A 57092-nucleotide genomic window follows, 5' to 3' on the forward strand; every position below is an offset into this window, starting at 1 on the left:
GCGACCAGGACGCAGTTCACCGACGCGGACGGCGGCAGGTCGAACGCCTCGGTCAGTGCGGCGGTGTCGGCCAGGTCCGGGTCGATCTGCGCGACGAGGACCTCGTCGGCCACCCGTGGCTCGCTCACGGCCCACGCGGTCAGGGCGGCCGCCGTGCTGGGGGCGACGAGGTCCAGGTGGGCGAGGGCGCGCGCCCAGGTCAGGGTCCCGAGAGTCATGCCCGGCAGGCTACCCAGCGTTCTGGTAGGTCGGCACGATCAGCCCACGGGCGATCGTGTGGAAGACGACGGCGGTGTTGGCGGCGCCCGGCATCGCGTCCTTGCTCAGGCCCAGCGAGGCCGTGTCGAGCGCGTGCACGACGAAGAAGTAGCGGTGCACCTGGTCGCGCGGCGGCGGTGCCGCACCCTTGTAGACGGGCTCGCCGTCGTCCCCGCGGAGCATGAACGAGCCCGCGGGCAGGGTGCCCCCCGGCGAGCCCGCGCCGCGCTCGAGCGAGGTGGTGTCCTTCGGCAGGTCGACGAGGGTCCAGTGCCACCAGCCGGCCGGACCGGGGGCGTCGGGGTCGTAGCAGGTGACCCAGAACGACTGGGTCTGCTCCGGGAAGCCGGACCAGCTCAGCTGCGGGGAGACGTTGTCGCCTCGGTCGGTGTTGGTGTGCTCGTCGGGCAGGCGCACGTCGTGCTGGATGTCGTCGCTGGTGACGGTGAAGGTGGGCACCGGCGGCAGCAGGTCGTACGGGTGCGGGGCGACGGGTCGGGTCAGCGAGGTCATCTGGCCATCATCGTGCGGGTCGCGCTCAGGTGCGCGACGAGTCGCTGAGGATCGCCCGGGCGGGCATCAGCCGGTCGATGCCGACCAGGACCAGCCCGAGGACGAAGAAGCCGATCCCGTAGATCACGACGTTGAGCAGGAGGCCGCCGTAGCCGATGTCCGAGACGTCGACGAACGGGTAGGGGTAGGCGCTGCCGGGGGAGAGCAGGCCGCGCACGGTCGCGAACGCGCAGTACGCCACCGGGTAGAGCAGCCACCAGGCGGCGTGCGAGACCCGCAGGCGGCGGTGGGGGACCATGAGCAGGAAGTGCACGAACGCCGCGATCGGCGTCAGGCGGTGCACGATCTGGTCGTGCGTCAGGCCCAGGGCGACGATCTCCTCGCCGGGAGGGGCCGGGTCCAGGATCAGGTACGCGACCAGGCCGGTGATGAGGATGAACAGCGTCACGGCGCCGACGAGCCACAGCGGCGGACCTGTGCGCCGGGTCAGGGCCGCGATGCCGGCCCAGGTCATGACGACCGCCAGCAGCAGGTTGGACTGGGTGGTGAAGTAGACGTAGTCGGTGAGCTCGAAGCTCAGGCCGGTGCTGGGCGCCCAGAACAGGGCGACGAACGTGATGGCCGCGAGGGCCAACCGGTACAGCCCGACGACGATCCTCATGCCCGCTCCTTGCCTCATCCGGTGCCGCGGCGCTGCGGCCTGCGTGAACGTATCCGAGCCCGCCCACACGTGCCATCGCGCGCGCCGTCGACCTCCTGCGCGGATTGACACCGGCGGTCGTGTGGGCGTCTACTGGCATACTCGAACACGTGTTCGACAAACGTGTCGAAATCGTATGAAAGCGCAGGTCAGCGCGCTGTCGCAGGCGGGAGGAGGTGTGGTGTGGGCGCGAGCACGATGAGCAGGGAGGACCGTGCCGCACTGGCCCGCGCGGCCCTCGCGCACGCGGAGCAGCGGACCGGGGCGCGCAGCGTGCTGCGGCCCGGTGGCGGGGTTCGCCCGGCCGACGAGAGGGTTGCGGCCCCTGCGGTCGAACCGGTCGAACCGGTCGCCCTGCGCGCCCCCCAGCCCGTGCGCAGCACCGCCCTGATCACCTCCGAGCGTCCGCCGCTGCCTGTGCCCGCCCAGCTCGCCGAGGTCCTGCCCGACGGGCTGCGCCGCGGGGGGACCACGGCCGTGCTCGGCTCCACGTCGCTCGTGCTGACCCTGCTCGCCCACGCGTGCGCGGGAGGGGCTTGGGCGGCGGTCGTCGGGCAGCCGACGATCGGGCTGCTGGCGGCTGCGCAGGCTGGTGTCGCGCTCGACCGGCTCGCGCTCGTGCCCCGGCCCGGTGCTGACGCGGCGGCGGTGCTCGCGGCGCTCGTCGACGGGCTCGACGTCGTGGTGGTCGGGCCGGACGTCGCCCTGGGCGAGGCTGACCGTCGCCGGCTGTCCTCCCGGGCGCGCGAGCGCGGTGCGGTCCTGCTGCCCACCGTGGCGTGGGCGGGAGCGAGCGCGGTGCTGACCGTGGAGCAGGCGCGCTGGACCGGCGTCGGCGCGGGGGACGGGCGGCTGCAGACCCACAGCCTGCGCGTGGCACGCACGGGCCGGGGGAGCGCGGCGGTGCCGCACGTCGTGGAGGTCACGCTCCCGCTGGGGGCCGCGGCTCCCGCTGTCGTCGAGACCGAGGTCGACGTCGAGCAGACCGAGCGCACGTTGCGGCTGGTCGGATGAGGCGGCTGGTCGGATGAGCACACGAACCACGGTGCTGTGGGTGCCGGACTGGCCGGTCGTCGCGGCGGCGGCGGCCGACGAGGTGCCCGGCCACCTGCCCGTCGCCGTGCACGACGGGCAGCGGGTCACGGCCGTCTCCGCCCTGGCACGCGTCGAGGGCGTGCGCCGCGGCATGCGCAGGCGCCAGGCGCAGGGAGCCTGCCCGGAGCTCGTCCTGCTCGCGGCCGACGACGCACGCGACGTGCGGATGTTCGAGCCGGTGGCGGTGGCAGCCGAGAGCGTGGTGGCGGGCATCGAGGTGGTGCGCGCGGGGATGCTGCTGCTGCCCGCGGGCGGGGCCAGCCGGTACCACGGGTCCGAGGAGGCGCTCGCGGAGCGGCTCGTCGATGCCGTGGCGGCCGGGTCTGGCCACGAGTGCGGGGTGGGCACGGCCGACGGGATGCTCGCGGCCGTCCTCGCGGCCCGCACCGGCGCCCACGTGCCACCGGGGCGCTCGGCCGCGTTCCTCGCCGAGCGGAGCGTGGCCGAGCTGGTGCACGCGACGGTCACCGACGAGGTCGCCGCCGAGGTGGGTGACCTCGTCGACCTGCTGGGCCGGCTCGGCCTGCGCACGCTTGGCCGCCTCGCCGCCCTGCCCGCCGCCGACGTGCACGCCCGCTTCGGTCGGCTCGGGGCGTGGGCGCACCTGCTCGCGTGCGGCGACGACGAGCGGCCGCCCGCACGTCGTCGGCCCGAGGCGGACCTGGAGGTCTCCGCCGAGCTCGAACCACCGGTGGACCGCGTCGACACCGCGACCTTCGCCGGTCGCCGCCTCGCCGAGGACCTGCACGCGATGCTCGTGCAGCGCTCGGTGACGTGCGGACGCCTGCAGATCGCGGCTCGCACCGACGAGGGCGAGGACCTGGTGCGCACGTGGCGCACCGATCTCGGCGGCTGGGGCGGGCTGACCCCCGCGCGCATCACCGACCGCATCCGCTGGCAGCTCGAGGGCTGGCTCACCGCGTCGGCCGTCACCACCGCCCGCGGGCTGGCCGCCGACGCCCGCACCGCCGGGGTCCGTCGCCCTCGTGACGACTGGCCGGTCGACGACCCCGGACCCGACCACGACCTGCCCGGAGTCGCCCTGGTCCGGCTCGCCGTGACCGCGCTCGACGTCGCACCCGCGGGAGCCGAGCAGGGGCGGCTGTGGGGCGGCCCGTCGGGCGGCGACCTGCGCGCGCACCGGGCGCTCGACCGCGTGCAGGGCCTCGTCGGTGGCTCGGGGCTGCTCACCGCGACCCTGCAGGGCGGGCGCGACGTGCGCGACCAGGTGTACCTGCGCCCGTGGGGGGAGCAGACCACCCCGCCGCGCCCGATGGACCGGCCGTGGCCGGGGCGGCTGCCCGACCCCGCACCCGCGACGGTGCTCACCGCACCGCGGCGGGTGGAGGTGCGCGACACCGAACGGCTGCCCGTCGGGCTGGACGTGCGGACCGGGATGAGCGCGGAGCCCGCCTGGGTGCGGGTGCTGCCCGACGAGGACGGCGGGGCAGGCGACCCCCGCCCGCGCAAGGTCACCGGGTGGGCCGGACCGTGGCTGCTCGGCGAGCGCTGGTGGACGGGCGATGTCGCACCGACCCTGCGCGCGCACGTGCAGGTCACGTTCGACGAGGGACCCGCGATGCTGCTCGCCTGCACCCCGGCGGGGTGGACGTGCGAGGCGACCTATGACTAGCTCCCGCGTGAACCTGGCCCCGCGGTACGCCGAGCTGCACGCGCACTCCGCCTTCAGCTTCCTGGACGGCGCGAGCCAGCCCGAGGAGCTCGCCGCCGAGGCCGCCCGCCTGGGCCAGCGCGCGCTCGCCCTCACGGACCACGACGGCCTGTACGGCGTGGTCCGCTTCTCCCAGGCCGCCAAGGCCGTGGGCCTGCCGACCGTGTTCGGCGCCGAGCTGCACCTGCCGGCCCCGGACGGCCGCCGCCACTCCCGGGAACGCACCCGCGCCACGCCCGGGCTCGCGGTCCTCGACGCACCCACGGGCGTGCCCGACCCGCGCGCCTCCCACCTGCTCGTCCTGGCGCGCGGTCCGGCGGGCTACCGGGCGCTGTCGCGCGCCATCGCCGAGGCCCACCTGCGCACCGGGCGCAAGGGCACGGCGGACTACCGGCTCGAGGAGCTCGCGGCGACCGCCGACGGGCAGTGGCTCGTGCTGACCGGGTGCCGCAAGGGCACGGTCCGGCGCGCGCTCGCGGGCGGCGACCCCTCCGGCGGCACCGGTGTGGCGCCGGGTGGGTTCGACGACGCGCGGCGCGAGCTCGACCGGCTGGTGGCGCTGTTCGGGCGGGACAACGTGGCGGTCGAGGTCACCGCGTCCGGCGACCCCTACGACTCCGAGCGGGCCGACGCCCTCGCCGCGCTCGCGGCCGCGACGGACCTGCCGCTGGTCGCCACCGGCAACGTCCACTACGCCACCCCGCGCGACGCCGACCTCGCGCACGCGCTGGCGGCCGTGCGCGCCCGCTCGTCGCTGGAGGACCTCGACGGCTGGCTGCCCGGTGGCCCGGTCGCGCACCTGCGCTCGGCCGCGGAGATGCTCACGCTGCACCGCCGGCACCCGCAGGCCGTCCTGACGGCGGCCGACCTGGCCGACGAGTGCGCGTTCGACCTGTCCCTCGTCGCCCCCGAGCTGCCGCCCTACCCCGTGCCCGACGGGCACACCGAGGCGAGCTGGCTGCGCGAGCTCGTGCGTCAGGGCGCGCTCGAGCTGTACGGACCGCCCGAGGCGGAGCGCATCCCCGGCGCGTACGCGCAGCTCGAGCACGAGCTGCGTGTCATCGAGAACCTGCACTTCCCGGGGTACTTCCTGGTGGTCTACGACCTGGTCGCCTTCTGCCGGCGCAACGGGATCCTCGCGCAGGGCCGCGGCTCCGCGGCCAACTCGGCGGTCTGCTACGCGCTGCGGGTCACCGCGGTCGACGCCGTACGGCACGGGCTGCTGTTCGAGCGGTTCCTCGCCCCCGAGCGCGACGGGCCGCCGGACATCGACGTCGACATCGAGTCCGCCCGCCGCGAGGAGGTCATCCAGTACGTCTACGAGAAGCACGGCCGCTCCCACGCCGCGCAGGTGGCCAACGTCATCTCCTACCGGCCGCGGTCGGCGATCCGCGACGCCGCCCGGGCACTCGGGTTCGACGCGGGGCAGCAGGACGCGTGGGCGTCGTCGATCGAGCGGTGGGGGAGCCTGCGGCCGTCGGTCGCGCCGGCTCCGCCGGTGGTGGTGGAGCAGCCGTCGACGCCCGCCCGTGCGCGTGGGCAGGCCGGCCGTGCGCCGCGCCCGCACGTCGGGCACGTCGACCCGTGGCCCCTCGCGCGGCTCTCCGCCCCCGTCGTCGTCGACCCGGTGTCCGACCCGGTCCGGACCGCGCGGATGGAGCGCAACGACGCCCGAGCGGCCATGTGGGGCGAGGACCGCGCACCGGCAGTGCCCGGCCGGCTGCAGCGCGAGCCCACGTCCCCGACCCGCTCGCCGCGTGAGCCCTTGCCGCCGAGCCGCTCGCCGCGCGGCACCGAGGTCGCGGGACTCGCGACGGCGGACGGCCACGACGTGGTCCCCGCGGTGCGCCCGCCCGCCGCGAGCGAGCTGGACGAGATCCCCGAGCAGGTCCTCGACCTGGCCGAACGCTTCCTGCGCCTGCCGCGGCACCTGGGCATCCACTCGGGCGGCATGGTGATGTGCGACCGCCCGGTCATCGAGGTGTGCCCGGTGGAGTGGGCGCGGATGCCCGGCCGCACGGTGCTGCAGTGGGACAAGGAGGACTGCGCGGACGCCGGGCTGGTGAAGTTCGACCTGCTCGGGCTGGGCATGCTGACCGCGCTGCGGATCGGGTTCGGGTTCGTCCGCGAGCACGAGGGCCGCGAGCTCGACCTGCACGCGCTGCCCGACGAGGACCCGGGCGTGTACGAGCTGCTCAGCGCAGCGGACACCGTCGGGGTGTTCCAGGTGGAGTCGCGCGCGCAGATGGGCACGCTGCCGCGGCTGCGCCCCAAGACGTTCTACGACATCGTCATCGAGGTCGCCCTGATCCGCCCCGGCCCCATCCAGGGCGGCTCGGTCCACCCGTACATCGAGCGCGCGCACGGCCGGCAGGAGGTCACCTACCTGCACCCGCTGCTGAAGAGCTCGCTGCACAAGACGCTCGGGGTGCCGCTGTTCCAGGAACAGCTCATGCAGATGGCGATCGACGTGGCCGGGTTCACGGGCGCGGAGGCCGACCAGCTGCGCCGGGCGATGGGCTCCAAGCGCTCGACCGAGCGGATGTACGCGCTCAAGGACCGGCTGATGGCGGGGATGGCCCGCAACGGGGTGACCCCGGAGATCGGCGAGCAGATCTTCGACAAGCTCAAGGCGTTCGCCGACTTCGGCTTCCCCGAGTCGCACGCGTACTCGTTCGCCTACCTGGTCTACGCGAGCGCGTGGCTGAAGGTCTACCACCCGGCCGCCTTCTACGCGGGGCTGCTGGCGGCGCAGCCGATGGGGTTCTACTCGCCGCAGAGCCTGGCCGCGGACGCGCGCCGGCACGGCCTGGAGGTGCTGCGCCCGGACGTGCAGCTCTCCGCCGTGCAGGCGCGCGTCGAGCGGCTCGGCCCCACGCCGGACGGGGGAGAGCCGGTGCTGGTGCCCGCCCCCAGCGGCACCGGCCCCGCGGTCCCCGCCGGTGTCCGGACGAGCGAGGCGACGAGCAGGCCGCGGGCACTGGCCGTCCGGATGGGTCTGGTGGCGGTCCGCACGATCGGCGAGGAGCTGGCGCAGCGGATCGTCGACGAGCGGACCGCACGCGGGCCGTTCGCCGACCAGCGGGACCTGGCGCGGCGGGTGCAGCTGACCACCGCTCAGCTCGAGGCTCTGGCGACGGCCGGAGCGCTGGACGGCCTGGGCATCAGCCGACGCGAGGGGCTGTGGGCCGCGGGAGCGCTCGCCCAGGAGGGGCCAGACACGCTCCCGGGCGTGAGCGTCGGCGTGCAGGCGCCGATGCTGCCGGGGTTCAGCGACGTCGAGACCGCGACCGCGGACGTGTGGGCCACCGGTGTGTCGGTGGACTCCTACCCGACGCAGTTCGTGCGCGACCGGCTCGACGAGGCGGGGGTCCTGCGCGTCGAGCAGGCATTCCGCCACGAGGAGGGGCGCCGGGTGGCGGTGGCGGGCGTCGTCACCCACCGGCAGCGCCCCGGCACGGCAGGGGGCATCACGTTCCTGTCCCTCGAGGACGAGACCGGCCTGCTCAACGTCATCTGCTCCGCAGGGCTGTGGAGCAAGTTCCGCGTGGTGGCCCGCACGTCGAAGGCCCTCGTCGTGCGCGGCCGCCTGGAACGCGCCGACGGTGCCACCAACCTGGTGGCCGAGCACCTCTCGCCGCTGTCCCTCAAGGTGCGCAGCTCGTCGCGCGACTTCCGGTAGCCGCGGTCAGCGCCGGGGCAGGTAGCCGCCGATCATCGCCTTGACCCACGCACGCTTCGCGGCACCCGAGCACGACGAGGTGTAGCCGGTCCACCGAGCGCCGAACGAGCGTGCGACGCAGTCGGCGACCTTCTCCTGGCTGTTCGTGCCGAAGGTCGGCGCGAGCCTGCGCCCCAGCTGCGCCCAGGTGAGGTGGTGCGTGCGCATCAGCCGACCCTGGTAGATGTGCGCGATCTCGTGCCGCACGACGTCCCGCGCGAGCGCCGGCCTGCCGGAGAGCCGGCGCGAGTTCAGCAGGACGGTCGAGGTGCTCCCGATCCGGACGCCACCCAGGTGGGAGCCCAGGTCAGGGTCGTCCCAGACGATGTGCACCCCGGCGGAACCGGGCAGCGCGTGCAGCGTGCGCAGCGCGGTGACACCGCCCTTGCCCGCAGCCCTGCGTGCCCCCTTGACCTGCGCCGCGGTGGGCTTCGCCGCCTTCGCCGTCGGCCGGACCGCGGCGTTCCGAGCTGACGTCGACGCCCCAGCGCCTGCGGCGGCGGCGGGGTCGGCCAGGCCGAGCGACACGACCAGCGCGAGGCAGACGGCGCCGAGCACGAGCGGGCGGCGGACGGGGGAGGTACGGCGGAGAGGGGCCACGGGAGCTCCAGACAGAGGCGGCGGACTCAGGCGCCCCTCTGATCGACCGGATCCACCGCGCGATGAGCCACCGCCGCCCCGTACCCGCCCGGACATGTCGTCGGCCGACGACCGCGCCGCTCTAACCTGGGCAGATGGTCGGACCCCTCGTCGCATACCTGCCCACGCCCCGGACCGAGGACGGGCAGGTCGCACCCGGTCCGCTCCAGGTGCTCGTCGACCGTGCCGTCACGGCAGGCGTCGACGGGCTCGCCGTCCTCGGGTCGGCCGGCGGGTTCGCCTACCTCGACCGTGCCCAGCGCGAGCGCGTCGTGCGAGCGGCGGCAGAAGCCGTCGACGGGCGCGTCCCGCTGCTCGCCGGGATCGGCGCGCTCACGACGGCCGCCGTCCTCGAGCACTCGTCGGACGCCTCCGCCGCCGGCGCGGACGCGCTCCTGCTCGGCACGACCGCCTACCTCCCGCTCACGCCCGACGAGGTCGTCGGCCTGTTCCGCGAGGTCGCGGGCACGGCGGAGCGGCCGGTGTGGATCTACCACAACCCCCGCACGACGGGCGTGGAGATCGACGTCCAGACGCTCGCCCGCATCGCCCACCTGCCCGGCATCGGTGGCACGAAGGACCGCGGCACCGATGCTGCTGACGTCCGCCGTCGCTACGCCGCCCTCTCCGCCTCCGTGCCCGCGCACGTCGAGATCGGCTTCAGCGGCGACCTGCTCGGGGTCCACGGGCTGCTCGCCGGCGCGCGCACCTGGCACTGCGGGCTCGCGGGGCTCCTCCCCGAGCCGTTCGTGGCCGCGGCCGCCGCGGCGGTCGCCGGCGACTCAGCAGCGGCGACGGCGCAGCTCGAGGCGATCCGGCCGTGGCTGGAGCTGTCCCAGCAGTGGGGGATCGCCCGCCTCGCGCCGTTCGTCGGCCGCGCACGAGGCATCGACCTCGGCACCGTGCCGCGGCCCCTGCTCGAGCCGCCGGCGTCCGTGCTCGACGAGGTGGAGCGGCTGCTCAGCGCGCCTTGACCGGCTCGTCGTCGTCGATCTGGGGCTCGTCGTCGTCGGGCTCCACGTCGTCGTCCGCCTCGTCGACCGACATGGGCGGGTCGACGGTCCGCAGCCGCGAGAAGATCGCCCAGAACACGGCCACCAGCGGCACCGCGATGACGGCGCCCAGCAGACCGCCGGTCAGGGTTCCGGCAGTCACGACGAGCGCGATCACGACGGGGTGGATCGAGACCTGCTTGCCCATGATGAACGGCTGCAGGATGTGTCCCTCGAACTGACCGATCAGCGCGATGCCGATGCCGACGAACACCGCCGACCACAGCCCGTTCGCGGCCAGCGCGACGATCATCGCGACCACCATCGCGGTCGGTGCGCCGACCAGCGGGACGAACGCACCGATGAACACGAGCACCGCGAGGGGCGCAGCGAGCGGCACGCCCAGGATCAGCAGGAGGATGAAGGCCAGCGCGCCGTCCGTCAGGGCGATCAGGACGGTGCCGCGCGTGTACCCGGAGAACGTGTACCAGCCGGCCCCGCCGGCGATCTGCCAGGTCTCGCGGTGACGGGCGGGCAGCTGGTTGAGGAACCAGGTCCACATCTCCTTGCCGCGCGCCAGGAAGAACACCGTGCAGAAGATCGCGAGCGCCAGGGCGGTGAAGATCTCGACGACCGAGCCGGCCCGGGACGCAGCCTGCGTGGCCAGCTCACCGGCGTGGTCCTGCAGCCACTGCTGCCCGGAGTCGATCCACTTGACGATCTGGTCGTTGGTGATCGTGAACGGCAGCTTGCCGCTCTCGAGGAAGTCGGTGATCTGGGTGATGCCGGTGCTGAACTGCTTCGACAGGTCGTCCCACTGGTCGACGATCGAGTAGCCCACGTAGGTGAGCAGGCCGAGGAAGAACACGATCCCGGACATCAGCCCGAGCCCCGTGGCCAGCCCGCGCGGCATGGCCTTGGAGAGCCAGTCCACCAGCGGGCGCAGCACGGCGGTGAACACGCACGCGAGGAACAGCGCCACGAAGAGCAGCAGCACGTGCCAGACCGCGTAGAAGACGATGCAGATGGCGAGCACGACCAGGATCAGCCGCCACGAGACACCGGCGAGTGATCTCAGCCACCGTGGAGCGGTGTGGTCGTCGATGCCGAGGGCGTTGGGATTGCGCCGCGCGCCCGCCACCTTCCGCGCCGGTGGGGCGACGTATGCCCTGGCCGGACGGTCATTGGCGGCGTCGGTCATCGAACTCCTCAGTCTGGTGCGCGGGTGCTCCGGCCAGTCTGCACCGGGTGACCGATGCGTGCCTGGCAGCCGCGCCGTGCTATCTTTTCTGCCGCACCTCAGGGGGCCTTCGGGCCTCCGGTGGTCCACCTGTCCGGGTGGCGGAATGGCAGACGCGCTAGCTTGAGGTGCTAGTGCCCTAACGGGCGTGGGGGTTCAAGTCCCCCTCCGGACACTCGTTGAGACAGCGACGACGAAGGCCCCCGATCCCGCCGATCGGGGGCCTTCGTCGTGCTCGCGGGGACCCTTCACGAGCCGGACGGGTTCGTGGGACCGCAGCCCGTGGCGCGCGCAACGCCGACACTCCGGAGATGAGCGCGTGACGCTTGTCAGGGCTGCGCGCGGCGGTTCCGGCGATCTTCAGCGACGCATGGCATCCGAGGCCAGTGCACGCGCCTCTCACGTCCCTGCGTGAGCTGCCGACTGGTGCAGTCTTCTGCCGTGCGGGTGAGATTGCAGTAGCGCGCTTGGCCGACTCAGTTGCGCTCGGCTACGATCCCGCTGCCGTCGACGCACCAGCAGGACGGGCCCCGTCTCCTGGAGCAGCACATGCGCGCGTCGCAGCGCCCTTCTCGGCCTTGTGCCGCGGCCGTTTCCCTCGTCCTCGTCGTCGGCGCGCTCACGGCCGCCACGGCCACCGCGGCGCAGAGTGCGGCAGCCGACCCCATCGACCAGGGGGACCTGTACCCGCTCGTCGTGCCCGGGACTGTCGGCGTGAGCGAGGTTGCCTACGCCGACGACTCGATGTTCGTCGACTCGGACGACCCCCGCCTGCCGGCCGGGTCGGTCTACGAGGTGCGGGACACCGCGACGGGGACGCTGCTGCGGACGATCCCGCGCGACCCTGCCGACCCGTACGAGCAAGGAGTGGCGTTCCGGCACGGCGTAGTCGTGCACTGGGACGAGACGCACGCGACCGCCGACGACCTACGCACCGGCGAGCGGCTGTGGTCACTGACCGCCCCCGGTGGCGAGACGATCCGCTTCGTGCGCGACGACGGCGTCGTCACGTCGGCCGGCGGCCAGGTGCACGTCGTCACGCCGGATGGCGCCGACATCGTCGTGACGGACGGCACGTCGGCGCGACCCATCGAGACGGACGTACACCCCGTCGAGGTGCGCACGCCCGACGGCGACGAGCTCGTGCTCGATTCGGGCTCGGCCACCTGGACGGTCGACCCGGACACAGGTGTGGCGACCAAGGTCACCACCGTGAACCTGTTCCAGCCTGTCGTGCGCGACGGCGTCCTGTACGGGAGTGCCGCGCTGGGGCCCGCGACGTTGGCGCAGTGCCCGCTCGACGGCTCGGGCTGCACCTTCGCCTCGAGGGCCCCGGGCGACACGGACTCCTGGTTCGACGTGCTCGGCGCCGGGAAGATCGTCGAGATCCGCTCGCCCAACGGCTCGGCGCGCCAGGTTCGCCTGCTTACGCTCGCGGACGGCGCGCTGTCCCACCCGACCGACTGGGTGACGTTGGCCGGCGTGCGGATCACGCCGTCCGGCACGCTCGTCGTGTCCCGCGACGACGGCAACGGTGGAACCTACGCGACGACGACCGACCTGAGCACCGTCACCGACCTCGTCCGTGTGGCGTCGCCTACGGTGCTCGCGAGCGCGACGTGGCTCGGCAGCGACGATGTCCTCGTCGTCCAAGACGCAGGCGCCGCGCCAGGCCCGTACCTGTGGGCGCGTGGCTGGGGCGCCGGGTACGCGTTCGCGCCAAGCTGGGGTGGCCAGACCCTCGACGGGACTCTGACCGCGGTCGCGGGCCAGGTGGTCGAGACCACGGTGACGAGCTACCGCACGACGACCGCGACGTTGACCTGGCCGGGCGGCTCCCGCTCGTTCGACACCTCGTTCTGGGACCTTGGCCTGGAGGCGGACGGCCGCTATTGGGTGCGTGGCGTGCTCGGCCCGGAAGGGGGCGTCGATTTCCTCGACGTGTCCGACGCCCGCACGGGCGACCTCGTGCGTCGGATCGCCTGGGACCAGCGCGACGAGATCGTCGTGACGGACGGTGCCTGGTGGGCTGGGCCTGACGCGAGCGGCGTGCTGCGGCGCTACAGTCTGGCGACGGGCGCGCAGACCGGGACGCTGGCGTCCGGGCTGACGTGCTTGCCGAGCGTGCGCCATGAGCTCACGGTGGCCGGGCGCTGGCTGCTGGTCACGTGTGGCACCGAGAACGCGGCCGTGGTGGACACCGACGGCGTGTACCGCCCGTGGCGCCTGCCCACCAGCGTGACGAGCCTCGCCGACCTGCGGCTGGGCGACGGCTTCGTCGTCGGCACGCGCAGCGACCATGCGGGTCACGCAGCCGTGGAGCTGACTTCCGTGGTCGACCCCGCACAGCACCGCATCTACGGCCCCGTGCGGTCGCAGGCATCGGTGCTCGGGACCCGCCGGGTCCGGTACACCGACGACCACGACCGGGCCCGCGTCGTGACCCCGACATGGCTTCCAGCTCCGGTGGCGGCGACCGATCGCACCGCCCCGACGGTCACGACACCGCGCGTACCGGCGCTGTCCGCCACGACGAGCATCACCGCAACGTGGACTGGGGTCGACCCAGTCGATCCGACCGATCGCTTCCTGCCGTCCGGCGTGGCCGCCTACGACGTCCAGCACCAGGTCGCCGCGCGCGGCGCGAGCCTGGGTGCCTGGTCGGCGCCCGTGCGCGTCGCGACCAACCGCACGACGGTGAGCGTGCCAGCCGGCGGCCGCGTGTGCGTGCGCGTCCGAGCGATCGACCGCGTCGGCACCGTCGGCGCGTGGAGCGCGGCGGGCTGCGGCGCGGTCGACGGCACCGCCCCGCGCGCGTCGATGTCCGAGCCGCTGTCAGCCCTGGCCCTGGCCCGGGACGGCCGGGCGGCCATCAGAGCGCTGTACAGCGGCACCGACGATGTCGCGGTCGCCTCCTACGACGTGCGCTACACGGCCACCCCGCCCGGGTCGGCTACGGGACCTTGGGTGTACCCGGGGTCCTGGCAGGCGACCACCGCGGCGAACCGCACGTTGAGCGTCGCGGCGGGCCGCAGAGCGTGCTTCGCCGTCCGGGCGCGTGACGCCGCCGGTAACGTGGGCGCGTGGTCTCCGAGCCGGTGCACCTATGTGGACGGCGAGGCGCCGCGCTTCACGACTGCCACCGCCTCGCCGCGGTTCGCGGCGAGCGCGACCGCGGGCACGGTGACGTTCCGCTACCGGGCCGCCGACGACGACCGGGTCTCCACCTACGACGTGCAGTACCGAACCGCATCCAAAGACAGCGCCCTCGGCGACTGGCACTGGCTGCCCGGCGGCCGGCTGACCACGGACACCACGGCGCACAGGGCGATCACGCCTGGCCACGAGCTGTGCTTCCGGGCGCGCGCCCGCGACTACGCCGGCCACACGAGCGCCTGGACCGGCTCGCACTGCGGCAACGTCGACCGCTCCGCGACATCGCTCACGCGCAGCGGGGGAGCCCGCGTCGCCTGGGACTCCACCGAGACCCACCGGGTCGTGCTCCTGGGCGGTACGGCCGCCAAGGCCGCCGCGCCGCACGCCGTGGCGGGCCACGCCGTCTCATTCGTGGCGCGGACCGGCCCGGGCCAGGGCACGGTCAAGGTCTACGCGGGCAAGCACGTCATCGGCTCGGTCACACTCACCTCGCGGACGAGCGGCTGGAAGCGGTTCACCGTCAGGCCGTCGCAGACGTTCAGCGGAACGGTCGCCTTCCGTACCACGGGCCGCACGGTGCAGATCCGGGGCTGGTCTGTCGCCCGCTGACGGCCCGCCGGGGGGCGGTGTCCTGACATCCGCCACCGCCAAAGGCGGCAGGATCAGCGTCCGCTGAGGTCGCGCAGACGCTGTGGACTCATCGACACAGCCACAATGAACGCCCCGATCTGCCGATCGCGACACGGGCGCGCCCGGTTCAATCGAAGGTGAGCGTGCGTAGCACGTCGTATGCAGCCGAGCTGCCAAGCGCGCCAGCGGGCGCGATGGCACTCACGACCGCAACGGTGTCGCCTTCAGGGCTGTGGGTCGCGACAATCAGTCCGTCACACTCGCCGCGGACCCCGTTCGGGTCCGTGAAGTGGAACTGAATCGCCGCCGCGTCGGGGGCGCTCGTCCACGACACTGGACCACGGACGAGGTCTCGTGCGACCCCTGTCCAAGCTCGGCTCGCCCCATCGAGTGCGATTCCGACCGCGGTCGCGTTCGCTTTGGGCTGTGCACCAACGCTCATGAACACAACCGGGTTGGGGTCGTCGTCTTCGAACAAACGAACAACGGTCGCATGGTCGTGTTCCTGGCGGTCACTGTGCCAGCCCCTGGGGAGAGCAAGGGTCACGCCCTCGACAGTGACGGGTGTGCTGTCCGCAGGTGGCGCGAGCGGTTCGACGGTCATCGCCGCATCGTCACGCGAACTGGGTGCCGGCGTGTCGTCCTGGGTGCATCCGGTCGAAGTCATCGCCAGGACCACGCCGAGCACCACCGCGATACGTCTTCGCACTTCGTTCCCCTGCCGCCGTGTGAGTTCCTCCCTCATCGGCAACCGAGCTGAGTCAGTTGAGCCCATGCTGCCGTCGCGACATTCGGCCATCTCCGGAGAGCTTGCGCGTCGCGCGGTGCGATCGCACCGAGAAGCTGCGCCCCAAGAGTCGCGGCCTACGCGCTCTGCGTGAATCGACGGTGCGCGGAACCGCACGAAACCCGTCCCCGACGGACTGTCGAGGCGTGATCGACTACTTGCCCGTACGTCCTGCTCAAGAGCACGCCGGTGTCGCCTCGTCATCGACCGTGGTTCGACGACGGCCTCCAGCCGTCGTCGGCTCGGATCGCCGTCGTGATCCGTCGACTGATGTCATGGAGCTGGCGGTGCTGGGCCTGGGTCAAGGGGGCGAAGACCAGCTGGTTGACGGTGTCGACGTGGCCAGGGGCGGCTTGATCGACCTTCCGCACCCCGGCACCTGTCAACGTGGCGAGCGTGTAGCGCCCGTCGGTCGGGTCCGGCGCCCGCCGTACCCAGTCCTTCGCCTCCAGGCGCGTCACCGCGCGTGAGAGCCGGGACAGGGAGCTGTTCGAGTAGCCGGCCAAGGTGCTCATCCGCAGCGTGCGATCGTCGGCGGTGGCGAGAGCGAACATCACGCCGTACTCGAAGTGCGTCAGGTCGGCGTCGCGCTGCAGCTGCGCGTCGAGGGCGGCCGGCAGCCACTCGAGGAGCGTGGCCAGGGCCGACCATGTCTCGAGGTCGTCGTCGTTGAGGCGTGACATGCCTGCAGGGTAGCGCGATTGACTTGACTGGGAAAGTGATGCCGATCTACCGTCACTTGCTCCGGCAAGTCACTGATCGCCACCACGGCACCCACGGAAAGCACTCACCATGGATCTGCGCTTGAACGACAAGACCGCCTTCGTCAGCGGCTCGACACGAGGCATCGGCTTCGCCATCGCGCGTGGCCTGCTCCGCGAGGGGGCGACCGTGGTCATCAACGGACGGAGCGACGCCAGCGTCCACGACGCTCTGGGGCGGCTCCGGGCCGAGGTTCCTGACGCGAAGGTCTCCGGCCTCGCCGCCGACGTCGCCGATCCCGACCAGGTCCAGCAGCTCCTGGGATCACTGGGCGACGTGGACATCCTGGTGAACAACGTGGGCCTCTTCGGTCTCGCCCGCTTCGAGGAGATCCCCGACAGCGAGTGGCAGCGCTACTTCGACGTCAACGTCATGAGCGGCGTCCGGCTCTCGCGCCACGTGCTCGGCGGCATGCTCGCCCAGGGGTGGGGCCGGATCATCTTCGTCAGCAGCGAGTCGGGCGTGAACGTCCCGGCCGACATGGTGCACTACGGGCTGACGAAGGCGGCGATGCTGGCCCTCGGCAACGGCCTCGCCAAGCTGACGCGGGGCACCGACGTCACGGTGAACACAATTCTCGGTGGACCCACCTACTCCGACGGCGTGGCCGAGACGGTCACGCAGATCGCCCAGTCCCAGGCCATGGGGACCGAGGAGATGAAGGCCGCCATCATCGGCGCCAACCCGACCACGCTGCTGCAGAGATTCATCGAGCCGTCGGAGATCGCGAACCTCGCGCTCTACCTGGCCAGCCCGCTCTCGGCCGCCACGAACGGTGCGGCGCTCCGCGCAGACGGTGGTGTCCTGACGGCGATGGTCTAGGAGGCCCTTCGCGACGCCTCCGGAGAGACGTCGGGCTGGGCGGCACAGCTCTCCATGTGGGGGGCTGCCTTCATCGGCGACCTGGTCGGGCACCTGGATTCTGCGTGACTCGGCCGCTTGGGCGATTCCTGCAGCCAGAAGATCCTGGGTGCACCGACCGATTGCCGAGCTCCCGCCCTTCGGGGTCGCTGTCGACGCTCGTCGCCAGCGTGCGCTCGAGGACGTGCGCGTCACCCCAGCCGGATGTACAGGTCCCGGAGGAGGGCGATCTCCGCGCCGTGGTGGACGACCTCCTGGTTCATCCACCAGACGACGTCGAGGAACGTCTCCTCGGCGTCGGAGCCGTTCGGGTAGGTGCTGTAGCCGACCGTGTCGAGGGCGGCGTCGTCGGCGCCCTCGAGGGTCGCGCGCCACGCCGCGACGGCCGCTGCCAGGCCCGCGACGGCCCCGGCCGCTGTGCCCTGCGGCTCGTCGGACGCCTCCGTGTGGGTGTGGGTCCCGTCGGTGTGGTCCGCGCGGCCGGCCAGGGTCTTGGCCACGTGGTTGATGCGCCAGCCGATGCTCGTGACCGGCGGCGGCCAGGGGTGCGGGCGGCCGCCGTCGTGACCCCAATCGCCCGCTCCGACGAGCCTGGTCGCACCGAGGCCGCCAGGCCCGTCCGACTGCCGGCGAAGAGTCCAGGCACCGGGGACGGGCTCCCAGAGGAGCTCTGCGTCCGTGAGGGGCTCGACCTCGACCTGCAGGTCGTCGCCGCTGTCGACCGTGGGGCCGGTGAGTCGCTGCAGGAGGCGGGTGCTGGTGAAGTCGTACTCGGCCAGCAGGGGCGCGAGGCGCGCGGGGACGGTCATGTCTGACCGTCCCGCGTGGCGTCGCCGAAAGCAACGGGAATCTTCGCGGCACAGCTGGTGACGCGGTTGAAGGACGCGTCCGCGAGGGTCAGGCGGCAGCAGGCCGCGCCACCAGCCGGCCGTCCAGCAGGTAGGCCGTGGCATCCACGGCCCCCAGCGTCGACTCGTCGTGCGAGACCAGCAAGGTCGCGGCGTCGAACCGGCGACCGAGCGACGTGACGAGCTCGATGATCTCGACGCCCCGCTCGTGGTCGAGCGCGGAGGTGGGCTCGTCGACGAGCAGGACGTCGGGGTCCCCGACGAACGCCCGCGCGATGGCGACGCGCTGCCGCTGCCCGCCGGACAGCGTGCCCGGCCGCTTGTGCACCCACGGTCCGAGACCCACGGCGTCCAGCATCTCCAGCGACCGGTCGCGCACCGACGAGGGCCGGTGTCCCCGCAGGTGCGCCAGGAGCTCGAGCTGCTCGAGAGCGGTCAGGGACGGGATCAGCTGCGGCTGCTGGAACACGAACCCGATGCGCTCGAGGCGGACGGCCGTTGCCGCGTCGCGCGTGGTCGTCGTCGTGAAGACGGGTGGTCCGTCGCCGAAGCTCACGGTGCCCGACGTGGGCGGCGTCAGGCCGCCCGCCACCGCGAGCAGGCTCGACTTGCCCGACCCCGACGGCCCCAGCAACGCTGTCGTGGTGCCGGACGGCACGGTGAGGCTGACGTCGTCCACCGCCGTGAGCGTGGTGTCGCCGTCGGGGTAGACGAGGGTGACGTTCTCGATGCGCAGGTCCATGCGGGGCTCCCTCAGCGGGCCGCGAGCGCGGCGTGCGGGTCGACACGGGTGATCTGGGTGATCGCGAGCCCGGCGCCGATCAGGCCGACGACGACGAGGATGACCGCGGGCAGCAGCGTCGTGGCCCAGCCGACGGCGACGGGCACCACCGACTGCAGGAGCACGGTGGTGACCCAGGCCAGCAGCGTGCCGAGGCCGACGCCGACGACGAGGATCACCAGCGCCTGGCCCAGTGCATCGCGCATCAGGTAGCGGGTGGAGGCGCCGAGCGCCTTCATCACCGCGACGTCGCCGCTGCGGCTGATCGTCCAGACGGTGAAGAACGCGCCGACGACGAGCGCGGCGATGCCCACCAGGAACACGACCATGAGCAGCAGCGAGCCGTGCTCGGAGGAGTAGGAGCTGATGGCCGACTGGGACGCGCGCACCGTCTGCGTGACGGTGCCGATGCCGTCGTCGGCGGCCGCGAGGGCGTCGTCGTCGCTCGTCGTCAGGGCGACGACCGTCGCGACCGTCGTCGGGTCCGCGCCGGGCGCGAGGTGTGCGCCCAGCTCCTGCCAGTCGGCCAGGCTCGTCCACAGCACGGGCGTGTGGGCGTACGCCGCGGTGACGTCGAGGACGGCGCCCACGGTGACGTCGAGCGTGCCGATCGACAGCGTGTCGCCCGCCTCGGCGCCCAGGGCGTCGGCGGCGCCCGACGAGAGGAGCGCGCTGCCGTCGGCGACGTCCGCGTCGCCCGAACCCTCGGGCAGCAGTCCTGAGCCGGGTTCGATGCCGAACGCGGTGACCGCTGCGGTCGTCGTCGTCGACGTAGCCCGTACCTGCGCGATCCCCAGCGGCTGTGCCGAGCTGACGCCGTCGACCTTGCCCCACGCCTTCCACTGGTCCTGCTCCACCTGGGAACCCGTGAACGTGGGGCCGCCGCCCGGGCCGGACGGCGGGGCGTCCGCCGCGACGGTGAACGCGAGGTGGTCGGCGGGCAGGCCCGTGACGGCCGACGTGGAGTCCTCGCCCAGGCCTCTCGTCAGGGACGCGAGGAACACGACCAGGTACGTGATGAGCACGATGACGGTCGCCATGAGCAGGAACCGCCCACGAGCGAACCGCAGGTCACGCAGCGCGACGAACATGAAGCCCCCGGGTGTGCGCGGTCAGGTGACACCACCTTGCACCGTCGAGGACCTCGATGCCCGCCCGGCATGCCGCGAGTCGTTCAGCGCACCCGCAACGTGCGGCTCGACGAGCTTGCCGGCGTCAGGCATGACGCCGAGCTGCCGGTCGGGGTGAACGTGGCCGAGACCTTGTAGGTCCCGCGCTTCAGCTTCGGCAGCACGACCGTGACGCGGTTGTTCGACTTCGGGGTCATCTTCACGACGACGGACCTCGAGCCGTAGCGCACCTTGACGGTGCCTCGCGGGCCGACCTGGCCGGTGACCTTGACGACGACCTTCGCGCGCGACGAGCTGCGGACCGATCGGTCCGCCAGCGTCGCGGTGACGGTCGGCCGAACCCGAGGGACGAGTCCCGTCGCGAGATCGAACGCTGCGGACGCGTACCCGGGGCGCGAGACGACGACGTGGGCGCGGATCCGCTTGGACGTGTCGGACAGCGAGAGCTTGTACGACGACGTGTGGTTGTCGGCTGCGGTGATGCTGCCCGAGGTCCAGGTGTACGTGAACCGGACGCCGGGAACGTTCCACGTCCCCGGATCGATCTTCAGCGTGGAGCCGACGCGGACGGCACCACTGAACCGAGGGGCGACGAGAGCACGCGGCGCTACGCCAGGAGCGACCGCGACGGTGTCGGTCGCGACTCCGATCTCGTGCCCGGGCATGTTCCCACGCACGACGAGCTCGACCATGGAGTTGGCCTGGGCCGCGGCGAGTGTCAGAGACGGGCCGTGGCCGAGGGTCCGTCCCTCCGATGTCCAGGTGTAGCTGATCGTCGTGCCTGGCTGCGCTCCGGTCTGAACCGCCGCGAGACGCGAACCGACCCGCGCGACACCGCTGATCCTGGCCGTCATCGTGGGCGCCGCCCCCAGGCTCACAGGTGCCCAGGTCTCCGAGCCGTAGGTGCCGTCGAGGCGGTTGGGCGCCGTCGCGGTCACCTGCACCCAGACGTACTTGCCGAGATCGTCCGGCGAGACGCGGTAGGTCGAACCCGCCGCGTTCGTCGTCACCGTGCCGTGCGCGAGGTCTTCACCCGAGTGCCAGCTGTAGGACACCGTGACGTCCTCGTCGCTCCAGGTCGGCGCCGCGAGCGTCAGCAGGTCACCGACGGCAGGGGCGCGATCGATGGTCGGCTTCGTCCCCGTCCTGTACAGCGACTGCCAGACCACGGCGTCGGCTCCGGTCGCCGGCGCAGTGACGGAGACGGCGGCCGCTGCCGGCACGACGTGGGCACCGGTCTCACCCAGGCATCCGGCGTCGTTGCCCATCCCGGCACTGACGCAGACGGTGTAGGACGCGCCGGCGCGAAGCCCGTCGATCGAGTAGGACCCGTCGCTCGCGTTGTAGGCGACCCGCCTCCGCTCGCCGTGGGTGGCGCTCGCCACGACCGTCCACCGGGTGTCGCCGCTGACCAGCGGCCGCTCGGCGTAGCGGAGCGTCCCCTCGATCTTCGCGACCTGGTCGAGCGCGACGTCGACCGTCGCCCCCGCCCGCACCGGCGCAGCGTCGGTGTCGAGGTCGGAGGTCGTCCCCTCGGACGTGACCCAGCCTCCGACGTACGCCGCGCCCGTGTACGCCATGAGCTGGAGGGGATAGGAGAGGTCAGGATCGAGGCCGCGGATCGTGAAGCTGCCGTCCAGGTCGACAGGCGCGGAGCGGGACCCGTCAGCGCCGACGTCACCCGCCTGGACGCTGAGTCGCGAGAAGTCCTCGCTCTCGCCGACGAGGTGTCCGGTGATGGTCGCGGCGGGCCGCAGGTCGAACCTGCCGAGGTCGGCGGGGGCGCGCACCGCGATGGCCTGGGCGCGCGTCGGGACCAGGGTGTCGCCCGCGACGTAGCCGCCGACGTAGTCCGAGCCGTCGACCTCGATCTCGATCACGGGGCTGCCGACCGGGCCGCTGCGTGGCCAGCTCGCGACGAACTCGGCGACGCCGTCGACGGTGCGCACGCTCGACCAGCCCCACGAGTCCCCGTTGGAGTCGACGACCCGGGTCGTGATATGCGTCGCCTCGTCGGGAATCGTGACCTGGTAGGTGATCGGATCGGTGCTCGTCTCGTCTGCGCCCGCGGGTGCGACGGCACCGGTAGCGACCAGTGCGGCTAGAGCGAGGGTGGTCGTGGCGCGGGAGATGCGGCGGATGAGGGGCACTGTCGTCCTGTCTTCGGGGTGCCTCCTGCATCGGCACGCGCACATTGTGCCTTGAACGGGCCCCCGGCCCCCTACGCCGACGGCGATCCCGCGGGATCGATCGCGGCCTGCAGCACCTGAACCAGCGCTGGCCGGACCACCTCGGCGGGCAGGGCCTCGAGCGTGGCCATCACGCCGGCCAGCTCGTCGGGCAGCCCTTCGGTGAGCACGCGCGCCACCAGCCCGGGGTCCGGGGCGGGCGACGGGACGCCGCGGACCTCGTCGGCCGCCTGGACGAGCACGGCCGCGAGCTCGGCGGCCACCGAGTCGGACACGGCTGTCAGGGTGAGGTGCGCCGTCCGGGGCAGGACCGTGCCGCCCGGTTGCGCCATCGCTGGCTGAGACTGCGCGAGCCAGCCGTGCCGGCGCAGCGCGTCGACGAGGCGGAACGGGTCGACGCCACCGTCGTCGGCGAGCGCGAGCAGCGGACCGGTCGGCGAGCCGACCACCCGCAGGCCGGGGATCGCGTCCGCCGCGTCCCGGACGACGTCCACCGCCGACCGCGTGCGCGCCACCAGCTCCGCGTACCCCGAGTCGCCCAGCGCCTCGCCGATCGCCCACGCCGCGGCCATCGCGCCGGCGGCGCGCGACCCCAGCACGGTCGGGTTCACCACCGGGTAGCCCGGCCACGCCGTCGTGGCGAAGTACTGCGCGGCGTGCCGCTCGCGTCCGCGGTGCAGGACCACCGACGCGCCCTTCGGGGCGTAGCCGTACTTGTGCAGGTCGGCCGAGAGCGACGTGACGCCGGGCACGGCGAAGTCCCACGCCTCGAGCTGCCCCCACCACGGCAGGACCCACCCGCCGATGCAGGCGTCCACGTGGCACGCGACGCCGCGCGCCGCGGCACCGGCTGCCACCTCGGCGACCGGGTCGATCACGCCGAACGGGTAGCTGGGTGCCGAGACGACGACGAGCGCGGCCCGGTCGCCGAGCTCGTCGAGCGCCGTGAGCAGCGCGTCGGCCGAGGCCTGCCCGGACTCGACGGAGACCGGGACGGCCACCACGTCGAGGTCCAGGTACTGGGCCGCCTTGTGGAATGCCGGGTGGGCGGTGGTGGGCAGGACGATCGCGGCCCTCGCACGGGCGCGGGCCGGGTCGGCGGCACGCCACAGCTCGCGCGCGGCCTTCACCGCGAGGATGCACGACTCGGTGCCACCGGACGTCACGGAGCCCACCACGTCGTCGCCACCGTGGAAGAGGTCCCTGGCCCGCCCGACGAGCGAGCTCTCGAGCGCCGCCACCGAGCGGAACGTCGTCGGGTCCAGGCCGTTGACCGGCAGGAACGCGGTCGCGGCCTGCTCGGCGAGGCGGTTGAGGTCGGCGCGGCCGGAGTCGTAGACGTAGGCCAGGACGTGGCCTCCGTGCGTGGGCGGGTCGGTCGCCCGCAGCTCGGCGAGCTCGGCGAGGACGTCGTCAGGGGAGCGGGTCATGCGGGAACCTCCGTGCGGCGGTCGACGACGTCGGCCGTGAGTCGGTAACGGGCGAGCGGGACGAGGCTGAGCGCGACGAGCACCGCGGGCAGCAGGGAGAACGCGACGACGATGCCGGTCAGGGCCGAGCCGGGCTGGGCGGCGACGTCGTCGCCCGTGCGGGACACGAAGCCGGTGACCGCCAGCAGCCCGAGCACGAGCGTGGGCCCGAGCGCGAGACCGGCCGTCTCGCCGGCGGTCCAGACGCCGCCGAGGACGCCCGCGCGGTCGGTGCCGCGGGTGCGGGCGTCGACCGCGGCGACGTCCGGGAGCATCGCCAGGGGGTACAGCTGCATCCCGGCGTAGGCGACGCCTGCCAGCGCCACAGGCACGTAGACCCACCCGCCGGCTGCTCCGCGCAGGAAGAGCAGCGAGAGCGCGCAGGCCGCGAAGAGCGCGGACGCCCCGACGAGTGCGCGCTGCTTGCCGATGCGGCCGGCAAGCCTCGTCGCCAGGGGCATGACCAGAAGAGCCGGCGCGACCAGCGCGACGAACAGGTAGGTGACGGCTCCCTCGTCGCCGAGCGTGTAGGTCGCGACGTACTGGGCCGCGGCGAGCATCGCGCCGGTGGCCAGGGCCTGCAGGACGAACGTCGAGAGCAGTGCGCGGAACGCGGGCAGCTCGCGCAGCGCGGCGATCCCCGCGCGGAACGCGTCGCCCCGCCGCTGCGGGTCCGGTGCGACGGAGGCGCTCTCGACGACTGCGTGCCGCGGCGCGGTCCACCAGGCGGCGAGCATGCCGAGCCCGATCACCACGCCGCAGACGACCCCCATGACCGCGTACCCGGCCCGGCCCCCACCCGCGGCGTCGCGGACCAGCGGCCCGCCCGCGCCGAACGCGAGGATCGCGACGGCCAGGACCGCGATCCGGGGAGCGAGCAGGCGCGTGCGGGCGGCGTAGGTCGGCGCGATCTCGGCGGGCAGCGCGATGTACGGGACCTGGAACAGGCTGAAGGCGGTCGCCGCCGCGATGAACGTCACGACGACCCACGCCGCCGCCCACGGGCCGTCGAGCGCACCGGGCGCCGCGAAGACCGCCGCGAACAGCACCGGCAGCGTGAGCGCACCCGCCAGCAGGAACCGGCGACGTGACCCGTGCCGTGCCGCCGAGGCGTCCGACCTCGCCCCGATGAACGGGTCGATGACCACGTCCCAGATCTTGGGGACGGTGACGACGAGCCCCGCCACGCCGGCGGCCACGCCGACCGTGTCGGTCAGGTAGTAGGCGAGCACCAGGCCGGGGAGCGTGCCGAAGCCGCCTGTCCCCACGGATCCCAGGGCGTAGCCGACGACGGTGCGTCGGGGGATCGGGGCGTCGCCGTCGTCCATGGCGCGCATCATGCCTGCCGCGCGCGCCAGACCAGACCGAGGCACGCCGTCAGCTCATCCCGTGGTCGGCCAGGACGGCGGCGACACGGCGGATCGAGCGAGGGATCCCTCGCTCGTCGGCTAGAACCCGTCGACGTACAGCCACCCGCCCTCGCGGACGAACCGGCTGCGTTCGTGCAGCCTCCCGCGCACGCCATCGGCCACGTAGTGCGCCACGAACTCGACCTCGCCCGTGTCGTCCCACGGCCCGCCGCCCACGACGTCGAGGATCACGAGCCGGCGCCAGTCCAGGTCCGGCTCGATCGTGAGCGTCCGAGGTCGGGTGGACGGGTGCCACGTGCGCACGAGATGAGCCGTGTCGCCGACGACGAACGCGGTGTACCTGGAGCGCATCAGCGCCTCTGCCGTCGGCGCCGGGCGACGGACGTCGAGGACCGGTCGGCAGCAGACGCCGAACGGCGCGGTGCCGCACGGGCAGGGTGCGTCGTCGTCGGGCAGGTCGGGCGCGTCAGCCACGGCGGTCGCGCAGCCCGAGCCGCTCCAGGTGCGCCCCGGTGAAGACGCCCTCGGGGTCGAGCCGCTCGAACAAGGCGCGCGCGTCGGCGAGCCGCGGCGTCACCCGTGCGACGGCCTGCGGCGACATCCCGTGGAACTTTCCCCAGTGCGGCCGGGCGTCGAACGGCGCGAGCGCCGCCTCGAGCTCGGGCAGGAGCGCGCGGACGGCGTCGGGACGGTTCCGCCACGTGAAGTGGATCGCGAGGGCGTCCCGCTCGTAGGCGGGGCTCAGCCACAGCTCGTCGGCCGCGACCGTGCGCAGCTCGCTGATGAGCAGCACGCGCGCGATCCGCGGGGCCCGCGCGCGGACCGCTCGGAGCGCGTCGGCGGCCACCCGGCGCTCGACGAAGTACTCCGTCTGGATCTCGTCGCCGTTGCTCGGAGTCGAGTCGAGGCGGAAGTGCGGCAACCGCTGCGACCACGGCCCGGGCAGCCCACCCTGGGGCGTGAGGTTGTCCTCGCTCCCGGCGACGAGACGACCCTCGGAGCTCGGATCGGGCGCCACGCCGTACCAGCGCGCGGGCACGTCGTCCCCGCCGTCGAGCCGGGTCTTGCGCCACGTCTGGTCGAGGGTCGGCTCGTCCCACGTCGTGAAGACGCTGACGCTGTACGCGGCGCCCGTGAGGGCGTCGAGGTCGTCCAGCAGCGCCGCCCAGGGCAGGCCGTGGAAGACGTCCTGCCGCACGTCGAACGTCGGCTGGACGTCGAGGGTCACGCGCACCACGATCCCGTAGGCACCGAGCCCGACGACGTACCCCTCGAAGTCGGCATCGCCGCGGGTGACCGTCGTCAGGCCTCCTTCGGCGTCGACGTAGGTCAGCGCGCGCACCGCGGTGGACAGGGCGCCGTTGCCCTGACCCGACCCGTGGGTCCCCGTCGCGATCGCCCCGCCGATCGAGATGTGCGGGAGCGAGCCGAGGTTGTGCAGGGCCCAGCCACGCTCCTCGAGCCAGGTCGCGAGCACGCCGTACCGTGTCCCGGCGCCGACCGTGACCGTGCGGGCGCTCTCGTCGAGCACCGGCTCCGCCGCGATGCCCGTGACCGTGACGAGCGTCCCCGTGGTGTCCGCGAGGTCGTTGAAGGAGTGCCGGGTGCCCAGCGCCCGCACCCGCCCGCCGGCCGCGACGACATCGCGGACGTCGTCGATCGTGCGCGCCTCCACCAGCCGCGGTGCGGTGAAGGTGTACGTCCCGGCCCAGGTGCTCGTGCTGCTCACGTCAGCGATCTTCGCTGCTGGTCGGCGCCCGCGCCATCGGCTGGGACGGCGTCCGCCTCGTCGGAGCCCGGAATTCCCGTGCGACGGCCCGGCCAGGGTCGGATGATCGGCTGTCATGGACCACTCAGCGATCTGGGGCGCCGACGTCGCCGCGAGCTACGACACCCCGGGCACCGGCATGTTCGCGCCCGAGGTCCTCGGGCCCACCGTCGACCGCCTGGTGGCGCTCGCCGACGGGGGCCCCGCCCTCGAGCTCGCGATCGGCACGGGTCGTGTCGCCGTCCCGCTGTCCGAGGCCGGCGTGCGGGTCTCCGGGATCGAGCTCTCGGAGCCCATGCTCGAACGCCTGCGGACGAAGGCCGACGAGGCGAGGATCCCCGTGGTCGTGGGGGACATGGCCTACGTCCGGGCGCCGGGGGAGTTCGCGCTCGTCTACCTGGTCTTCAACACGATCTCCAACCTGCTGACCCAGGACGAGCAGGTCGCCTGCTTCCGCAACGCCGCCCGCCACCTCCGACACGGGGGGCGGTTCGTCATCGAGCTGTGGGTGCCGGAGCTGCGTTCGCTCCCGCCGGGCGCAGGGGCGACCGTCTGGCACGAAGAGCCCGGGTACATCGGCCTGGACACCTACGACGTGCTGAACCAGCGGGTGGTGTCCCACCACTTCCGGTTCGGCGAGGGGACCCAGGCGTCCCTGGGCCGCAGCCCGCACCGGTACGTCTGGCCCGCCGAGCTCGACCTCATGGGGCAGCTGGCCGGCTTCGAGCTCGAGGCTCGGTGGTCCGACTGGGACGGGAGCGGCTTCACCGCGGACTCACGGTCGCACGTGTCGGTCTACCGCTTGGCCGGGTCAGGGTCGGCGACGGGCACCGACGCCGGTGACGCCGGCTCCTGACCGGTCCCGCGCCACGTCTCGATCACCCGCATGAGGTGGTAGATCACCAGGGCCGCGGCCGTGCCGAGCGCGATGCCCTCGAAGACGAGGTCGCCCGGCTTCCAGGTGAAGTTCGCGATGCCGACGACGAGCGCGACGGCGGCGGTCGTGAGGTTCTTGGGGTCGGAGAAGTCGACCTTGTTCTGGACCCAGATCCGCGCGCCGAGGATGCCGATCATCCCGTACAGCACGGTGGTCGCGCCGCCCAGGACTCCTGCGGGGATCGACGCGACGACCTCGCCGAACTTCGGCGACATCGAGAGCACCAGGGCGGTCGCGGCGGCGACCCAGTAGGCGGCCGTGGAGTAGACCTTCGTCGCCGCCATGACCCCGATGTTCTCGGCGTACGTGGTGGTGCCGGAACCGCCGCCGAGCCCGGCCAGCGTGGTGGCGAGGCCGTCGGACAGCAGGGCGCGGCCGGCGAGCGGGTCCAGGTCGCGGCCGGTCATGGCCGCCACCGACTTCAGGTGCCCGATGTTCTCCGCGATGAGAACGAGCACGACCGGGACGAAGAGGCCCAGGAGGGAGACGTCGAACGTGGGCGTGACGAAGTGCGGGAGACCGACCCAGTCGGCCTTGCGCACGCCCGCGAAGCTGACCTCGCCGCGCAGCGCGGCCACGCCGTACCCGACCAGGACGCCGACGAGGATCGACAGCCGCCCCAGGATGCCGCGGAAGAGCACGGTGCAGAGGATGATCGCGAGCAGCGTCACCAGCGCGGTGACGGGTGCCGCGCGGAACCCGCTGGTGCAGGACTCGACGATCGCCCCGTCGACGACCGCCTGCTGGCACGTCCCCCACGCGGTGGGCGCCAGGTTGAGCCCGATCAGCGCGACGATCGTGCCGGTGACGACCGGCGGCATGAGGGTATTGATCCAGCCCGTCCCGGCGACGTGCACGACGAGGCCGACGACGGCCAGGAGCAGGCCGACCACCACGATGCCGCCGAGCGCCGCCGACTGTCCGCCGGAGGCCGTGGCCGCGGCGATCGGCGCGATGAACGCGAACGACGACCCCAGGTAGCTCGGCAGCTGGTTGCGGGTGACGAGCAGGAACAGCACGGTGCCGATGCCCGAGAAGAACAGCGTCGTGGCGGGGGAGAAGCCGGTGAGCAGCGGGACAAGGAAGGTGGCGCCGAACATCGCGACCACGTGCTGCATGCCGATGCCGATGGTGCGCGGCCAGCTCAGGCGCTCGTCGGGAGCGACGACCTCACCCGGGGGGATCGTCCGGCCGTTGCCGTGCAGCTTCCATCCGATGCTCATGGGCTCGTCCTCGTCGTCGTGGCTGCGGGGTGACGCCGCGCGTGCAGTGCGGCGAGCCGGACGCTAGCAACGCCGCCGAGGGTTCCACCAGGGACGTCCGGCCTGGTGGACGTGCCGGTCGGGCCGTCGGGGCGCATGATCGAGGGAGCCGACCACGACGAAGGAGAGCACCATGACCGCAGAGCCCACCCCGACGCCCGCCGAGGACGACCGCCTGCACGCGGACGCCCCCGCCGAAGGGGCGGTACCGGGCAGCCCGGCCGAGTCGGCAGGCACGCGCGAGCACGCGAGCGACCCCGCCGAGGGCGCCGACGACGCCTGAGGAGCTGCGCTCGGCCTGACCGCACGACCCGGGTGGCGCTGCACGGAAGCGCGGCCCGATCCACCTACGCTGTGCGGCGATGATCACTCGTGCCGAAGCGGCGTACGTGGGCGCCCTGCGGGCATTCCAGAACCCGATGCTGGACCTGCTCCACAAGCGGCACGCGCCGCTCGTCGTGGCACTCCTGTCGGTCACCTTCACCGTCGACCGCCCGACCGTTCCCGTCGCCGACGCGCACACCGAGATCAGTGACGCGCTCGAGCAGCTGCGGGCGGCGGGGTACGACGAGTCGGTGCCCACCGGGTCGGCACGCGACCTGTGCCGGCAGTGGGCCGACGCCGGCTGGCTGGTCCGACAGGTCCTCGACGACGACGTCGAGGTCTACCGGCTCTCCGCCCACGCCGTCGGCGCGCTCGAGGTCGCCGGGCGCGCAGGTGGCGCCCGCGCCCGCATCTCGCACTCCCGGGTCCGCACGATGCTCGACGCCGTCGAGCGGCTCGCGCAGGACGCCGACCCCGACGTGCTGGTCCGCATGGCGCGGCTGGACGCGGAGATCCGCCGGCTGCAGCAGGAGCTGGCCCGCGTCCAGCGCACGGGCACGGTCGAGGAGGTCGACGACGAGCAGCTGCTCGAGGAGGCCGAGAACGTGCTCCACCTCGCGCGTGAGCTCCCGGCGGACTTCGCGCGGGTCGCCGAGTCGATCAAGGCGATGCAGCGCGACGTGGTCACCGCGCTGCGGCAGGACTCGCGCCCCACGGGCGACGTGCTGCGCGAGTACCTCGAGCGCGGCGAGCACGTGATGGAGTCGACGTCCGAGGGGCGCGCCTTCGCCGGTGCATTGCGGCTGATCGGCGACCCGCAGCGGCTCGACGAGCTCGCGACCCAGCTCGACGTCGTCCTCAGCCACCGGTTCACCCACCGGCTCCCGCCGCACCAGCGCACCGAGCTCCGCGAGATCGGCCGCCGGATCGAGCAGGGCCTCGACCTGGTGTTCGCTGCGCAGCGCGAGGCGTCCTACGTGATCACCGCGCAGGTCCGCAACCACGACCCGCTGCGCGACCGCCAGGTCGACGAGCTCCTGCGCGACGTGATGACGGGCCTGCAGACCTGGATGCCCGACTCACGCCGGGGCCAGCCCGTCGAGCCGTTGCGCCGGCTGCCCGTCGCGGAGGTCGACCACCTGCGCCAGACCGCCGGCGACCTGCGGCCCCCACGCCCACCGGCCCCGCTGACCGACTGGGACGATTCGGCCGACGTCGACATCTCCCAGGACGAGGCGCGCGCGTGGGGCGGCCCGCACTACGCCGACCTCGCCGAGCTCCTCGCGTCGTCCGCCACCGAGGCGGGACGCACGGACGTCGCCGCGGCCTTCAACGCCGCACCCGACGCGCTGCGCCGGCCGGTCGACCTGCTCGGGCTGCTGGAGATCGCCGACCAGCACGGCATGACCGAGACGGGCGAGCTCGCGTTCGTCGACGCGATCCGCCCGGACGGCACGCGCCGCCGGTTCGCGTTCGGCGGTGTCACCACCCAGACGACGAAGGACCACGGCGATGACTGAGACCACGGAAGCCCTCGAGCCCGAGACGGGGTTCATCGACCCCGTCCCGATGGAGGAGGACCCGGCCGAGCTGTTCGCCGGGGACTCCGGCACGCTCGACGCCGACGTCCGCCGCGTGCTCGTGCGCCTCCTGCAGCGCCGGTTCCTGCTCGCGGACCGCAACCGCGCGCAGTGGCGGACGCTGCTGGAGAACCAGCAGGCCATCGAGTCGCGGCTGCACGACCTGTTCGTGCACCTCGTCGTCGACCACGAGCGCGGCGTCGCGTACAAGAAGCAGGTGCGCTCGGCCGAGCTCGACGTGCCGGTGCTGCTGCGCGACGAGGCCTACTCCCGTGCGGAGACCCTCGTGCTCGTCCACCTGCGGACCGTGTACCAGCGTGAGCAGGGCGCGGGCGAGACCTCCGTGCGTGTGGACGTCGAGGACCTCGAGCGCACCGCGCTGACCTACTTCGACCCCGACGACACGAACGTCGCCACGACCCAGCGGGAGATCCGCGCGGCCGTGACCCGGCTCGCCAAGGAGGGCCTGGTCGACGAGGAGTCCGAGGGCCGCTACCGCGTGACGCCGCTGGTCGAGATCGTGCTGAGCAACGAGCGCCTGGGCGAGCTGCGCGAGTGGCTGGGCGAGCAGGCGCGCACCGAGCAGGAGGCTTCCCGATGACGATGGTCGACACCCTCTTCGGCCTGGTCCCTGCGACCTCGACCGGGCAGCAGTGGATCGCGAGCGAGCTGCAGCTCGTCAACTGGGGCGGCTACCACCAGCACCACCGGGTGCGTCTCGCGTCGACCGCGACGCTGCTCTCCGGCGGTTCGGGTTCCGGCAAGTCGACGCTGATGGACGCCTACATCGCGCTGCTCATGCCGCACACGACGCCCTTCAACGGTGCGTCGAACGGCGGCGTCGTGGGGCGGCCGCGCGGCAAGGACCAGCGCAACATCCTGTCGTACGCGCGCGGCAAGCTCGACGAGTCGCGGACCGAGGACGGCACGCGGCAACGGGTCCTGCGCGGCGACGGCGAGGACACCTGGTCGGCCATCGCGATGACGTGGGTCGACCAGTCCGGGACCTCGTTCACCGGGGTGCGGGCCTGGTACGTCCCGTCGGCGGCACGGACGCTGGACGACGTCGTCGCCGTCCGCGCCACCGCGGACGGCGCGTTCGACCTGCGGGAGCTCGAGTCCGCGGCGGCGCACCGGTTCGGCCGCGCTGCGGTCGCGGCGGCGGGGCTGACGCCGTTCGACACCGACCGCGACTTCACCGCGCGCCTGTACTCGACGCTCGGCATCGGCGCGTCCGGCGACGGCAGCAAGGCCGTCGCCCTGCTCGGCCGGATCCAGGCCGGGCAGCAGATCACCACCGTGGATGCGCTCTACAAGTCGATGGTGCTCGAGGAGCCGGACACGTTCGCCACGGCCGACGCCGTGGTCGAGCAGTTCGACAAGCTCACCGGCACCCGCGAGCAGATGATCACCGCGCGGCAGCAGGTCAACGCGCTCGAACCCATCCGTGCGAGCCGGGCTGCCATCACGGAGGCGACCGACCGCCTGCGGGTCATCGACCAGATCGGCACCTTTGACGACGAGGCCTCGCCGGCCGCCCTGTGGCGCCACGAGCGCCGGCTCGGCCTCCTGCGGTCGCTCGAGGAGGACGAGCAGCGACGCCGCCAGCAGGCGCAACGGCTCACCGCGGAGACGACGGCCCGGATCGCGGCGGCGAAGTCCGACCTCGACGGGGTCAAGGAGACGTTGTGGTCGTCGGGCGGCGACCGCCTCGCGCGCGCCCAGCGCGAGGTGGCCGGCGTCCGGTCCCGGCTGGACGACGCGCGGCGAGCGCGAGCGCGGCTGGACGACGTGCTCACCGCGCTCGACGGGGCGCGGGTGACCGGAGAGGCGGACCTGACGACCCTCGTGGGGCGCGCACGGGCGGCGCTGCAGGACCAGGGCACGAAGGCGAGCGCGCGGCAGGCGCTGTTCGACGCGATGTCCGAGAAGAAGGAGGCGGCCGCCGACCTGGCCGAGCTCGCGGCCGAGCGCGCAGCGGTCGTCCGGCGGCGCGACAACATCCCCGGCGACCTGCACGCCGCCCGGGCAGCGCTGGCCCAGGCTGCAGGGCTGACACCCGACGACCTGCCGTTCGTCGCCGAGCTGGTCGAGGTCCGCACGGAGCACGAGCCCTGGCGCGACGCGTTCAACCTGGCGCTGGGCGGCTTCGCCACGCTGATCCTCATCGACGTCGCGCACCTCGGCGCCTTCCGCAGAGCGATCGACGCTGTCCCGACCGCACGCCGGATCCGCTTCGAGGGCGTGCCGACGGGGCTGAGCGAGGACGTCGGCCTCGACGCGCGCACGCTGCCCGGCCGGCTCGACCTCCGCGGCGGGCCGTTCGCCGGCTGGCTGCGCAGCGAGCTGGCGCGGCGGTTCGCATTCGTCTGCGTCGACACCCCCGGCGAGCTCTCGCAGCACACCAAGGCGCTGAGCCGCTCGGGCCAGGTGTCCGAGGGTACGCACGGCGCGCACGGCGGTCAGGGCCGGGCCAACGTCCTGGGGTTCACCAACGCGCGCCGTCTCGCGCACGTGGACCAGCAGATCGCCCGCGCGCAGCGGCGTCAGGAGCTCGCCGAGCAGCGCGTGCTCGAGGCGGAGGCAGGTCTCGACCGGCACGACGCCGAGCGCCGCGCGTACGAGGCGCTCCTCGAGGTGACCTGGGCCGACGTGGACGTCGACGCGGTCGAGGCCGAGGTGGCCCGGTGGGAGCAGGTCATCACCGACGTCACCTCCGGCAACCCCGAGGTCACGCGACTGCAGCAGCGCTCCCGCGAGCTCGAGACCGCGATCGACCGGCTCACGCAGGACCTCGGGCGCGCGAAGGACGAGGTCGCCAGGCTGGACGCGGACTGGTCCGCGACCACCGATGACGTGGACGTGGCACAACGGGCGATCGACGAGGCGGACGTCGTCGTCGGAGCCGAGCAGCGTGCCTACCTCGAGGGGCTCCTCGGTGCGGCCGAGCCGCACGCCGGCGACGCCCCGGCGGAGGTCCTCGCCCGCGTCGACGCGGTGCTGGCCCGCGCGGGCGAGGTGCTCACGACGGACCGGCTCGCCGCGCAGCAGGTGATCGGCTCCGCGCGCGAGACGCTGCGCAGGACGTTCGAGACGTTTGTCGAGCGCTGGCCCGACCCGAACCTCGGCACCGACCCCGACGCCTCCTACGCAGACTTCGAGCGGATCCTCACCGAGCTCGAGACCAACGGGCTGCACGAGCTCGAGGCCGAGTGGCGCAAGAGCCTGCTCCGCCTGTCGGGCAACGACCTCACCGACCTGCACAGCGCGTTGAGCCGGTCCGTGCGGGAGATCAAGGAGCGGATCGGTCCGGTCAACGAGATCCTCGGTGACCTGCCCTTCGCGGACGACGACCACCGGCTGCGGATCGACGCGCGCGACACGCAGTCCGCCGTCGTGGCGCGGTTCCGCAAGGAGCTGCGCGACCTGCGCGAGCTGCTGGCCACGGAGGCGACCGACGCCGAGCGCGAGCGCCGCTACGTCCGCATGGCCAAGGTGATCGACCGCATCCGCCGCACCGCGCCCGACTACGCCGACCTGGTCGACGTGCGCAGGCACGTGCGGCTCAGCGCGGAGAAGGTCGACCTCGACGGCCGGCACGTCGCGCTCTACGACCACATCGGCGAGAAGTCCGGCGGCGAGTCCCAGGAGCTCGTCGCGTTCATCGTCGGCGCTGCCCTGCGCTACCAGCTCGGCGACGCGGGTGCCGAGCGGCCCCGTTACGCGCCGGTGTTCCTCGACGAGGCCCTGATCAAGGCCGACGCCCGGTTCACCGGGCGGGCGGTCGGTGCGTGGCGCGGGCTCGGCTTCCAGCTCGTCATCGGCGCACCGAACGACAAGTTCGGGGCGCTCGAGCCGCACGTCGACGTGAAGTACGTGGTGCTCAAGGACGCCGCCGGCCTGTCCCGGACGAAGCCCGTCGCGGGGGTCGCTGCTGCGAGCGGTCCTGCGTGACGAAGCGCCTCAGTCGGTGCCCGCGCCCGGCACCTTGTCGGTGACGTCCTCGTAGTCCTTGGCCGCCGGCAGGGCTGCGGGTGCGTAGATCAGCCGGACGACGCCGGTCGGGAAGACGTCGGAGCGCAGCAGGTGCAGGGGGTAGATCGGCTCGCCCTCGTCGAAGAGCCGCTCTCCCTTGCGCGCCGCGACGGGGTGCACGAGCAGACGCAGCTCGTCGATCAGCCCGGCGGCGAGCAGCTGCCGGACGATGGAGACGGACCCGGCGACGAGGATCTTGCCGATGCCCGGCTGCTCCTTCAACGCCGTGACGGCCTCGACGAGGTCACCCTCGACCCGCTCGACGCTGCGCCAGCCGAGGTCCTGCGTGCCGCGGGTCGCGACGATCTTGCGGGTGTCGCCGAGCTGTGCCGCGAACGTGGCGTCCTCACCGCCCGCGGCCTCCCGCTCGGGCCAGGCCCCCGCGAAGCTGTCGTAGGTCACGCGCCCGAGCAGCATGACGTCGACGCCCTCGTAGTCCTCGCCGACGGCGGCGCCCATGTTCGCGTCGAAGTAGGGGAAGTGCCATGCAGGGTCGATCTCGACGACGCCGTCGAGGGAGATGAACAGACTGGAGACGATCGTCGACATCGGGTCCTCCGGAGATCGGGTTCGGGTTCGCCACAGAACCTAGCCACAGGGTCGGACATTCCGCACCGCCGCGCGACACGCCGGGCACGGACCGGGCCGCAGGTCAACGCGTCGACCGCCGACACGGCGTCCGAGGTGCGACGAGCCGGTGGGGGAGCGTGCCTACGCTGCACGTCCGCAAGCCCCGCAACGGGCTGGTCCCGTCCCGTGGTCACGACCGCGCGCGGGCTGGTAGCAGGGCGACGCCGACCGTCGACGCCACCCCGAGGGACCCACCATGACCCACCCGCACCGCGCGCGCTCGCGCGTCGCCCGGGTCGGTCGTCGGCTGGTGGCGGTGGTGGTCGCACTCGCGGTCGTCGGCACGGTCGCGCTCGCGACCTCGTCCGCCGGTCCCGCGCTCGCGACGCCCGCGACGATCCGGGCCGGCGCCGTCAGCCACCACTCGTTCGAGCTCGCGTGGGAGCCGGTGAGGAAGGCGACGGGGTACACGGTCGCGGTGGCCACCGATCCCGCCTTCGCGCACGTCGTCTGGCGGTGGGGTCCGACGGGAGAGACCTCGCTGGACGTGCACGGTCCGGGGATCGACGAGGACACCACCTACTACGCCCGCGTGAGCGCCGTCGCCGACGGCAACGTCAGCCTGCCGACCGCTGCGGTGTCCGTGCACACGCCCTGGCAGGCACCCGGCAAGCCGGGGGAGCCGATCGCGACCCACGTCGACACGAGCGGGTTCACCGTCTCCTGGGCGCCGGCGGCCCGCGCCGAGCAGTACGTCGCGTTCGTCGCGACCGACCCGGACTTCACCGAGAACGTGCAGGAGCAGACGGTCACCGACACGGACCTGTCGGTCAAGGTGCGCGACGGCCGCGACTACTACGTGAAGGTGACGCCGCTGCGGAAGGGGCTCACCGCGGCCACGGTCACGACGACGGTCAGGACGCCGCTCAAGAAGCTCGGCAAGCCCGGGCGCCTGTTCGCCGAGCCGCTGTCGTCGTCCTCCCTGCGCGTGGCGTGGCCCGCGGCCAAGAACGCGACCGGCTACACGGTGCAGCTCCTGCGCAAGCCCGGGGCCAAGCCGTCATGGACGACGACGACCACCAAGCCGAGCGCGCTCCTCGAGGGCCTCAAGCCCGCCAGGTCCAAGCTGGGTCCGGTGTTCTACGTCAAGGTCGTCGCGAACCGGTACGGCCTGCGGCACTCGTCGTCCAAGACGGTCGCCGCGACGCTGCTGCCGGGCTCGACCAAGCGGGCGACGTCGTTCACGGCGCAGGTCTCGTCGTACAACCTGCTCAAGCCGAGCGAGACCGACGCGGAGCACCGCAGCTGGGAGAAGCGCTACGCGGCTGCGGCGACGTCGCTGCGCGGGCTCGACCTCGTCGGCCTGCAGGAGACGCCGTGGAACAAGTCCGACGGCAAGCGGCCCGTGCTGCGCGTCGCGGCCAAGGCGCACCTGGCGCTCGCTCGCCACCCCGGGTCGAAGAAGCCGTGCACCACGTCGAGCGAGCCGATCCTGTACAAGAAGTCGCGCTTCACGGTCCTGGACTGCGGTCGTCAGCAGCTCGCCGACAAGGGCCCCAAGAAGTGGGTCACCTGGGCGCTCGTGCGGGAGAAGAAGAGCGGCCGCAAGGTCTTCGTCGCCAACGCGCACCTGCTGGCGTACCTCGACGCGTCGTCGGCGGAGCCCAAGGTCCAGCGGATGCGCGTGCAGCAGGCCCAGCGCCTCACCCGCACGATCGCGAAGCACAACACGACGGGCTCGCCGGTGATCTTGGTCGGCGACCTCAACACCTATCCCAACCGGGCGGCGGTCACACCGATCGACGTGCTCGCCCGCAACGGCCTCGTGAGCGCCGAGCTCGTGGCCGCGAAGCGCATCGGCGCGGAGTTCGCCTCCTTCCACGGGTTCGCGGCAGGCAGGCTCAGCGGGCACCACTTCGACCACGTCCTCGTCGACCGGCAGTCCGAGGTGCTGACCTACCGAGTCCGGCACACCGACACGAGCCGCGCCCCGTCGGACCACTTCCAGATCCTGACGACCGTCGCGGTGCACTGAGGCGCCACGCAACCCTCACGGGGACTTCACCACATGCCCTGACCTGCGCACCTACGGTCCTGGGATGGCTGGACCACGTTCTCGACGGCGCCTCGGCGCGGCGGCCCTCGTCGTGCTCGTCGCCGGTCTGGCGGCGTGGCGGGCCGGGCTCGACGCGGCCGGTGACGCGCTCTACGCGGCGATGGCGGTGATCCTGGTCCTGGTGTGCGCGCCCCGCGCACGTGCGTGGGTGGCCGGTGCGGCGGCCCTCGGGTGGTGCGTGGTCGTCGAGCTCGCCCAGCTCACGGGCGGACCGGCAGCGGCGGTCGAGGCGGTCCCTGCGCTTCACCTGCTGCTCGGGACCACCTTCGCCGCGGGCGACCTCGTGGCGTACGTCGTCGGGGTGGGGGCCGTCGTCGGGCTTGACGCCCTGAGCGTGCGGGCCGCGGGTCGACGCGTCACGATCGAGGCGACGGAGGGAGCGGCGATGCCCAAGACCAAGCGCAGCGGCGCGGCGAAGCAGGACGAGATCCCGGCGACGCTGCAGCGGTCCGACGCCAAGGCGCAGCGCACGTTCGCGCACGCCTACGACGCGGCGATCGAGCAGTACGACGGTGACGAGGACGCGGCCCACCGGGTGGCGTTCGCCGCGCTCAAGCACACGCACGAGAAGGTCGGCGACAGCTGGCGCCCGAAGGACGAGCCCGGACCGTCCGACCGCCGGGCCGAGGAGGGCTACGGCTCGACGGCGCCGACCGCGGGCGGGGTCGACGCGAGCGCGACGAAGGAGCACCTGGTCGGCGTGGCGCGCGAGCTCGACATCACGGGGCGCTCGCGCATGACCAAGACGCAGCTGGTCGACGCGATCGACGCGGAGAACCGACGGCGCAGCCGCTAGCCGGATCCCACGACCAGCGGCGCGACCAGGAGCAGCGGCTCCGCGTCGAGGTCGACCACCTGGGACCGTGCGGGCGGCGTCTCGACGGTCTCGAACCGGACGGTCGCCTGACGGCCCCGCACGTGCACGAGCCAGCCTCGGCCGAGGTCAGGGTGCTCGACGTCGAGCCCGGGGCGGCCGTTGGACTCGTCGAGCAGCCGCGGTCCGGCCGGGACGTCGGGCGCCGGGACGCCGACGGGCGCGCCGACCTGGTCCTCGTCCCAGGCGAGCGTGAGCTGGGCGTGCGTCGACAGGTTGTGGAACGACACCCCGAGCAGGCGCACGGAGCTCGTGATGCCCGCGGCGCGCGCGGCCTGCTGCGCGGCAGCTCGGAGCTCGGCGGGCTCGGCGCTGGGTTGGGGGAGCGTCACGGAGCGCGTGACGGTGGTGAAGTCGGCGAACCGCACCTTCGCGACGACGGTGCGTGCCCCGCCGCCGTGGGCGTGCAGGCGACGCAGCGCCTCGTCGGCCACGGAGTCGATGGCCGCGGCGACCGTCTCGGTGCCGAAGATGTCCTCGGCGAACGTGCGCTCCGAGCCGACGGACTTGCGCTCGCCCGAGACGGCGACGGGCCGCTCGTCGATGCCGCGCGCCAGGCGGAACAGGTTGGTGCCCGACGACTCGCCGATCGTCATGGTCAGCACGTCGAGCGGCTGCCTGCGCAGGTCGCCGACGGTCCGCACGTCGAGCCGCTCGAGCGCCGCCATCGTGGCCGGCCCGATCCCCGGGACGGCTCGCGCGGGCAGGGGCAGCAGGAACGCGTCCTCGTCGGCGGGCTCGACGACCAGGAGCCCGTCGGGCTTGCCGGCGTCCGAGGCGAGCTTGGCGACGAGCTTGGTCCGGCCGAGCCCGATGGAGACCGCCAGCCCGGTCCGTTCCCGGATCCGGGCCCGGACCTCCGCCGCCGCCGTGGCGGGGTCGTCGGCGTACGGACCTGCCTCGAGGTCGACGAACGCCTCGTCGATGCTCACGGGCTCGACCAGCTCGGACAGCGTCGCCAGCTCGGCCATGATCATGCGCGAGTAGGCGCCGTACGCCTCGAACCGGGGGAACAGCACGGCAGCGGCGGGCACGAGCCGCCGCGCACGGCCCATCGCCATCGCCGAGTGCGCGCCCGCGCGCCGCGCCTCGTACGACGCGGTCGAGACCACGCCCCGCGGCCCGGTGCCGCCCACGAGCACGGGCCTGCCCCGCAGCGACGGCTTGTCCCGCTGCTCGACTGCGGCGAAGAACGAGTCGGCGTCCGCGTGCAGCACCGTCGCGCGACTGCGCAGGCGCGACGCGTCGGCCAGCCGCTCGGGATCCACGCCCTCACTCTGCCTGACGACGGCGACAGGACTCAGGTGGCGACCGCGGGGTGGCGGGGGTCGTCGACCCGGACGACGAGATCCGCGACGCCGGTCGGGTCGGCCCGGGCCTCGTAGAGCTCGAAGGCCTCGAGCGTCCAGGCGTCCTCGGGCGGGGTGCGTCGTGCGAGCGTCGCGGGCCGGACCGTGAGGTGCACGCTCAGGTCGAACGGCAGGCCGCGGCCGAGCAGGGTCGAGCCGTCGACGACGAGCACGGCGCTCTCGGGCGCCTGGTGGTAGTCCGCCCGCGTCGCGCGGTCACGCACCGGGTCCCACAGGCTCGGCAGGAATCGGCCGGTGCCGGTGGTCGCGAGCGGATCCAGCACCTCGCGGCTGAGCGCACCCTCGTCGAGCCAGTCCTCGAGGTAGGCGAGGGCGTCGTGGTGGCCGTGCTCGAGGCGCAGGGATGCGGGCCGCCAGAAGCCCGACGCGGGAACACGCAGAGCGGCCCGACCGGCGGCCCGCAGCGGGTCGACCAGCGCGTCGGCGAGCAGTCCGGGCGCGGTTGCCGGTGCGCCGTCGACGACCAGCCGCACCCGCCCGGGCCGCGCGGCAGCGAGGCCGACGATGCGGGCGACGAGCGCATCGGGGGTCGTCGGCTCCACGGGCATCCCGCCAGTCTGCCGCGCCCGGAAGTCAGGACCAACGACTCGTCGTGGATGCTGACGCCTGAGATACCTGTCGAGATCAGAATGCACGACAACGAGTCCACCAGGGGGCCGAACCCGTGATCGCTCGTCGCCCTCGGCTCGCTCATCAGCCTCGCCGGCCTGGACATGGCGTCGCCCGCCGCCGTGGACGCCACGCCGAGATCTGACTCCGCACGCACGGCAGGGCCGCCCCAGGTTCGGGGCGGCCCTGCCGTGCGTCTCGGGTCAGCCCGAGTACACCTCGTACTCGGAGAGCTGACCCGCGGGCCAACCTGTGTTGCCGGTGAACGTCAGGCGGACGTAGCGCTTGGACGAGGGCGTCACCGCGATCGTCACGGTGTTCGCCGACGACGGGTTGAACACGTACCCGGCGGACGCCTTGAGCGTGCTCCAGGTCGCGTTGTCGGTGCTGCCCAGCACGCTCACGGTCTGCGTCCGCGTGGCCCAGGCGGCCGCGGGCGGCAGCTTGAGCACGACGCGGCCCACGGTCTGCGACGAGCCGAGGTCGACCGTCAGCGTCTGGGGGAACGCGTTGTTCGGGCTCTCCCAGTAGCTGTTCACGTTGCCGTCGACCACGTTGCCCGGCCCGTAGACGTCCGCGTAGGAGCCGCTGACCTGCTTGCCCGCCGCCAGGTTCACGGTGGTCGGCGGGGTCGTCGGCGTGACGGTGGGCGTGGGCGTGGGCGTGGGGGTCGGGGTGGGCGTCGGCGTCGGGGTGGGCGTCGTGCCCGTGCCGTAGACCTCGAACGACGACAGCTGCGCAGCGGGCCACCCGGAGTTGGCGGTGACCGTGACGCGCACGTACCTGGCCGTGCCGCTGGCCGGGATGCTCACGCGGTTACCGCTCGCCGGGTCGAACGAGTACGACCTCGACGCGGCGAGCGTGCTCCACGACGATCCGTCGGAGGAGCCGAGCACCGCGAGGGTCTGGTTGCGCTGACCCCAGGCCGACGGCAGCGCGAGCTCGACCCGTTGCAGCGCCGTGGCAGCGCACAGGTCGACGGTCACCGACTGCGGGAACGCGCTGTTGGCGCTCTCCCAGTACGTCGACGAGTTGCCGTCCACGGCGTTGCCGGGCCCGTAGCTCTGGTTCGTGCTCGTCGCGGTCGCGGCCTTCCCGCGTGCGAGGTCACCCGTGCCGGCGTTGCACGCCGGCGGCTGGGTCGGCGTCACGGTCGGGGTGGGCGTCGGGGTGGGCGTCGGCGTCGTCGGGGGCGTCGTCACCGGCGGGCTCGTCGGGTTCGTCGTGCCACCCGAGTAGACCGGCGTGGGCCACGGACCGCAGTAGGGCGTGGCCGGGAAGAAGCCGGAGTTGCCGCTGCCGACCAGGTTGATCCCGGTGTTGACCGAGCCCTGGCAGCTGTACAGCGGGTTGGAGTAGCCGATGTTCTTCGCGACGACGTTCTCGAAGTTGGCGACGAACGCCGCCTGCGCCTGGATCGCGAAGGTGCCGGCCCCGTCGATGTTCACGTTCTTGAAGTTGACGGTCTTGGTCGACCCCTCGATGAACATGATCGCCGCGTAGGAGCTGTCCAGGATGTTCGCGTCGGTCACGTTGATCGTCGCGTTGATGGGCTCGTTGAGGGCCGAGAACCACAGCGCCCCGACGCCGAACTGCCAGTTGTAGTCGGAGTTGCCGGCGCGGATGAACGTGTCGCGGGCGACCGTGATCGTGCCGCCGATCGCCGCTGCGCCCTGCACGCCCGGGTACCGGTTGGCGATGTGGATGCCGCCGCCGTTGCTGATGGTGTCCGCCACGACGTTGTCGCTCACGGTGATGTTCGTGCCGCCGTAGATCGCGATGTTGTTCGCGAGGATCGGCAGGATCACGGTGTTGAACGTGTACGAGTTGTCGTGCTCCGCGGTCTCGGCCCACTGCGCGATGCCGTCGTCACCCGTGTTGCGGATGAAGTTGTTGGTCGCGACCGAGTTCGTGACGCCCTGGTGGAAGTTGATGCCGTCGGCCGTCTGGTCGAGGATCCGGCTGTTCTTGATGGTCAGCCGGTCCATCGGGCCGTCCATCCACGCACCGACCTTGGTGTGCTGCATCCACACCGAGTCGATCGTCGAGCTGCTCATCGCCCCGCCGAACGCGTTGACCTGGTCGTTGTCGTTGCGCTCCTTGACCTCGCCGAGCACGGCCAGGTTGCTCACCGTGACGTTGGTGCTCGGGCCGCCCTGGCCGACGTACTTGCCGTAGATGCCGACGCCCGCGCCGGTCAGCTCCGAGTACCACTGGCCTGCGCCGGTCAGCGTGACCTTGTCGACGATGATGTGGCTGGTCACCCTGAACCGGCCGGACGGCACGTACACCGTCCTGCCCTGCGCGGAGCCCGCGTTGACGGCGTTCTGGATCGCCTGGGTCGCGTCTGCCGCACCGGTCGGGTCGGCGCCGAAGTCCGTGACGACGTTGAGCGAGCCGGCCGGCTGCCCGAGGGGAGCGCCGACGAGCTCGAAGTCCGCGAGGTCCACGGTGAACGTGGGGGACTGCGCGGTCGAGGAGACCTGGAAGCGGACCTTGGTGCCCGCGGCCAGCGTCGAGCCGAACATCATCCGGGTCTCGTCGTAGAAGTGGTGGGGGAACGTGTCGCCCGGGTTGTTGTTGAACGGGTAGCCCCCGTAGTACCAGCCGTAGCGCGACGTCACCGGCAGGTCCTTGACCTTGGTGCCGTTGACGAGCACGGCGGCCGTCGCGTCGCGGCCCGTGCCCGCGGCGTTGTCGGGCAGCGAGTAGCGGAAGTCGACCGAGTTCGCGGGCTTCGTCAGCGTGAACTCGACGTACTCGCCGACCGCGTCGAGCGTGACCGCTCGTCGGCCCGACGCCTCCGACGGCAGCGTGCCGTAGAGCCGGTTCGGTCCGATGAGCGTGCCGTTGGTGACCGCGTCCTCGGCCTCCTGCTCGACGAACGGCACGGTCGCGCCGCGCCCCGGGATGCCGACAGGGGACAGGGACAGCGGAGCGGCGGCCGACGCCGTGGTGGCGCCGGTGCCGACCGCGACGAGCGCGCTCGCGACGAGGGCCGCCGCGGCGACTCCCGCGGCCACGACGCGCAGCGGTCGGGTGCCAGGGGTGGGGGGTGGGACGGGGGCGTGACGACTCACGATGCGGACCTCTCTGTCCGACGTGCCGGCGGGACCGTCGTCGGTCGGCCGGCGAGTGAGGGCCGGGCGCGCGGCGCGAGCCCGGGGTGCGGTCAAACCGTACATATCCCGACAGGAGCCCGCAAGATGTCGACAATCAGGCGAAAGACGGGCCGATCAGCGCGTGGTTTCTCGGACCGCACGCTCGACCACGTCGGCGAGCTCGTGGAAGTACGAGCCGCCGAACAGCAGCGCGTGCACGCCCAGCGGGTACACCTGGTGCAGCGCGACCCGGTGCCGCCATCCGCTCCGCAGCGGGGCGACCTCGTCGTACGCACCCAGGACGTCGTCGAGGTGGGCGAGCCCGAACAGCGCCAGCATCGCGAGGTCGCTCTCGCGGTGACCACCGTGCGCGGCGGGGTCGATCAGGGTCGCGCCGTCCGCCGTCCACAGCACGTTCCCGGACCAGAGGTCCCCGTGGACGCGAGCGGGCGGCTCGTCGTCGTCCAGGTGACCAGTGCGCAGGCGCTCGCTCAGGATCGCGAGACCCGGCATGGCGATGCCCACCTCGCGCAGGTCGCAGTCCAGTGGGGCGAGCCGGCACGCCGCCAGGAACGGCCCCCACTGCGCGAAGTGCCCGGCCGGCATCGTCAGGGGCGAGTCGAGCGGCCCGAAGAACCCGTCCCCGACCCATCCGGGCGGCCCGGCGCCGAACGCGGGCGCCCCCGCAGCGTGCGTCACGGCCAGCCCGGCTCCGAAGGCACGCGCCGCCTCGCGGGTCGGGGCGACGGGCTCGAGGCGGCGCAGGTCCAGGTGGTCGTCGCCGGCACCCAGCACCTCGACCACAGGCGCGCCTCCGGCGGCGGCCAGCCAGCGCAGCCCCGCTGCCTCGCACGCGAAGAAGCCCGCGGGCGCCCCCGGACGCTGCTTGCGGTAGACCGCCACGACGACCCCCCTCGTCGCGTCGATCATCCCGCTCCCGTCACCCGCGCGCGAGGGGGCGGGAGCAGCGATGCTGGACCGATGACGAGCATCGGCATCCCCCGTGAGACCAAGAACCGTGAGTACCGGGTGTCGTTGACGCCGGCCGGGGCGCACCACCTGGCGCTCGCGGGGCACGACGTGCTCGTCGAGGCGGGTGCCGGCCTCGGGTCCGCGATCCGCGACGACGAGTACGAGGCGGCAGGCGCGAGGATCGTCGGCACCGCCGAGGAGGCGTGGGCCGCCGACGTCGTCTGCAAGGTGAAGGAACCCGTCGGGCCCGAGCACGGCCTGCTCCGCGCGGGCCAGGTCCTGTTCACCTATCTCCACCTGGCAGCCGACCGGTCGACGACCGACGCGCTGCTCGCCGCGGGGACCACCGGGATCGCCTACGAGACGGTCCGGGCCGCCGACGGCTCCCTGCCGCTCCTCGCCCCTATGAGCGAGGTCGCCGGGCGGCTGTCCACGCAGGTCGCGGCGTACCACCTCATGCGCAACGAGGGCGGGTCGGGGCTGCTGCTCGGAGGTGTCCCGGGTGTCGACGCGGCACGCGTCGTGGTCCTCGGCGCGGGTGTCGTCGGCCGGCACGCCGCGCAGATCGCGGTCGGCATGCGGGCCGACGTGACGATGCTCGACCTGTCGATGCCGCGGCTGCGCGAGGTCGACGCCGAGTTCGGCGGCCGCGTGCGCACGCTCGCCTCGAACGCCTGGACGCTGGCGCGCGAGGTCGCGGACGCCGACGTGGTGATCGGTGCGGTGCTGGTGCCTGGTGCCAAGGCACCCAAGCTCGTCACGGACGAGCTCGTCGCCCGGATGCGGCCCGGCTCGGTCCTCGTCGACGTCGCCGTCGACCAGGGCGGCTGCTTCGAGTCCACCCGGCCGACCACGCACGACGAACCGACGTTCCGCGTGCACGACGCCCTGTTCTACTGCGTCGCGAACATGCCCGGCGCCGTGCCCGTGACGTCGACCCACGCCCTGACCAACGTCACGCTGCCGTACCTGTCCGCGCTCGCGGACACCGGCTGGAAGGCGGCGCTCGCCGCCGACCCCGCCCTCGCCGGCGGGCTGACCACCCACGCGGGCGCGCTGACCAACGAGGCCGTGGCCCGCGCGCACGGCTACCCGTTCACGGACCCCGCGACCGTCCTGGCCTGAGGTCTGCCCCGGGCAGAACTGCTCGCCTCGGGAGGCGGGCACCTCTACGGTCGAGACCATGGCGACGGCGCTCGTGATCGGTGGCAGCGGACAGATCGGCCGGGCGGCGGTCCCCGCCCTGGTCGCGGACGGCTGGGACGTGCGGGTGCTGACACGCGGGTCGCGGGCCGTCGACGCGGTGCAGGCGGCGGGCGCGGTGGCGGTGGCCGGCGACAGGCACGACGCGGACGCGCTCGCACGAGCGCTGCGCGGCGGTGTCGACGTCGTGGTCGACGTCGTGGCGTACGACGACCGGGACGCCGACGCGCTGCTGGCGCGCGCCGCCGAGATCGGCTCGGCCGTCGTGGTGTCCAGCGCGGCCGTGTACCTCGACGACCGGGGCGACGGCTTCGAGTCGGAGACGTTCGGGACCTTCCCCGTGCCGATCGGCGAGGACCAGCCCACGGTCGGGCCGGGGCGCGACTCCTACGCGACCGGCAAGGTCGCGCTCGAGCGGGCCTGGGCTGCCTCGAGCGTCCCGACGACGATCCTGCGGCCGGGCGCCATCCATGGTCCGGGCTGCGTCCAGCCCCGCGAGTGGGTCTTCGTCAAGCGCGCGCTCGACGGCCGTGACGTGCGGGTCCTGGCCTACGACGGTGAGAGCCGGTTCCACACCACGGCCACGGCGGTGCTCGGCGAGCTCGTCCGGCTCGCGGCGGCCTCGCCCGCGCACCGGGTCCTCAACGCCGTCGACCCGGAGGCGCCGACGGTCGCCGAGATCGCGACGCTCGTCGACGGCGTGATGGGCACGACGTCGCGCATCGTGCGCCTGCCCGGCGCTCCCCGCGAGGGCGTCGGGAGCACGCCCTGGGCGGTGCCGACCCCGCTCGTGCTCGACATGGCGCGCGCCCACGAGCAGCTGGGGTACGTCGCGCCGGGTGGCTACGGCGACACCGTCGCGGCCGCCGTGGAGTGGCTCGTGGACGTCGCGGGCGACGCGGACTGGCGCGAGGTGCTCCCCGGGTTCGCCCGCATGGAGGGCGACGGCGACTTCTTCGACTACGCCGCGGAGGACGCGCTGCTGGCGAAGGGCTCCTGACCAGCGCAGCCCAGGCCGATGGGTGATGATGGCGCGCATGACTGCAGCGCTCGACGCCGAGAACCCGTTCGCCACCCCCTCCACGTTGCCCTACGGACTGCCCGACTACCGTCGGATCCGTGAGGAGCACTACCGTCCCGCGATCCTGGCCGGGATGGCCGAGCACCGGGCCCAGGTGGACGCCATCGCGTCCGACCCGGAGCCCGCCACGGTCGAGAACACGCTCGTCGCGCTCGAGCGCGCGGGCCGCCTGCTGCACCGGTCGCTGACCGCGTTCTTCAACCAGTCGAGCTCCGACTCCACGCCCGGCCTCGAGGCCGTCGAGCAGGAGATCGCGCCGCTGCTCGCCGCCCACATGGACGCGATCTACCTCGACGCGCGCCTCTTCGCGCGCGTCGAGGCGCTGCACGAGGCGCACGCCGACCTCGAGCCCGACACCGCGTGGCTCCTGCACCGGACCCGCACCGCATTCGTCCGCTCGGGCGTGGGCCTCGACGAGCCGTCGCAGGACCGCCTGCGCGCCCTGAACGCCGAGATCACCTCGCTCGAGACCACGTTCGGGCGCGACCTCCTCGCGGCCCAGAACGCCGCCGCTGTGCTCGTCACCGACGAGGACCAGCTCGACGGCTTCCCCGACGACGCCCGGGCGGCGGCCGCGCAGGCGGCGACGGACCGGGGTCACGAGGGTGCGTGGCTCGTCGAGCTCGCGCTGCCGACCCAGCAGAACGCGCTGTCCATGGCCCGCGACCGGACGCTGCGCCAGCGGGTGTTCCGGGCGTCCGCGCGCCGCGGCATCGGTGGTGAGCACGACACCCGGACCACGCTGCTGGCGCTCGCCCGCCTGCGCGCCGAGCGTGCGCAGCTGCTCGGGTTCGAGCACCACGCGGCGTTCGTCGCCTCGGACGCGACCGCGAAGTCGGCCGACGCGGTCGCCGAGATCCTCGAGCGGCTGGCACCTGCGGCCGTCGAGAACGCGCGCGTCGAGGCGCGCGACCTGGCCGAGGCCCTCGAGCGCGACGTCCCCGGCGCCGAGCTCGAGCCGTGGGACTGGGCCTACTACGCCGAGCGGGTCCGTGCCGAGCGGCGCTCGCTCGACGACTCCCTCCTGCGCCCGTACCTGGAGCTGGAGCGCGTGATGGCCGACGGCGTCTTCCGTGCCGCCAACGAGCTGTACGGCCTGACCTTCGCCGAGCGCGCCGACCTGGTCGGCTACCACCCCGACGTGCGCGTGTTCGAGGTGTTCGACGCGGACGGCACCGGGCTCGGCCTGTTCCTCGCCGACTACTGGACGCGGGAGTCGAAGCGCGGTGGCGCGTGGATGAACAACCTCGTCGACCAGTCCACGCTGCTCGACGAGCGCCCCGTCGTCGTGAACAACCTCAACATCCCCAAGCCCCCCGCGGGCGAGCCCACGCTGCTCGCGTGGGACGAGGTGATCACGATGTTCCACGAGTTCGGGCACGCCCTGCACGGCCTGTTCTCGGACGTGCGCTACCCGTCGCAGTCCGGCACCGAGGTGCCCCGCGACTTCGTCGAGTACCCCTCCCAGGTCAACGAGATGTGGGCCTGGGACCCGAGCATCCTGGCCGCGTTCGCCGTGCACCACGAGACCGGCAACCCGATGCCCGCGGAGTGGGTCGCGACCATGCTCGAGGCGCGCCAGGACGGCGAGGGCTTCGCGACGACCGAGTACCTCTCGGCCGCGCTGCTCGACCAGGCCTGGTACCGCCTCTCGCCGCAGGACGTCCCGACCGACCCCGAGCACGTCGAGCCCTTCGAGGCGGCCGCGCTCGAGGCAGCCGGCGTGGCCTTCGCGCCCGTGCCCCCGCGCTACCGCTCCACGTACTTCAACCACGTGTTCGGCGGCGGCTACTCGGCCGGGTACTACTCGTACATCTGGTCCGAGGTGCTCGACGCGGACACCGTGACGTGGTTCGAGGAGAACGGCGGCCTGCGCCGCGAGAACGGCGACGCGTTCCGCGCCAAGCTGCTCTCGCGTGGCGGGTCGGTCGACCCGATGGCGGCCTTCCGCGACCTGCGCGGGCGGGACCCGGAGATCGGCCCGCTGCTCGCCCGCCGGGGGCTCACGGCCGCCGCGGCGTGACCGCGGCCGCCCGCGCGGCGCCGGGTAGCGTGAACCCATGCCTGCCGAGCCTGCTCAGACGCCTTCCGTGACCGCCGCCGACGAGGTCGTCGACATCTGCCGCGACCTCATCCGGTTCGACACCTCGAACTACGGCGACAACGAGGGACCGGGGGAGCGGGCCTCGGCCGAGCACGTCATGGGGCTCCTCACCGAGGTCGGTCTCGACCCCGAGCTGTTCGAGAGCTCGCCGGGGCGCGCCAACGTCGTCGTGCGGCTGCCCGGCGAGGACTCGTCGCGCCCGGCGCTCGTCCTGCACGGCCACCTCGACGTCGTCCCCGCGCGGGCCGACGACTGGAGCGTGGACCCGTTCGGTGCCGAGGAGCGCGACGGCCTGGTCTGGGGCCGCGGCGCGGTCGACATGAAGGACATGGACGCGATGATCTTGTCCGTCGTGCGGCAGATGGCGCGTGAGGGACGCCGCCCGGCGCGGGACGTCGTCGTCGCGATGTTCGCCGACGAGGAGGCCGGCGGCACGTGGGGGGCGCGCTGGGCGGTGGACAACCGTCCCGAGCTGTTCGAGGGCGCGAGCGAGGCCATCAGCGAGGTCGGCGGCTTCTCCGTCGAGGTCGACGGCCGGCGCGCGTACCTGCTGCAGACCGCCGAGAAGGGCCTGTCCTGGCTGCGGCTCACGGCGGGCGGCCGTGCGGGCCACGGCAGCCAGGTCAACCCCGAGAACGCGGTGACGCACCTGGCCGAGGCCGTCGCGCGCATCGGGCGGCACCCGTGGCCGTTGCTGCTCACGCCGACCGTGCGCGCGCTGCTCGAGGGCGTCGCGGAGCTCACGGGCCTGCCGTTCGACGAGGACGACCCCGAGGGCGTCGACACCCTCGTCGCCGCGCTCGGCCCGGCGTCCCGCTTCGTCGGCGCGACCCTGCGGCACACGTCCAACCCCAGCCAGCTCAGCGCGGGGTACAAGGCGAACGTCATCCCCGGCCACGCCGAGGGCACGATCGACGGCCGGTTCCTGCCCGGCCACGAGGACGAGTTCGTCGCCGCGATCGCCGAGCTCGCCGGGCCGCACGTGGGCATCGAGCGGATCCACCACGACGTCGCGCTCGAGGCGCCGACGACCGGCGCGCTCGTCGACGCGATGGTCGACGCCCTGCACGCCGAGGACCCGGGCGCGACGGTGCTGCCGTACACGCTGTCCGGCGGGACCGACAACAAGTCTCTGTCCCGGCTGGGCATCACGGGCTACGGCTTCGCGCCGCTGCGGCTCACGCCCGACCTCGACTTCTCGGGCATGTTCCACGGCGTCGACGAGCGCGTGCCCACCGACGCCCTGAAGTTCGGCACACGCGTCCTGGACCGCCTGCTCGGGACCTGCTGACGCGTCAGGTCGTCTCCGCGAGCGTGCTGCGCACCCGCAGGATCTTGCGGCGGAGCCAGACCTTCCGCTCACCGCCGACGTAGATCACCGAGCGGGCCAGCTCCCAGCGTCCGTACTCCGCCTGCTCGGTGAGCATCCGGCGGGCGTCGCCCCTGCTGGTCGAGCGCGGGATCGTCAGCACGCGGTACTCGTACTGCCCCCCGACCGCCACCCAGTCCTTGCGCTTCGTCCCTGTCTGACCGATTGCCATCCGTCACCCCGTCCTGTCGCCGGCGCCGTTCGACCTATCGCGGTGCCATTGTGCCTCGCGCGGCGCTACCGTCATGGCATGACCGTCGACCCGCGTGCCGCGCTGGACCGCCTGATCGCTTCCCTCGAGGCCCACTACAACGCCGTCGCCGGCAAGCAGGGCGACGACGACCCTGCGGTCGACGACGCCTACGACGTCCTCGCGGACGCGTTCGAGGTGTACGACGAGGCCCTCGGCACGGCCCACGGCGAGGCCCTGCCGTTCTACCTCGCCGAGGAGGACGACGACGAGGACGACGACGACGAGTGGGGCGCAGACGGCGACGAGCCCTTCGAGGACGGCGCGGACGTCGAGGACCTCGCGGGCGAGGCCCGCTCGTCCTGAGCTGACTAGAAGCGCTCGGGGTACCCGAGCTCGGGCGCGCTGACCTCGTCGAGCGCCGACCGCAGCTCGCGGGGGAGCTCGAGGTCGAGCGCCGCGAGCGAGCCTCGCAGCTGGTCGGCGGTGCGCGCCCCGACGATCGCGGAGGCGATGCCCGGCCGGTCGGCGAGCCAGGCGAGCGCCACCTCGAGCGGCGCGCGGTCGAGCCCTGCCGCGGCGGTGGCGACGGCCTCGACCACCGCGGCGCCGGCGTGCGCGAGGTACGGCTCGACGAACCCGGCCAGGTGGGGCGACGCGGCGCGCGAGTCGGCGGGGATGGTCCGCCGGTACTTGCCGGTGAGCACGCCGCGACCGAGCGGCGACCATGCGAGCACGCCCGCACCCAGCGCCTGCGCGGCGGGCAGCGCCTCGCGCTCGATGCCGCGCTGCAGGAGCGAGTACTCGGCCTGCACGGCCGCGAGGCCGGGGTCGTGCTCGAGCAGGCTCGCCGCCCGGGCCACCTGCCAGCCTGCGTGGTTGGCCAGGCCGACGTAGCGGGCGCGGCCGCTGCTGACCGCCAGGCGCAGCGCGGAGGCGGTCTCCTCGAGCGGTGTGCGGGGGTCGGGCGTCTGCACGAGGAACAGGTCCACGTGGTCCGTGCCGAGCCGGCGCAGCGACGCGTCGAGCGACGCGAGCAGCGCGCCGCGCGAGCCGTCGACGACCGCACCGTCGGCGGTGCGACGCACGCCGGCCTTGGTGCACAGCACGAGCTCGTCGCGCTCGACGACGTCGCCGAGCAGCGAGCCGAGCAGCTCCTCGGCGCCACCGTCGGCGTACGACGCGGAGGTGTCGACCAGCGTGCCGCCCGCGTCCACGAAGTCGCGCAGCTGCTCGGTGGCCTCGTGCTCGTCGGTGTCCCGGCTCCAGGTCATGGTGCCCAGGCCCAGCCGCGACACGCGCAGGCCGGTGCGTCCGAGGTGGCGCTGTTCCATGATCGGCAACCCTAGACGGGCGACGCCCCGCCTCCCCGGACCCGGCCGCGCGTCGGACTAGTGTGGCGGCTCGTGACTGGCATGGGTGCAGGCGAAGCGATCCTCCTCGGACTGGTGCAGGGACTCACCGAGTTCCTCCCCGTCTCCTCGAGCGCGCACCTGCGCATCGTGGGCGACCTGATGGGGTCCGACCCGGGCGCCGCCTTCACCGCGATCACCCAGCTCGGCACCGAGACCGCGGTGCTGCTCTACTTCCGCCGCGACATCGTGCGGATCGTCGGCGCGTGGTGGCACGCGCTGCGCGGCGCGTACGGCACGGACTGGCGAGCGCGCGCGGGCATGCCGCGGGGCGAGAAGGCCGACCACGACGCGCTGATGGCGTGGTTCATCGCGCTCGGCTCGTTGCCGATCATCGTGCTCGGGCTCGCGTTCCAGGACCAGATCGAGAGCACGTTCCGCAACCTGTGGCTCGTCGCGCTGACCCTGGCGGGGTTCGGCCTGGTGCTCGGCTGGGCGGACCGCGTCGGGGCCAAGAAGCGCGCGCTCACCGAGCTGACCGGGCGTGACGCCGTGCAGTTCGGGTTCTGGCAGGCGCTCGCGCTCGTGCCCGGGGTGTCCCGGTCCGGCGGCACGATCACCGGTGGGCTGCTCATGGGCTACACCCGGGAGGCGGCCGCGCGGTACTCGTTCCTGCTCGCCATCCCCGCGGTGTTCGGCTCGGGGCTCTTCCAGCTCGTCAAGAGCGTCGACGAGTTCGGCAAGGCGGGTACGCCCAGCCTCGGCCCCACCCTGATCGCGACGCTCGTCGCGTTCGCGGTCGGCTACCTCGTCATCATCGTGTTCCTGAAGATCGTCTCGACCTTCAGCTACAAGCCGTTCGTCTGGTACCGGCTCGGCCTCGCGGCGCTCGTCGTGATCCTGCTCCTGACGGGCGTGCTCGACGCGAACTCCGCGACGGCGTAGTCCCTACAGCCACCCCGACTTGCGGAACCGGGCGTACAGCCCGCCGCAGATCACCAGCATCGCGGCCACCACCATCGGGTAGCCGTAGGTCCAGTCGAGCTCCGGCATGTGGCGGAAGTTCATGCCGTAGATCCCCGCGATCAGCGTCGGGACCGCGGCGATGGCCGCCCACGCGGAGATCTTGCGCATGTCCTCGTTCTGCCGGACCGAGACCTGGCTGAGGTGCACTGAGAGCATCGCGTCGAGCAGCTCGTCGTGCGTGTCGAGGTGCCGGTCCAGCCGGTCCGCGATCACCTGCGTGCGGCGCAGCCACGGGTGGGCGTCGTGCCGGTGGTGGTGCGCGTCCTCGGTCTCCGCGGCGAGCATCGGCACCACCGAGGCGATGGGGCCCAGGGCGCGACGGGCCTCGGCGATCTCGCGCTTGAGGTCGTAGATGCGCTGCAGCGGGTCGCCGGGAGTGCGCGTGGTCGTGAACACCACGGCCTCGGTGTCGGCGACCGCGTCGCCGAGGGACGCCTCGACGTCGCCGGCCCTGGCCACGAGCGTGAGCATGATCGCGGCGAGCACCTCGTGGACGCCCTCGTCGGGCACGGGGACGCCACTGCAGAGCTTCTCGACCGCGTGCGGCAGGATCTGCGACTCCCCGAGCTCGGCCGTGACCACGACGTCCTTCCCGACGATGACCGTCAGCGACCCCGTGTGCACGTCCCGCGTCGCCTCGACGTAGGACAGGGTCGGCACCGACAGCACCAGCTCGCCGTCGGCGGACCGGTCGACGTGCCCGCGCAGCGGCCGGGTCCCGCGCTCGGGGTGCGCTCCGGGCACGTGGTGCTCGAGCAGCACGAGCGCCTGCTCGCTGATGCCGTGGCGCTTCGCGGCGTCGACGAGGTCGTCGGGGTCGACGACGACCCACGTCGGGCCGCCGTCCCCGCCCTCGGTCCAGGCGCCGGCGACCATGCTGTGCTGCGTCTCTCGTCCCACGGGTTGAATCATGGACCCCCGGGCGCCGTGCCGCCGGTCATCCGCGGTTAGGCTTCCGGCGTGCTCACCTGGCCCCTGCCGCATGTCCCGTCGCTCCCCGGCCGGGGTGGACCTGTCCTGGTCCGGGACTCGTCGTCGGGCGAGCTCGTCGTCGCGGCGCAGGGCGACGTCGCGACCCTGTACGTCTGCGGCATCACGCCCTACGACGCCACCCACATGGGCCACGCCGCCACGTACGTCGCGTTCGACGTGCTGGGCCGCGCCTGGCGCGACGCCGGCCACGAGGTCCGGTACGCCTCCAACGTCACGGACGTCGACGACCCGCTGCTCGAGCGCGCGACCGCCACCGGCGTCGACTGGCGCGACCTCGCCGCGGACCAGACCGCGCTGTACGCGCAGGACATGACCGCGCTCGGCGTCATCCCGCCCGGCACGTGGAGCGGCGTGGTCGAGTCGATCCCCGCGGTGGTCGAGGCCGTCGAGAAGCTGCTCTCCTCCGGTGCCGCGTACCGGGTGACGACGCCCGACGAGGTGGGCGAGGAGCTCGGCGACGTCTACGCCGACCTGTCGGCCGACCCGGCGTTCGGCGCGGTCGCGGGCCTGGACCCCGCGGCGATGCTCGCCCTGTCGGCGGAGCGCGGGGGAGACCCCGACCGTCCCGGCAAGCGCGACCCGCTCGACCCGCTGCTGTGGCGGCGCGAGCGCGTCGGGGAGCCGGCGTGGGGCGGCGGCGTGCTCGGCCGCGGGCGGCCCGGCTGGCACATCGAGTGCGCGGTCATCGCGCGCGACGCGCTCGGCCTGCCGTTCGACGTCGAGGGCGGCGGCTCGGACCTGCTCTTCCCGCACCACGAGATGAGCACCTCGCACGCGCGCCTGCTCGACTCTGGGCACGGCGCGCGTGTGCACCTGCACGCCGGCATGGTCGGGCTCGAGGGCGAGAAGATGAGCAAGTCGCAGGGCAACCTGGTGCTGGTGTCCGCGCTGTTGGCGGCCGGCGTCGACGCGATGGCCATCCGGCTCGCGATCATCGCGCACCGCTACCGCGACGACTGGGACTGGACCTCGGCCGGGCTCGAGGCGGCGCAGGCACGGCTCGAGCACTGGCGGGCGGCCGTCTCCGGCAACGGCGGCCCCGACGCGACCGCGCTGCTCGCGGGTGTGCGCGCCGCGGTCGCCGACGACCTCGACACGCCCCGGGCGCTCGCCCTGGTGGACGCGTGGGCCGACGAGAGCCTCGCGGGCACGGCCGAGCCCGTCGAGGGCGCACCGGGCGTCGTGGCGCGCCTCATCGACGCGCTCCTCGGCATCCGGATCTGAGCCCTCAGCCGCCCGTTCCCGGGTCGCGCCGACGCAGGTACCGCTCGAACTCCTGCGCGATCGCCTCGCCGCTGGCCTCCGGCAGGTCCGCGGTGTCCTTGGCCTCCTCGAGCTGACGCACGTAGTCGCCGATCTCGCCGTCCTCACCCGCGAGCTCGTCGACGCCGGCCTGCCACGCGGCCGCCTCGTCGGGCAGCTCGCCGAACGGCACGGGCTCGCCGAGCAGCTCCTCGAGCCGGCGCAGCACCGCGAGGGTCGCCTTGGGCGAGGGCGGGTGGGCCACGTAGTGCGGCACCGCCGCCCACAGCGACAGGGCGTTCATCCCGCGGTTCGCGGCCTCGTGCTGCAGGACGCCGACGATGCCCGTGGGGCCCTCGTACGTGTTCGGCTCGAGGCCGAGCAGGCCGCGCAGGTCGGCGTCCTCGCTCGTCGAGGTCACCGGGATGGGCCGCGTGTGCGGGACGTCGGCGAGCAGCGCACCGATCGTGACGACCGTCCGGACGCCGAGGCTCGCCGCGATGCCGAGCACCTCGTCGCAGTAGTGCCGCCAGCGCATCGACGGCTCGATCCCGTGCACGAGCACCACCGTGCGACCGCGCGGCGTGGTCGCCACCGCGATGGCGGTCGTCGGCCACGTGATGCCGCGCGTGCCGTCCGGGCCGGGGCCGACCTGCGGTCGGTTGACCTGGAAGTCGTGGTACTCCTCGGGGTCCAGCTCGTCGACCTGGTCGGCGCCCCAGGCGTCGTGCAGGTGCTCCAGGGCGTGGGTCGCTGCGGAGCCGGCGTCGTTCCAGCCCTCGAAGGCAGCGAGCAGCACGGTCTCGTCCGCGGGCAGCTCACCGCCGGTGGTCTCGCTCATCGGGCCAGCCTAGGCCGGGACGCCGACCGACGACGGTCGACGACACCCGTCGTCCTGTCCGTCCGGCCCGACTCGTAGGATGACTCGGTGCCTCCCACGAACCCTGCGCTCCCCGCCGCCGTCCTCTGGGACATGGACGGCACGCTGATCAACACCGAGCCCCTGTGGATCGCGGGCGAGACCGAGCTGGTCGCCGCGCACGGCGGCGTGTGGACGCACGAGGACGGGCTCGGCCTGGTCGGGAACCCCATGGCGGTCACGGCCCAGACGCTGCACGACCGCGGCGTGGACCTGCCGCTCGACGAGATCGTGGCCTTCCTCAACAGCCGCGTGCGTGCCGGCGTCGCGGCGAGCACACCCTGGCAGCCCGGCGCTCGCGAGCTGCTCGACGCGCTCGTCGCCGCGGGGGTGCCGATGGCGCTCGTGACGTCGTCCTACCGGGAGCTGTCCGAGCCGTTCGCGGCCGTGGCCGGCTGCTTCGACGTGGTCGTCAGCGGGGACACGGTCACGCACGCGAAGCCCGACCCCGAGCCGTACCTCTCGGCGGCCGAGCAGCTCGGTGTGCCGATCGAGCAGTGCGTCGCGGTCGAGGACTCGCGCGCGGGCATCACGTCGGCCCTGGCCTCCGGTGCGCGCACCGTCGGCGTCGAGGTCTTCCAGCCGGTCGCACCCCGGCCGGGCCTGCTGCGCGTCGCGGACCTGACCGAGCTGAGCGTCGAGCGCTTCGCCCTGATCGCCGCCGGCGCCCTGCCGACGTCCGTCTGACGGCCGCCCCTCCGCCTGAGGCCGCCCGTCAGGCGACCTGCGCCACCTGGATGCCTGTGGCGCGTTCGACGGCCCCCTCGGGGATCTCCGGCGGGGTGCCGCCGAACGCGGGGCACAGCGCCTTGAACGAGCACCAGTCGCACAGCTTGGACGTGCGCGGTCGCCACTCGCCGCTGCGGGCAGTGTCCTGGATACCGGCCCAGATCGACCGGATGCGTGCCTCGAACGTCACCATCTCGGCCTCGGTCGGCTCGTGCTGCACCACGACGCCGTCGCCGAGGTACTCGAGCTGCAGCCGGCGAGGCAGGACGCCGCGCGTGCGCCAGATGACGAACGCGTAGAACCGCATCTGGAACAGCGCGGAGCTCTCGAAGCCCGCGCGCGGCGACCGCCCCGTCTTGTAGTCGACCACCCGCACCCAGCCGTTCGGTGCCACGTCGACGCGGTCGACGATCCCGCGCAGCTGGGGGCCGTCCTCGAGCTCGGTCGAGACCGCCAGCTCACGCTCGCGGGGCTCGAGCCGAGTCGGGTCCTCGAGCGTGAAATAGGTGCCCAGCAGGCTCTCGGCGCTCGTGAGCCACTCGGCCAGCGACTC

The 57092-nt window shown here is 73.2% G+C and carries 47 protein-coding genes and 1 tRNA gene (2 of these 48 running past the window's edge); 22 read left to right on the plus strand and 26 right to left on the minus strand.

Translation table 11 applies throughout. The features are described 5' to 3' along the window. The 3 genes in view from EDF34_RS00290 to EDF34_RS00300 are tightly spaced (at most 25 nt apart) and all read right to left on the minus strand, a layout consistent with a single transcriptional unit that may run on beyond the window. Positions 1 to 218 carry the beginning of a YbaK/EbsC family protein gene (locus EDF34_RS00290; RefSeq protein ID WP_123369406.1) on the minus strand. It extends 349 nt beyond the left edge of the window, so 218 of the gene's 567 nt are visible here — the first part of the coding sequence; the start codon lies at positions 216 to 218; the stop codon falls past the left edge of the window. Positions 219 to 228: 10 nt separating this feature from the next. Further along, positions 229 to 771, minus strand: coding sequence for a YbhB/YbcL family Raf kinase inhibitor-like protein (locus EDF34_RS00295; protein ID WP_123369407.1), 543 nt, complete (start codon positions 769 to 771; stop codon positions 229 to 231). Positions 772 to 796: 25 nt separating this feature from the next. Beyond that, positions 797 to 1432, minus strand: a complete 636-nt coding sequence (locus EDF34_RS00300) for a Pr6Pr family membrane protein (RefSeq protein ID WP_123369408.1) — start codon at positions 1430 to 1432, stop codon at positions 797 to 799. A 237-nt stretch (positions 1433 to 1669) separates the two neighbouring features. Here EDF34_RS00300 and EDF34_RS00305 point away from each other — a divergent pair, with 237 nt between their 5' ends. The 3 genes from EDF34_RS00305 to EDF34_RS00315 are packed head-to-tail and all read left to right on the plus strand — an operon-like array spanning position 1670 to position 7920. Next, positions 1670 to 2485, plus strand: coding sequence for a hypothetical protein (locus EDF34_RS00305; protein WP_199737573.1), 816 nt, complete (start codon positions 1670 to 1672; stop codon positions 2483 to 2485). Between the two features lie 13 nt (positions 2486 to 2498). Beyond that, positions 2499 to 4199 carry a DNA polymerase Y family protein gene (locus EDF34_RS00310; protein ID WP_123369409.1) on the plus strand — a complete coding sequence of 567 codons (1701 nt, stop codon included), beginning with the start codon at positions 2499 to 2501 and terminating at the stop codon, positions 4197 to 4199. Continuing rightward, positions 4192 to 7920, plus strand: a complete 3729-nt coding sequence (locus EDF34_RS00315; RefSeq protein ID WP_123369410.1) for an error-prone DNA polymerase — start codon at positions 4192 to 4194, stop codon at positions 7918 to 7920. Before EDF34_RS00310 ends, EDF34_RS00315 begins: the two co-directional genes overlap by 8 nt. Before the next feature lie 6 nt (positions 7921 to 7926). On the opposite strand, the gene EDF34_RS00320 is transcribed toward EDF34_RS00315, so the two are convergent. Next, the gene (locus tag EDF34_RS00320; protein WP_148076541.1) at positions 7927 to 8559 is read right to left on the minus strand and encodes a hypothetical protein; all 633 of its coding nucleotides are present in this window, start codon (positions 8557 to 8559) and stop codon (positions 7927 to 7929) included. Between the two features lie 134 nt (positions 8560 to 8693). On the opposite strand from EDF34_RS00320, the gene EDF34_RS00325 reads away from it, so the two are divergent. Then, on the plus strand, positions 8694 to 9572 hold the full coding sequence (locus EDF34_RS00325) for a dihydrodipicolinate synthase family protein (RefSeq protein ID WP_123369412.1): 879 nt from the start codon (positions 8694 to 8696) through the stop codon (positions 9570 to 9572). Here the strand turns inward: EDF34_RS00325 and EDF34_RS00330 are convergent. Further along, positions 9559 to 10791, minus strand: coding sequence for an AI-2E family transporter (locus EDF34_RS00330; protein ID WP_123369413.1), 1233 nt, complete (start codon positions 10789 to 10791; stop codon positions 9559 to 9561). The genes EDF34_RS00325 and EDF34_RS00330 overlap by 14 nt on opposite strands. Before the next feature lie 131 nt (positions 10792 to 10922). On the opposite strand from EDF34_RS00330, the gene EDF34_RS00335 reads away from it, so the two are divergent. Together EDF34_RS00335 and EDF34_RS00340 are read left to right on the plus strand one after the other, a co-directional pair. Further along, a tRNA-Leu gene (locus EDF34_RS00335) sits at positions 10923 to 11005 on the plus strand. 374 nt (positions 11006 to 11379) lie between these two features. Then, positions 11380 to 14595 carry a hypothetical protein gene (locus EDF34_RS00340; RefSeq protein ID WP_123369414.1) on the plus strand — a complete coding sequence of 1072 codons (3216 nt, stop codon included), beginning with the start codon at positions 11380 to 11382 and terminating at the stop codon, positions 14593 to 14595. Between the two features lie 148 nt (positions 14596 to 14743). On the opposite strand, the gene EDF34_RS17400 is transcribed toward EDF34_RS00340, so the two are convergent. Together EDF34_RS17400 and EDF34_RS00350 are read right to left on the minus strand one after the other, a co-directional pair. Then, positions 14744 to 15220: a hypothetical protein gene (locus EDF34_RS17400; RefSeq protein WP_158615020.1), complete on the minus strand. Its 477-nt coding sequence runs from the start codon at positions 15218 to 15220 to the stop codon at positions 14744 to 14746. A 383-nt stretch (positions 15221 to 15603) separates the two neighbouring features. Further along, positions 15604 to 16086, minus strand: coding sequence for a MarR family winged helix-turn-helix transcriptional regulator (locus tag EDF34_RS00350; RefSeq protein WP_123369416.1), 483 nt, complete (start codon positions 16084 to 16086; stop codon positions 15604 to 15606). Positions 16087 to 16195: 109 nt separating this feature from the next. Between EDF34_RS00350 and EDF34_RS00355 the strand changes: the two genes are divergently transcribed. Then, positions 16196 to 16987 (plus strand): SDR family NAD(P)-dependent oxidoreductase, encoded by a 792-nt coding sequence (locus EDF34_RS00355; RefSeq protein WP_123369417.1) that lies wholly within the window; start codon positions 16196 to 16198, stop codon positions 16985 to 16987. A gap of 230 nt (positions 16988 to 17217) precedes the next feature. On the opposite strand, the gene EDF34_RS00360 is transcribed toward EDF34_RS00355, so the two are convergent. The 8 genes from EDF34_RS00360 to EDF34_RS00395 all read right to left on the minus strand — a co-directional run bounded on the left by EDF34_RS00360 (position 17218) and on the right by EDF34_RS00395 (position 26542). Next, entirely contained in the window at positions 17218 to 17835 is a 618-nt protein-coding gene (locus EDF34_RS00360; protein ID WP_123369418.1) for a DinB family protein, read from the minus strand. An 88-nt stretch (positions 17836 to 17923) separates the two neighbouring features. Continuing rightward, the gene (locus EDF34_RS00365) at positions 17924 to 18616 is read right to left on the minus strand and encodes an ABC transporter ATP-binding protein (RefSeq protein WP_123369419.1); all 693 of its coding nucleotides are present in this window, start codon (positions 18614 to 18616) and stop codon (positions 17924 to 17926) included. Positions 18617 to 18627: 11 nt separating this feature from the next. Continuing rightward, positions 18628 to 19746 (minus strand): ABC transporter permease, encoded by a 1119-nt coding sequence (locus EDF34_RS00370; RefSeq protein ID WP_123369420.1) that lies wholly within the window; start codon positions 19744 to 19746, stop codon positions 18628 to 18630. An 83-nt stretch (positions 19747 to 19829) separates the two neighbouring features. Beyond that, positions 19830 to 21935 carry a hypothetical protein gene (locus EDF34_RS00375; protein ID WP_123369421.1) on the minus strand — a complete coding sequence of 702 codons (2106 nt, stop codon included), beginning with the start codon at positions 21933 to 21935 and terminating at the stop codon, positions 19830 to 19832. Between the two features lie 71 nt (positions 21936 to 22006). Further along, a complete protein-coding gene (locus tag EDF34_RS00380; RefSeq protein WP_123369422.1) occupies positions 22007 to 23404 on the minus strand; it encodes an aminotransferase class V-fold PLP-dependent enzyme in 1398 nt (465 codons plus the stop codon). Then, positions 23401 to 24771: an MFS transporter gene (locus tag EDF34_RS00385; protein ID WP_123369423.1), complete on the minus strand. Its 1371-nt coding sequence runs from the start codon at positions 24769 to 24771 to the stop codon at positions 23401 to 23403. Before EDF34_RS00385 ends, EDF34_RS00380 begins: the two co-directional genes overlap by 4 nt. 120 nt (positions 24772 to 24891) lie before the next feature. Further along, positions 24892 to 25287 carry a YchJ family protein gene (locus tag EDF34_RS00390; RefSeq protein ID WP_123369424.1) on the minus strand — a complete coding sequence of 132 codons (396 nt, stop codon included), beginning with the start codon at positions 25285 to 25287 and terminating at the stop codon, positions 24892 to 24894. Further along, positions 25280 to 26542: an FAD-binding protein gene (locus tag EDF34_RS00395; RefSeq protein WP_233575107.1), complete on the minus strand. Its 1263-nt coding sequence runs from the start codon at positions 26540 to 26542 to the stop codon at positions 25280 to 25282. Before EDF34_RS00395 ends, EDF34_RS00390 begins: the two co-directional genes overlap by 8 nt. A 115-nt stretch (positions 26543 to 26657) precedes the next feature. Here EDF34_RS00395 and EDF34_RS00400 point away from each other — a divergent pair, with 115 nt between their 5' ends. Beyond that, the gene (locus EDF34_RS00400) at positions 26658 to 27437 is read left to right on the plus strand and encodes a class I SAM-dependent methyltransferase (RefSeq protein WP_123369426.1); all 780 of its coding nucleotides are present in this window, start codon (positions 26658 to 26660) and stop codon (positions 27435 to 27437) included. Here EDF34_RS00400 and EDF34_RS00405 read toward each other — a convergent pair. Further along, positions 27377 to 28741, minus strand: a complete 1365-nt coding sequence (locus EDF34_RS00405; RefSeq protein WP_123369427.1) for a uracil-xanthine permease family protein — start codon at positions 28739 to 28741, stop codon at positions 27377 to 27379. The genes EDF34_RS00400 and EDF34_RS00405 overlap by 61 nt on opposite strands. A gap of 172 nt (positions 28742 to 28913) precedes the next feature. Between EDF34_RS00405 and EDF34_RS17470 the strand changes: the two genes are divergently transcribed. The 4 genes from EDF34_RS17470 (at position 28914) to EDF34_RS00425 (ending at position 34638) form a co-directional block, all read left to right on the plus strand. Further along, entirely contained in the window at positions 28914 to 29063 is a 150-nt protein-coding gene (locus EDF34_RS17470) for a hypothetical protein (RefSeq protein WP_158615021.1), read from the plus strand. Positions 29064 to 29142: 79 nt separating this feature from the next. Beyond that, on the plus strand, positions 29143 to 30624 hold the full coding sequence (locus EDF34_RS00415) for a DUF3375 domain-containing protein (RefSeq protein ID WP_123369429.1): 1482 nt from the start codon (positions 29143 to 29145) through the stop codon (positions 30622 to 30624). Then, positions 30617 to 31285, plus strand: coding sequence for a DUF4194 domain-containing protein (locus tag EDF34_RS00420; RefSeq protein ID WP_123369430.1), 669 nt, complete (start codon positions 30617 to 30619; stop codon positions 31283 to 31285). The genes EDF34_RS00415 and EDF34_RS00420 overlap by 8 nt, the downstream gene beginning before the upstream one ends. Continuing rightward, positions 31282 to 34638: an ATP-binding protein gene (locus EDF34_RS00425; protein WP_123369431.1), complete on the plus strand. Its 3357-nt coding sequence runs from the start codon at positions 31282 to 31284 to the stop codon at positions 34636 to 34638. The genes EDF34_RS00420 and EDF34_RS00425 overlap by 4 nt, the downstream gene beginning before the upstream one ends. A 9-nt stretch (positions 34639 to 34647) precedes the next feature. Here EDF34_RS00425 and EDF34_RS00430 read toward each other — a convergent pair whose 3' ends face one another. Then, positions 34648 to 35268: a dihydrofolate reductase family protein gene (locus EDF34_RS00430; RefSeq protein ID WP_123369432.1), complete on the minus strand. Its 621-nt coding sequence runs from the start codon at positions 35266 to 35268 to the stop codon at positions 34648 to 34650. 277 nt (positions 35269 to 35545) lie between these two features. On the opposite strand from EDF34_RS00430, the gene EDF34_RS00435 reads away from it, so the two are divergent. Together EDF34_RS00435 and EDF34_RS17995 are read left to right on the plus strand one after the other, a co-directional pair. Continuing rightward, a complete protein-coding gene (locus tag EDF34_RS00435; protein WP_123369433.1) occupies positions 35546 to 37324 on the plus strand; it encodes an endonuclease/exonuclease/phosphatase family protein in 1779 nt (592 codons plus the stop codon). Positions 37325 to 37388: 64 nt separating this feature from the next. Continuing rightward, positions 37389 to 38201 carry a ChaB family protein gene (locus EDF34_RS17995; RefSeq protein ID WP_123369434.1) on the plus strand — a complete coding sequence of 271 codons (813 nt, stop codon included), beginning with the start codon at positions 37389 to 37391 and terminating at the stop codon, positions 38199 to 38201. Here EDF34_RS17995 and EDF34_RS00445 read toward each other — a convergent pair. The 4 genes from EDF34_RS00445 to EDF34_RS00460 all read right to left on the minus strand — a co-directional run bounded on the left by EDF34_RS00445 (position 38198) and on the right by EDF34_RS00460 (position 44289). After that, a complete protein-coding gene (locus EDF34_RS00445; protein ID WP_158615022.1) occupies positions 38198 to 39547 on the minus strand; it encodes a DNA polymerase IV in 1350 nt (449 codons plus the stop codon). The two genes, EDF34_RS17995 and EDF34_RS00445, sit on opposite strands and share 4 nt — an antisense overlap. A 32-nt stretch (positions 39548 to 39579) precedes the next feature. Further along, a complete protein-coding gene (locus EDF34_RS00450) occupies positions 39580 to 40197 on the minus strand; it encodes a uridine kinase (protein ID WP_123369436.1) in 618 nt (205 codons plus the stop codon). A 264-nt stretch (positions 40198 to 40461) separates the two neighbouring features. After that, positions 40462 to 43338 (minus strand): discoidin domain-containing protein, encoded by a 2877-nt coding sequence (locus tag EDF34_RS00455; protein WP_199737576.1) that lies wholly within the window; start codon positions 43336 to 43338, stop codon positions 40462 to 40464. Positions 43339 to 43494: 156 nt separating this feature from the next. Beyond that, positions 43495 to 44289 (minus strand): fructosamine kinase family protein, encoded by a 795-nt coding sequence (locus tag EDF34_RS00460; RefSeq protein ID WP_199737577.1) that lies wholly within the window; start codon positions 44287 to 44289, stop codon positions 43495 to 43497. Positions 44290 to 44340: 51 nt separating this feature from the next. Between EDF34_RS00460 and ald the strand changes: the two genes are divergently transcribed. Genes ald through EDF34_RS00480 form a run of 4 tightly spaced genes read left to right on the plus strand, consistent with a single transcriptional unit; the run spans position 44341 to position 50010 of the window. Then, positions 44341 to 45456 carry an alanine dehydrogenase gene (ald, locus tag EDF34_RS00465; RefSeq protein WP_123369438.1) on the plus strand — a complete coding sequence of 372 codons (1116 nt, stop codon included), beginning with the start codon at positions 44341 to 44343 and terminating at the stop codon, positions 45454 to 45456. Between the two features lie 58 nt (positions 45457 to 45514). Beyond that, positions 45515 to 46534 carry an NAD(P)-dependent oxidoreductase gene (locus tag EDF34_RS00470; protein WP_123369439.1) on the plus strand — a complete coding sequence of 340 codons (1020 nt, stop codon included), beginning with the start codon at positions 45515 to 45517 and terminating at the stop codon, positions 46532 to 46534. Positions 46535 to 46562: 28 nt separating this feature from the next. Then, positions 46563 to 48638, plus strand: coding sequence for a M3 family metallopeptidase (locus tag EDF34_RS00475; protein ID WP_123370581.1), 2076 nt, complete (start codon positions 46563 to 46565; stop codon positions 48636 to 48638). Positions 48639 to 48675: 37 nt separating this feature from the next. Next, positions 48676 to 50010: a M20/M25/M40 family metallo-hydrolase gene (locus EDF34_RS00480; RefSeq protein WP_123369440.1), complete on the plus strand. Its 1335-nt coding sequence runs from the start codon at positions 48676 to 48678 to the stop codon at positions 50008 to 50010. Positions 50011 to 50014: 4 nt separating this feature from the next. Here EDF34_RS00480 and EDF34_RS00485 read toward each other — a convergent pair whose 3' ends face one another. Next, on the minus strand, positions 50015 to 50260 hold the full coding sequence (locus EDF34_RS00485; protein ID WP_123369441.1) for a DUF5703 family protein: 246 nt from the start codon (positions 50258 to 50260) through the stop codon (positions 50015 to 50017). A gap of 78 nt (positions 50261 to 50338) precedes the next feature. On the opposite strand from EDF34_RS00485, the gene EDF34_RS00490 reads away from it, so the two are divergent. Then, on the plus strand, positions 50339 to 50644 hold the full coding sequence (locus tag EDF34_RS00490; protein ID WP_123369442.1) for a primosomal protein: 306 nt from the start codon (positions 50339 to 50341) through the stop codon (positions 50642 to 50644). A gap of 5 nt (positions 50645 to 50649) precedes the next feature. Here EDF34_RS00490 and EDF34_RS00495 read toward each other — a convergent pair whose 3' ends face one another. Further along, a complete protein-coding gene (locus EDF34_RS00495) occupies positions 50650 to 51612 on the minus strand; it encodes an aldo/keto reductase (protein WP_123369443.1) in 963 nt (320 codons plus the stop codon). 81 nt (positions 51613 to 51693) lie between these two features. On the opposite strand from EDF34_RS00495, the gene EDF34_RS00500 reads away from it, so the two are divergent. Continuing rightward, a complete protein-coding gene (locus tag EDF34_RS00500; protein ID WP_123369444.1) occupies positions 51694 to 52575 on the plus strand; it encodes an undecaprenyl-diphosphate phosphatase in 882 nt (293 codons plus the stop codon). A 3-nt stretch (positions 52576 to 52578) separates the two neighbouring features. On the opposite strand, the gene EDF34_RS00505 is transcribed toward EDF34_RS00500, so the two are convergent. Next, a complete protein-coding gene (locus EDF34_RS00505; protein ID WP_233575108.1) occupies positions 52579 to 53556 on the minus strand; it encodes a magnesium and cobalt transport protein CorA in 978 nt (325 codons plus the stop codon). A 60-nt stretch (positions 53557 to 53616) separates the two neighbouring features. On the opposite strand from EDF34_RS00505, the gene mshC reads away from it, so the two are divergent. Then, positions 53617 to 54873 (plus strand): cysteine--1-D-myo-inosityl 2-amino-2-deoxy-alpha-D-glucopyranoside ligase, encoded by a 1257-nt coding sequence (gene mshC, locus EDF34_RS00510; protein WP_123369446.1) that lies wholly within the window; start codon positions 53617 to 53619, stop codon positions 54871 to 54873. Between the two features lie 4 nt (positions 54874 to 54877). Here mshC and EDF34_RS00515 read toward each other — a convergent pair whose 3' ends face one another. Continuing rightward, positions 54878 to 55732, minus strand: coding sequence for a PAC2 family protein (locus EDF34_RS00515; RefSeq protein WP_123369447.1), 855 nt, complete (start codon positions 55730 to 55732; stop codon positions 54878 to 54880). A gap of 87 nt (positions 55733 to 55819) precedes the next feature. Between EDF34_RS00515 and EDF34_RS00520 the strand changes: the two genes are divergently transcribed. After that, the gene (locus EDF34_RS00520) at positions 55820 to 56497 is read left to right on the plus strand and encodes an HAD family phosphatase (protein ID WP_233575109.1); all 678 of its coding nucleotides are present in this window, start codon (positions 55820 to 55822) and stop codon (positions 56495 to 56497) included. Between the two features lie 28 nt (positions 56498 to 56525). On the opposite strand, the gene EDF34_RS00525 is transcribed toward EDF34_RS00520, so the two are convergent. Further along, positions 56526 to 57092: the 3' portion of a RecB family exonuclease gene (locus EDF34_RS00525; protein WP_370450012.1), read on the minus strand. The gene runs 399 nt beyond the window's last position; the window shows 567 of its 966 coding nt (coding positions 400–966); its start codon lies beyond the right edge, outside the window; its stop codon occupies positions 56526 to 56528.

The sequence above is a fragment of the Cellulomonas sp. PhB150 genome, assembly GCF_003755175.1.
Classification (GTDB): Bacteria; Actinomycetota; Actinomycetes; order Actinomycetales; family Cellulomonadaceae; genus Cellulomonas.

Bases quoted from the DNA above. Each gene is read 5' to 3' on its own strand.
- EDF34_RS00295 (WP_123369407.1), bottom strand. From the start codon at position 771: ATGACCTCGCTGACCCGACCCGTCGCCCCGCACCCGTACGACCTGCTG.
- EDF34_RS00300 (WP_123369408.1), bottom strand. From the start codon at position 1,432: ATGAGGATCGTCGTCGGGCTGTACCGGTTGGCCCTCGCGGCCATCACG.
- EDF34_RS00305 (WP_199737573.1), top strand. From the start codon at position 1,670: ATGAGCAGGGAGGACCGTGCCGCACTGGCCCGCGCGGCCCTCGCGCAC.
- EDF34_RS00310 (WP_123369409.1), top strand. From the start codon at position 2,499: ATGAGCACACGAACCACGGTGCTGTGGGTGCCGGACTGGCCGGTCGTC.
- EDF34_RS00315 (WP_123369410.1), top strand. From the start codon at position 4,192: ATGACTAGCTCCCGCGTGAACCTGGCCCCGCGGTACGCCGAGCTGCAC.
- EDF34_RS00325 (WP_123369412.1), top strand. From the start codon at position 8,694: ATGGTCGGACCCCTCGTCGCATACCTGCCCACGCCCCGGACCGAGGAC.
- EDF34_RS00330 (WP_123369413.1), bottom strand. From the start codon at position 10,791: ATGACCGACGCCGCCAATGACCGTCCGGCCAGGGCATACGTCGCCCCA.
- EDF34_RS00340 (WP_123369414.1), top strand. From the start codon at position 11,380: ATGCGCGCGTCGCAGCGCCCTTCTCGGCCTTGTGCCGCGGCCGTTTCC.
- EDF34_RS17400 (WP_158615020.1), bottom strand. From the start codon at position 15,220: ATGACCGTCGAACCGCTCGCGCCACCTGCGGACAGCACACCCGTCACT.
- EDF34_RS00350 (WP_123369416.1), bottom strand. From the start codon at position 16,086: ATGTCACGCCTCAACGACGACGACCTCGAGACATGGTCGGCCCTGGCC.
- EDF34_RS00355 (WP_123369417.1), top strand. From the start codon at position 16,196: ATGGATCTGCGCTTGAACGACAAGACCGCCTTCGTCAGCGGCTCGACA.
- EDF34_RS00360 (WP_123369418.1), bottom strand. From the start codon at position 17,835: ATGACCGTCCCCGCGCGCCTCGCGCCCCTGCTGGCCGAGTACGACTTC.
- EDF34_RS00365 (WP_123369419.1), bottom strand. From the start codon at position 18,616: ATGGACCTGCGCATCGAGAACGTCACCCTCGTCTACCCCGACGGCGAC.
- EDF34_RS00370 (WP_123369420.1), bottom strand. From the start codon at position 19,746: ATGTTCGTCGCGCTGCGTGACCTGCGGTTCGCTCGTGGGCGGTTCCTG.
- EDF34_RS00380 (WP_123369422.1), bottom strand. From the start codon at position 23,404: ATGACCCGCTCCCCTGACGACGTCCTCGCCGAGCTCGCCGAGCTGCGG.
- EDF34_RS00385 (WP_123369423.1), bottom strand. From the start codon at position 24,771: ATGGACGACGGCGACGCCCCGATCCCCCGACGCACCGTCGTCGGCTAC.
- EDF34_RS00400 (WP_123369426.1), top strand. From the start codon at position 26,658: ATGGACCACTCAGCGATCTGGGGCGCCGACGTCGCCGCGAGCTACGAC.
- EDF34_RS00405 (WP_123369427.1), bottom strand. From the start codon at position 28,741: ATGAGCATCGGATGGAAGCTGCACGGCAACGGCCGGACGATCCCCCCG.
- EDF34_RS17470 (WP_158615021.1), top strand. From the start codon at position 28,914: ATGACCGCAGAGCCCACCCCGACGCCCGCCGAGGACGACCGCCTGCAC.
- EDF34_RS00415 (WP_123369429.1), top strand. From the start codon at position 29,143: ATGATCACTCGTGCCGAAGCGGCGTACGTGGGCGCCCTGCGGGCATTC.
- EDF34_RS00420 (WP_123369430.1), top strand. From the start codon at position 30,617: ATGACTGAGACCACGGAAGCCCTCGAGCCCGAGACGGGGTTCATCGAC.
- EDF34_RS00425 (WP_123369431.1), top strand. From the start codon at position 31,282: ATGACGATGGTCGACACCCTCTTCGGCCTGGTCCCTGCGACCTCGACC.
- EDF34_RS00430 (WP_123369432.1), bottom strand. From the start codon at position 35,268: ATGTCGACGATCGTCTCCAGTCTGTTCATCTCCCTCGACGGCGTCGTC.
- EDF34_RS00435 (WP_123369433.1), top strand. From the start codon at position 35,546: ATGACCCACCCGCACCGCGCGCGCTCGCGCGTCGCCCGGGTCGGTCGT.
- EDF34_RS17995 (WP_123369434.1), top strand. From the start codon at position 37,389: ATGGCTGGACCACGTTCTCGACGGCGCCTCGGCGCGGCGGCCCTCGTC.
- EDF34_RS00450 (WP_123369436.1), bottom strand. From the start codon at position 40,197: ATGCCCGTGGAGCCGACGACCCCCGATGCGCTCGTCGCCCGCATCGTC.
- EDF34_RS00460 (WP_199737577.1), bottom strand. From the start codon at position 44,289: ATGATCGACGCGACGAGGGGGGTCGTCGTGGCGGTCTACCGCAAGCAG.
- ald (WP_123369438.1), top strand. From the start codon at position 44,341: ATGACGAGCATCGGCATCCCCCGTGAGACCAAGAACCGTGAGTACCGG.
- EDF34_RS00470 (WP_123369439.1), top strand. From the start codon at position 45,515: ATGGCGACGGCGCTCGTGATCGGTGGCAGCGGACAGATCGGCCGGGCG.
- EDF34_RS00475 (WP_123370581.1), top strand. From the start codon at position 46,563: ATGGCGCGCATGACTGCAGCGCTCGACGCCGAGAACCCGTTCGCCACC.
- EDF34_RS00480 (WP_123369440.1), top strand. From the start codon at position 48,676: ATGCCTGCCGAGCCTGCTCAGACGCCTTCCGTGACCGCCGCCGACGAG.
- EDF34_RS00485 (WP_123369441.1), bottom strand. From the start codon at position 50,260: ATGGCAATCGGTCAGACAGGGACGAAGCGCAAGGACTGGGTGGCGGTC.
- EDF34_RS00490 (WP_123369442.1), top strand. From the start codon at position 50,339: ATGACCGTCGACCCGCGTGCCGCGCTGGACCGCCTGATCGCTTCCCTC.
- EDF34_RS00495 (WP_123369443.1), bottom strand. From the start codon at position 51,612: ATGGAACAGCGCCACCTCGGACGCACCGGCCTGCGCGTGTCGCGGCTG.
- EDF34_RS00500 (WP_123369444.1), top strand. From the start codon at position 51,694: ATGGGTGCAGGCGAAGCGATCCTCCTCGGACTGGTGCAGGGACTCACC.
- EDF34_RS00515 (WP_123369447.1), bottom strand. From the start codon at position 55,732: ATGAGCGAGACCACCGGCGGTGAGCTGCCCGCGGACGAGACCGTGCTG.